Genomic DNA, 57,671 nt, shown 5'->3' with positions numbered 1-57,671 from the left:
CCGCAAGAGGACTTCAGCCCCATCCCCACCCCATCCCCTCGCTCCCGACGGGAGCTTGCGAATTTTGCGCACCGCCGCTCGTTATCGCGCCAGTCGCCAGGGCCTCACCGGGGCGAGGGCGAGTTCGCCGCAAAAAAACGCACCGTGCACAGACTGCACGATGCGCTCTTCTCTGTTCTGTAATGGAAACGGAATCCCGTTACTTTTGACCGTTTACGATGGGATTTTCCTTCACATCCCACTGAACATTCAGCTCGCGAACCAGTTTCGGAAGCTCCGTATTCTTCTGAATATATACATGGACATTTTTCAGAACGTCCGAATCATTCTCAAACGTATAGCTTCGGATCAGAAGGTACTCGGCCGGATTCTGCACTTCCTTTCCGGCTTCATCGACATACGAAAAACCGAGTCTTTCGGGTGAGTATGCGGAAACCAGCTCATAGATTGTTTCCTTCTCGTCACCGGATACATTGCCCAGATACTCGTCCGGATTCAGAGAAAGAAGCGGAAACAGCTTCTTCGTTGCATTCTGCTTCGCATCCGCGCCGCTGATATCGGTTACCGTCCCGGTCTTCGGATCAGACTTCCGGAACGCGAAGGTCGTTCCATCCCCATAAAAGGAATTCTCTTCCACACTGTCACCGATGTAATCTTTTCCGGACAGATAAACATTTCCCTTCTTTATATGTTTTTCCACATTGTTGGATTCCAGAAGTTCCGTGATCTCCTGCCGTCCCTCCGGTGTCTCACTGTCTTTCGCGAGCCGAAGGACTTCGGAACCGGAGCTTCCGTACTCCGTCTCCTCCGCCGAAGCATTTCCTGTCGTCTCCTCCGCGGCGGACGATGCCGCTGCGGTCGTCTCCGCCGGATTTGCCGCTGTCGTTTCCGTCTTCGCAGCTCCGCCGCCGGAGCATCCTCCGATTGCCAACGCTGCTGTGATCAGGAGTGCGCCGGCTGTCACTTTTGATCTTCTCATATGTATGCCCTCCCTTTTATCCGATGGCCGGCCGGCGCCCCCGCCGTCCGGTTCATCCTGTTTCCGAATCTGTGTATTCTCAACCCGTTTTCATTCTCACTCATCTGACACCATGATGGTCTCGTCCGCGATTCCGTTCCTTACATCCGGGCGATCCGGAAAATCAGAGAGAGAATGCCTCCGACCAAAAGAACCGGGAGAACCAGCATCCCGAGCCCGAACAGTCCCATGATAAGGACGCCCGCGATCGCTCCGAAAAGCAGTGTCAGAATAAATGTCAGCAGTCCGCCCATAATCGAAAACAGAACTCCGGTGATTTTAAACATCAGATACAGCGAAATAAAAAGAAATAAAATCCCCATCATCATTTTTTCCTCCGTATTAACCCATCCGTCACCGTTCCGCGGTATCAGGTACCGATGACAGACACTCGATTCATTCTTCGTACAGCTCCATCCGCCTGTCACCGAAGGACGGAAGCTTTTTTCGCACCTGCGCGATACGGTCCGTATCGATATAGACCGGAACCAGCGCGTCGGTCTCTCCGGCTGCCGCAATGGCAACGCCCATCGGGTCAACCGCCACACTCTCGCCGGTGGTCGCCCCGCCGCACTGGTTGCAGGCCAGCACGAAAACGGTATTCTCGATCGCCCTCGCCGTAACCAGGGTGCGGAACTGGAATGTCTTCAGATCGCCTTTCACCCAGGACGTCGGCATCAGAATGATATCCGCGCCATGGGTTGCCTCATAGCGTGCCACCTCCGGGAAGCGGACTTCGTAACAAACGAACAGTCCCAGTTTTCCAAATGGCGTATCGATCGGCGTGAAAAGCCGGTCCCCCGGCTTGAACCCGTTTGACTCCTTGTATCCGAAAGCATCATACATATGTGTCTTGTGATATTTCGAGATAATCTCACCGTGATTGTCTACTACAAGACATGTATTATACGCGCGCCCGTCGCCTTCTTCGGTCTTTTCCTTCATGCCGAATACCACCCAGACATCATTGTCCCTGGCCAGCTTCCGCATTCCGGTCACAAACGGTCCGTCGAGCGTTTCCGCTATCTTATTGCTCTCCAGAACCGGTGTTTTGGACGGAAACATACTCATAAACACTTCCGGAAACAGAAGGAGATCCGCCTGAAATCTTTCTTTTGCCGCCGCTGCATATTTCTCTGCCTTCGCGAGATTCTCCATCGGATCTTCCACGGATTTCATCTGAACCATAACAAACGTACTCTGCATAGTGCCTCACTTTCTATTTCTCTATTGTAACCGAATTCCGGTTTTATGCCGATTATTTTTCTCTTACGCTTTCCTGTATGATATCGTCCCTCATCTCATAAAACATGAGTACGGGAAGCCGGTTCGATCTCCGTCACCCTCGACTTTCTCCGCTCATACAGATACCATACCGCGAGACCGGCGCAGGCCCCGGCGGCATCGATCAGAACATCCTGCACGCATCCTGCACGCCCCGCCACAAACGTCTGATGAAATTCATCCGTACATGCATAAAGAACGCTGACAATCAGCGCGGCCTCGTACCGGAGTGAACGCGACTTCTCCGCCATGTTCCGCTCCCGAATCCGGTCCTGAATCGTCCGGCAGCACAGAATTGCCAGAACCGCATATTCCGTCATATGTGCCATCTTTCGCACAAGCAGAGGAAGCGCGGCATTTATCGTTCCCCTGGCGGACGCATCCATCCCGTCCAGAATCGGATTCAAAAAAATCCGCAGAAAATCGACGATGATTCCGCTCTGCTGATCCGACTCCGGTCCTGCGGTGGCGGACATCAGGAAGATCATTCCCATCCAGAGAACCGTCAGTTTCCCGTTTGTCGGCCGCAGAAGCCGAAAGACGCCTTTACTCATTTTTCTTCCCCCATTTTCTGTTCCGGATCCTGTTCCAACGGCGGTCCGCCCCGGCGATTCCACCGCAGCATTCCGTCACGGCCTTCGTTCCCTTTAAGGTCTTCACAACCGTCGTTCCCGTCAGGTCTTCACGGCCATCGTCCCCATCGGGTCTTCACAACCATCGTTCCCCGCTGTCCTTCACGATGATCCGCCGCAGCCGTCCTTCCCGGAAATTCCCACTCTTTTCCCGCCCCTGATTATAGCAAAAAATGGCCGCAAAAACAGCGGATATCCGAAAAGGATACCCGCTGCCGTTTTTCAGATGATATGTTCCCGAAATTTTCAGATGATGTGTTCCAGAAAAAATGTGGTCTTTATTTCTCCTCCGTTCTGCAGCTCTCACACTTGTTGGAATACCAGTTGTAGAGATTGCCGCCGCAGCAGCTGCAGATGCCGACCGGATAATATCCTGCCGCCAGATAGTCGCGCTCATTTGTTGTAAGTTCCTTCTTGTTCAGTGTTGTGCTGATCTTTGTCATCGCTGTTTCCTCCTATAATTTATCCTGATTGACTTGTTCCGTTTGGTTTTTCCTTATCTTGTTTTACTTGCTATCACGTTACCATGTTAAAGTGGTAGCGTGATAATCTGTTGATAATTTACACCTGTTTTTTTCTGATTGCAAGCGGTATTTTCCTTTTTTTGCATTGTTCTTAATTAAATACAATCCTCTTCTTTTTCATCAATATGACGAAACTTTATTTTCCACGAAAAAAAGCAAATAATAATTCTTATTCAGCCGATAATGTCATCAAATACCTAATAAATACTATGCCCGGAATGGGAAAGGATGCCCTTGGGCGCGCAAGGAGGTGCCGATATGTCAAGAATACAGGGAACAGGTTATGGCATCGGATCCGTTCCGTCCTATAAAACCAATATAAATAAAGTATCTGACTCCGACAAAGAGAACGAGAATTCCTCTTCTGTCGTTTCAAAAGACGATAATACAGCCGAAACAAAGGCAGCCGTGAGATCCACCGATGTGTACGAAAAGAGTTCCAGACCATCCGCAGAAGAGCGTCAGAAAATCATCGATGCTCTGACCGGCGGCGGAAACGGCGCACCGGGTATCTCCTATACGAAAGAGTATGGCAGTGTGGTCGGTGACGTAAAACTCTCCGATGACGCCAAAAAAGTTTATGACAGTTTAAAATCCAAATACGGTGACATGGCCTTTGTGCTGGTCAGTGCCGAGCACAAGGACACCGTAGCCGATAACGCCGGCCGTTACGGCGTAGCCGGAAAAGCCACCGTTCTGATCGATGAAGAAAAGCTCGAAAAGATGGCAAGCGATCCGGAATACCGGAAGGAAATTGAGGCCAAGATCGAGCTCGGGCGCACCAGCCTTCAGCAGATGGCGACACAGATGTCGGCCCAGACCGGCGGAGACGGGGATGTTCTCGCTTCCTACGGCATGAAGTTTAATGATGACGGCTCCACATCGTACTTTGCAACCTTTGACAAGGCGATGCAGGAAAACCGTGAACAGGCAAAGAAACTGGATGAAAAACGCCAGGCAGAAAAGGCCGAGCAGAAGAAAGCAGAAGAAAAGTACGAGGCGAAGAAGGCGGAACAGAAACGCGAAGCCGAACGAATCGAAAAAGCGGAAGAAACCAAAAAGCTGGAAAAAGAAGCGGCGGAAAAAGCCCGGGAGGCCAAAGATCCGGAAGAAACAGCTATTGACTGGGATTCCGGAAACTATGTCACGCTCTCCGCGAGCAGCATCGACGAACTGATGGAAAAGATTTCCGCCTTTATGGGTAACGGAAGCAGCACGGCCGTTGCCGGTTCGCTCTTCGACGCCTCCGTTTAACCGACCAAACCGGGGCCTGACCTTTTCCTCTGTCAGGAAGTCAAGCAAAACTGCCAGGCTCGGAAAAACCAGCCTCAGCACGCTATTTCACTAAGCGGCAAAGCCGCTAAGTGAAATATGCGTCGCTAAGTGCTCCACGAATAAACCCGGCGCAGCTTCAGCCGCGTCCGGATCGAATCTGACGGCATCCCCGTCAGATATCCCAAAGCCGACAACAGCTTCCCCGCTGTCAGTCTTATATATATGAGTCCTGCGGCAGATTTCGACTCCTCTTCCATTGCCGCAGGAGACCGGAAGTTTGTTCCGGTCAACACAAGGGCCCGCATCTTCGGATTCCGAAGGTGCCGGCCCTTTCCCCTTTTACAGAGTGATTATGTTGAAATTACAGTAAAATTACAGTGAAATCGTATATGTTCCGTCTCCGGATGACTGAATCGAAGACGAGAAGAGAACTTTCGCCGCCTCAATCAGATATGCCGTATCTTTTGCACCTGCCGTCTCGTACGGACTGTGCATTGCCAGCTGCGGCAGACCGATATCCACAGTGTTCAGCGCCACCTGATTGCCTGAGAGGTTGCCGAGCGTGCTTCCTCCCAGCATATCGGACCGGTTGGTGAAGGTCTGTACCGGAACCTCCGCCTTCTTGCAGATTCTGCGGAATATCGCGCCGGATACGGCATCAGTTGTATACTTCTGATTGGCACTGTATTTGATGACGATTCCCTGATTCATATACGGACGGTTTGTGGGATCCGCCTTGTCCGTGTGGTTCGGATGAACCGAATGGGCATTGTCCGCCGAAACCATAAAGCTGGACGTGAGCGAGCGGATGTATCCCTCTTCGTCTCGGCCCATGGCCGCATTGATCCGATGAAGGACATCCTTCAGGAATGTGGACTGCGCGCCCTGCTTGGTTCCGGAACCGACTTCCTCGTTGTCATAGACACAGTGAACCGCGATGCTCTCCGTCGGCTTCGCCTGAAGGAAGCCCTGAAGAGAGGCATAAGCGCACTGAAGATCATCCAGACGGCCGCTGCAGATGAACTCGCCGTTGAGCCCCAGCGTTGTTCCCTTCATCCGGTTGTAGAGATACAGATCCGTATCGAGAATCTGCGATTCCTCCACTCCGGCCTCTTTGGCGATAAATCTGAGGAAGGATCCCTTTTCCAGCTTTTCGCCGAACAGCGGAAGCATATCGTTCTGCGCATTGAATTTGTATCCGTCATTGATCTCCCGGTTCATATGAATCGCAAGATTCGGAATAATGACAAGATCCCGGTCGATCCGGACCAGTCTCGTCTCAATGCCCTCCGGTGTCTCAATGATCACGCGGCCCGCCACCGAGAGCGGCCGATCCAGCCACGGAGAAAAAATCATTCCGCCGTATTTCTCAACGTTCAGCTTCACATAGGTTTTGTCCACCTCGATCTCCGCATTGGCCTTAATCTTAAATACCGGAGAATCACTGTGGCTCGCCATGATCTGAAAACCGCGGTAATCCTTCTTCGGAATCTCAAACGCTATGATTGCGGATTCATTTCTGGTCACATAATACTTTTTTCCGGTTTCCAGCTTCCAGGCATCACCTTCACAGAGACGCTCCGCCCCCGATTCTTCCAGCATCCGGCGCATATTCTTCACGGCATAGAATGCAACCGGGCTCTCGTCCAGAAACTGCAGTAATCCTTCATTTACCCTGGTAAAATCCATCTCTTCCTCCCCGATATTTCTCATAATCTGAGGTTATTGGTCTCATACCGCTTATTATACATCAAATCAGGACTTTTCAGGCATTTTCTGAAAGATGTCCTGCAGTCCCTGTCCCTGTCACAGTCGAACCGGAAAGAAAAATCCCGAGGCACAGCAGCTGCTCCGCCCCGGGTAATTCCGTCTGTTTCTTCTGTTTTCTTACCGTCAGGATGTCATATATCCCTGCAGGGCCCATTCGTAGGTCTGGATCGCCTGCTGCAGATTGATTTTCGCCGTGATAAGGTCCACTTCCGCGGACGCGGCGGATGCCTCCTGATCCAAAAGCTCATTTTTCGTGCAGAGGCCGGCGCCGAAGGACGTCTGCATGGACGAAAGCTTTTTCTGCTGCACATCCACAGCGGACTGCGCCGTCTCCAGCGCGGCCCGGTCGGTGAGAATCGTCTGATAGAGAGACTTTACGGAATTTCGGATGGTCTGCTCCTCCGATGCGATCGTGCGAACCTGATTCTGGTAATCCGTCGTGCCGGAATCCATATTCGTCAGTGTCTTCCGGTCCAGTTTCAGGGAAATGTTCTCGTCCAGCGCCGTCTGAACATCCGCATCGGGATTCATCGTTTCGATCCGGGAAAGATCCGGTTCCGGAACCCCGCAGATCTCCGGACTATCCGTCGACGCCCAGCCGGTGTTCAGAAGAAGGCTCTGCCGAACCGACTCCACGCTGGCTTTTGTGGACGTCAGCGTGCCCTGCAGGGATTTCAGGGAGTTCTGCGCGCTGAGAAGCGCCGACTGCGTCGCAGTGCCCGCCGCAATCTTATTCTGCACGCGGGCCACATTGCGCTCCGCCATGGCAATGCTGTTCTCGATCACCGGCACCGAGATCCGGGCGAGATTGTAGGACGCAAACAGGCCCTGCGCCTGCACAATGAGAGCGGTCTGTTTCTTCCGCTGATTCAGTGCCTTCGTGTCTGCATCCTCATAAGAGGTATTCGCCGACTGCCGCGTCGTGATGGAATTCTGATGAAGGAGCGCCGAGGACGCCTTTAAGGAAGCGTAGCTCGACGCGAGGCCGGATGCTCCGGTTGCCCCCGATTCCACCAGTTCCTCCAGCTGATCCATCAGCGAATCGGCATTGTCCGCCATCTGGTCGGCACTGCTCTCCAGATCTTCCGCATCTTCCATTTTTCCCTGACGGATCTCATTTGCGTTTTCCGTCGTCTTACTGTCCGCATAAGACGCGGCGTTGTTCAGGTAATACGGGTTGTACTCCTGCACGAGAAGGGAAATCTCATCGTATTCCATCTTATTGTCCCGGAGTTTTTCCCAGGTTTCGGCGCTGTAGGCCGATTCCGGCGCGGCATACGCCGTCAGCGGGCAAAACGGCACCGCCAGCGCACCGGACAGAACCACAGAGGCGATCATCCTCCGGATTTGTTTTCCGTTTCTTGTTTTTCTGTTCTCCATCCGTCTGTTCTCCTTCTGCTGTATCACAACCGTTTGCACCGTCTGCTCCGCAGTCCGATGGCGGTCTGTCATTTCGTGTCCGGCATACCATCGCTTCATCCGTTTGCGATCAGTCCGGCCACGGCCCAGTCATAGGTCTGCATCGCGGAGATCAGGTCCAGCTCCGCGCTCTTTTCGCTCGCAAGGGCATTTTCATATGCCGCCTCCGCGCTGAGATACTCCGACCGGCCGGAAAGGCCTCCGCGGTATTTGATCTGCGCGCTGTTCCAGTCATTCTGCGCTTTTGCCCAGGCATCCTGCGCCGCATCGTAAGCCTGCTGCTTTGACACCACCGCCGCGTAGAGCGTGTTCATCGAAGAGGTGATCATCGTCTTGGACGCCGTCACCGCCCGGTTCTTCTGCGTCTTTGCCGCTGTGGTCTTCGAGGAACCCTTTCTGGTGGTGATCAGGGAATAGTTGGAGGTAATCGCCGTCTGTGTGTCCGCAGCAAGGTCGATGGAGGCGATCAGACTCATATCCGGCGCCGGAATATCCGTGATCTCCACATCCGCATCCACATCCCATCCAAGGCTGATCAGAATCTTATTCTTCGCGCCGGAAAGCTGTGACTCAGCGCTCATCGTCTTTTTCTGCGCGGCGAGAAGCTTATTCCGCGCTTCCAGAACATCGGCTTCCGAGGCAAGTCCCGCCGACTGTTTTGTCTGTGCGGCCGAAAGGTCATTTTCGCATGCCGCCTCGCTCTTTCTTGCCGCATTCAGGGAGTATTTCGCCTTTTCATAGGCAATGTACTGGTTCTGTACCATCTTGATCAGGGAGTTCCGGCTCTGCCGGAGCGACGTTTCCAGGGAATCCGTCTCGGTATGCCGGATATCGGCTGCCTTCTTCCGGAGTTCATTTGCCGTGAGGCGGTAACTCTCATAGAGCGCCTTGTCCTCTTCGTCCATCTCGTCTTCCTTCAGATCATCCGCTTCCTTGGTGAGATCGCGGGCCTCCTCGGTCAGTTCGGAGATCACGCCCTGATTGATCAGTTTACCGAGTGTCGTACTTTTTGTGTTGCGGAAGGAGACATTGTAATTCTCGATCCGGCCCGCAATCTCCGAAAACTCCAGTGTATTGTCCGCAAGAGCGGCCCGTTTTGCCGCTGCTTCGGCATTGTCTTCCACAATCTGATTCGGTCCTGACCCCGTCGACGCATCCAGCGCGGACGCTGCCGCAATGCCGTCGGCTCCGGAGATTCCGGCAATCCCGGTTCCGGTGGAGGCGGCATTGCCGGCGAGAGCCGGGCCATATGCTTCTTCGTCTTCCCCGGAAGTCCCGTAGGCATACGGCCGTTTTGCCGCCAGAGCCTCCACCGGACCGAGGGCGGAAAGACATCCGACCAGCACCGCACCGGCGAGAAGCCGACGGACGATGCCGCCGTTTCCCGCTTTTTTCTTATCTCTCATCTCTTCCGTCATCTCTTTTCTGTCTTTCACCATACATCTCTTATTCGTTCGCCGTATCCCGTTTTTTCTCATCGCCGGTCTCCCGGGCACCGGATCCCGCGCTTCCGCGCTCAGTCGATGTCCGCAAACGGGTCCTCTCTCAGCGCTTTTCCGCCGCTCATGATCTTGTAATATCCCGGAAGCACGATCAGACACAGGATGGTGGAAGTGATCAGTCCGCCGATGTTAACCAAAGCGAGGGCCTGTGTGTAAGATCCCGAGCTTCCGACTCCAAGTGCCAGCGGAATCATCGAGAGCACGGTTGTCATTGTCGTCATCAGGATCGGGCGCATTCGCGTCGCTCCTGCCTCAACGAGGGCCGTGTCCATATCCATGGTCGCGCGGTACTGGTTCGTCGTGTCCACATAGAGAATACCGTTATTTACCGCAGTTCCGATCAGCATGAGGAAGCCGATCAGGGCTACCATACTGAGGGAGACATCCGTCAGCCACAGAAGAGCGAAGGAACCGATGACGGAAAACGGGATCGTGGTCATAACCATCGCCGAGTATTTCACCGACTCAAACTGCGACGCCATCACGACAAAGATCAGGAACACCGCGATTGCCAGCGCGCCGCCGAGGCTTTCGAACTCACTGTTCCGGGATCGGTCACGGCTGTTGACGCCGGTGGTGACCTGATCGCTCAGATTCGGCTGTACCACTTCCTGAAAAATCGTCTGCTGCGTTGATCTGGTGGCCAGGCCCGTGTAGGATGCGCTGATCGTCACGCGGTACTGCTTGTCCTCACGGGAGATGGACGCCGGAGAATCCTCATAGTGAACGTCTGCCACATCCGTCAATGCCACCTGTCCCTTCTTTGAGTTCGTCAGAAGAATATTCTTTACAGCCGAGAGATCCGCATAAGCGTCTTCCGGATATTCCACCGTGACCGAAACATCCTCTCCGTCCACCGTGATGTTGATAGGGGACGAACCGCTGAGCGCGCTGTAGACCGCATTGCCGATCTGGGAGGCGGTCAGGCCGTTGGCCTTCGCGCGGATCGCGTCGACGTCCACCGCAATCACCGGGGACGAGTTCTCGATGGAGGAGTGAACGCGGGTGACATCATCCCGTCCCTTCAGTTCACTCACAATCTTGTTGGTCACCTCCTTGACTTTCGAGTAATCCGCGCCCTGCAGAAGAACGGAATAACTGTTCGACCGGTCGCTCATCATACTCATGGAACCGCTGGCACTGACGGAAATGGTGCAGTTGGTGATGTCCGCCAGCTCCTTCTGGAATTTCGTCACCGTCTCATCGGTGGAAAGCTCGCGGTCGTCCTTCAGCTCGCAGGTGATGGATGCGGATGAGCTTCCCCTCATACCGCCGGAGGAGAAGGAAGTGGAATAATGTTCCACATCCGGATCCGCCGTGACGATCTCCTCGATCTCATTCAGAATCGGCTCCATTTTTTCCAGCTGAATGCCCGGTCTTGTCTTTACGGAAATCGAGACTTCTCCGTTGTCATCCGCACTCATCAGCTCCATGGTAAGGTTGGATGCAAGGAAAATCGATCCGACAAACAGGACAATGGATAAAAGAATCGCCAGTTTACTGTGCGGAAGCACTTTTTTCATCAGTTTCCGGTATCCGTCCTGAAGACTGAGGATCGGCCGGTTAAACGGTGCTTTCTCGCGTTCTTTCGGCTGATACAGCATATAGCAGAGCGGTACCACGGTAATGGCGGAGAGGAGCGAAGCCACCATACAGAACACGATCGTAAATCCCAGCGGCTTGAACATCTGTCCCGCCATACCGGAGATCAGTGCCAGCGGAATAAACACGACGCAGGTAGTCGCCGTGGAGGCGGCAACGGACAGTCCGACAATATTGGTTCCCTCCAATGCGCTCCGGGCATACTCGATGAGTCCCGCTCTGGTATCCATCCTGGACGTCGCGCGGAAACAACTCTCCAGAACAACGATGGAGTTGTCAACCATCATGCCGACGCCGAGGGAGAGAGCCGCCAGCGTCACGACATTCAGCGAAAAGTTCATGAAATACATGCAGATCAGTGCCGCAAGAATCGAACATGGAATGGAGCTTCCGACGATCATGGACGCCTTCAGATCACCGAAGAAGAGCCAGATGACGATCATGGAAATGATGACCGCCAGAACCAGTGTCTTCGCCACGTCGGTCAGGGAGTCCATGATGGAATCGGCATTGTCATCCACCACGGTGATCTTCAGATTCGGATCCGCGGCTTCCAGCGATGCCACCGTCTTTTTGACCGCGTTGGAAATACTCATGGCCGTCGAACTCTGCTGTTTGCTGAGGCCGATGGACACAACTCCCTTTCCGTCATAGCGGGAAATACTGCTGCTGGACTTCTGGGCATACTCGACGGTGGCGACATCCCCGAGGTAGACAATGGAATTGTCGGAAGTGGTCAGCGGAATCTCGCTCAGAAGCTCCATGGTCTTGTAGTTCATACGCGTGGAGACGGAGTATTCCTGACTTCCCTCCTTGGTGCTTCCGCCCGGAATCGTCGCATCCGCCGCCTTGAGATCCGATACAATGGAACTCATGGTGACGCCGTACTGTTTCATGGCCTCCTCGTTCAGCGTGATGGAGACATATTTCTGTCTTCCGCCCCGGAGGCTGACATCCGCCACATCCGCCAGCTTCTCAAATTCCGGCTTGATGCGGTCCTTGACATAGTTGTAGAGATCTTCCTCCGCATATCCGCTGTTCTCAATATTCAGCCGGATATCCTCAGAAGAGTTCATATTCATCGAGATGATCTGCGGCGTCGAACAGTCGTCCGGAAGACTCGACTTGATCTGATCGACCTTCTTTTTTACCTCGTCATAGGCATCGTCCATGTCCGTTCCGTAATCATACGAGAGCATGATCCGGGAAGAACCTTCACTAGATGTGGAGGACATGGAGTCCAGTCCCGACAGTGTGCTGACTGAATTCTCAATCGGCTTGGTCACCAGCTCGGCGACGTCTTCCGCGCTGGCTCCGCTGTAGCTGGTCATGACGATCATCATGGACATATTCATGTCCGGCGACAGCTCCAGCGTCATGTTCCGAATCGACATGATGCCGAACACCACCAGACAGATGACCGATAAGATCGCGGTTACCGGCCGTCGCAGTATAAACTTTGTTAAACCACCCATGGTAAAATGTCTCCTCTTATCTCACATTTCCTTCGCCCGGCGCATGATCTTACGGTCTTCCGGCCGGTGCTCCCGACATTCCTTCCGAGCCGGAGGCTTCTTCCGGAGAAGTCTCCGTGCTTTCGCCCTTCAGGCGGACTTTCGTTCCGTCATCCAGCTCCGAACTCCAGGTCGAGCAGACAACATCATCGGTGGTGAGGCCATCGGTAATCTCGATGTTTTCCGGATCCTCCATGCCGGTAGTAACCTGAACTTTTTTCAGTACATGATCGGTCACGGTATAGACAAAGTCTCCTGCGCTCTCACTGTAAATGCAGTCCTTCGGCAGAATCATGACATTGTCCGCATGGCTGGATACCACGCGGATCTTCGCCATCGATCCGTTGGAAAATGCAGACACATCCCCCGAAGTCTCATTGAACGCCGCCTTGATCTCATAAAGCCCGGTGGACGAATTCGCCATCGTGCTCACCTCCGTGATGTTCGCCGTGTATGTGTCATCATTTTTCTGAACTTTGAGTTCATCGCCGACTGCCAGTGCCCCGCGGATCCGCTCCGTCACGGAAAAATGCACTTCCCTGGCACCGGCGCCGGTGATCACGCAGATGGACGCGCCAGCATTCAGCGAGTCATTGACTTCGATGCTGCACTGTTCCACCACGCCGCTGATCTTTGCCCTGACATTGGCGTAATCCATCTGCGTCTGATAAGCCGTCTGCGCGGACTCAAAACTGACTTTCGCCTTCTCCGCCTGATTCACATAATTATCGTAATCCTGCTGACTGAGATCTCCCGCATCATAGAGAAGCTTTTCCCGGCTCAGGGTATCCTGCGCCGATTTCAGAGAAAGTCTCGCGTTGTCCAGCGTCGTCTTGGCGGAGCTCACCTGCTTCGTGTCAATGGTGCAGATCAAATCACCGGCGTTGACGGTATCTCCGGCTTTCACAAAGACGCCGGTGACATCACCGCCCGCTTTGGCAGTGACCGCAACGGAATCCGACGGCATGATGGTTCCGATGAGAGCCGTCTCGTTGCTGATCTTTCCGTACACCGGATTTACGGTCTCCACAACCGGCAGGGACTGTCCCGCCGCAAACGGCTTTGACTGATTCATCCGTCGAAAGACGGCAAAACCGATTACAGCGGCAACGGCAGCCAGAATAATAACTGTTGACTTCTTCATGTTCTTATGTCTCCTTTGTCTTTCCATTTTGCGACAACTGATTCTGTATGTGATTCTCACCGGAATACGCTTTCACAGGTTTGCCGGCATATCGGAACGGCCCCGCTTTTTCTTTTTCCGGCAACAGTTTCCGCGTTGTTACAGTTCGATCATAAACTCGGTTCCTTTCCCCTGCTCACTCTTCGCCGAGATTTTTCCGCCGGAGATCTCCACGATCTTTTTGGCCAGTGCCAGTCCCAGACCGTTTCCTTCCGCCTTGTGCGCCGTATCCGCCTGATAGAATTTATCAAACGCATGCCGGAGCTGCTGAGGCGCCATTCCGATTCCCTCATCGCCGATTGTCACAAAAACCCGTTTTCCCCTCTGTTCCAGTGTGGTCCGGATACAGCCGCCTTCCGGCGAAAACTTGACCGCATTCGCATAGATGTTGGTCCAGACCTGAAAGAGAAGATGCTCGTAGCCGGTGATATTGATCATCGGAAGATCCATATCAAATGCAATATTCTTCTCCGACCATCGCGGTTCCAGGGAGAGAATCGCCTCCCGGAGCTGTTCGTCCAGGGAAAATGCCGTCTTCTCCTCGGGAATCCCTCCCGTGTCCAGTCTTGACAGCGCGAGGATATTACCGATCAGCACCGACATCTGCGCGGTACTCGTCATGATCCGTCTGGCGTAATTCTTCATTTCCTCCGCGGACGCCTCCGGCGACATCATCAGCGTGGCATATCCCTCGATGGACGCAAGGGGCGTCTTGAATTCATGCGACACATTCGACACGAAGTCATTGCGCAGCGTTTCCGTTTCTTCCAGCTCCTGCACCATCTCATTGAAGGTGTGACTGAGCGCACGCACTTCATCCAGTCCGTCCCAATCGTTCAACCGGACGCTGAAATTGCCGTTTCCGACTTCTCCGAGGGCATTCGCGATCTGACTGATGGGCCGGAAAATCTTGATCGAGATAAAGCCGCCGATCCCGACAATCGCAAAACCTGCCGTGACGACGATCGGGATAATCGGCGAGCGCACGAGAATGCCGAACCGGTTTCCGAACCGCATGATATTGTACCCGACAATCAGACCGGTAAAAAACGACAGCACTGCCGTCAAAAACGAAATCACGATCAGATAGATCCACCATTTACGAAATCCCTTCATGGTCTTCCTTCCTCTATTCCCCGCAAAGAATCCGCGTCGCGCCCGTAAAAACGACTTGTTTCAGCCGCGCATCAAATTTCCGCTTTTCCGGAAAGTTGCAGAACCGCCTTGTATCCCAGTCCTCTCACCGTCTCAATCCGGAAATCCGGATCATCGGCGAAGCGCTTCCGGAGCCGGTTGATATGAACATCGACGGTCTGCGAATCGGATTCATTGTCCATTCCCCAGATCTCATCCATGATCTGACGGCGGGTAAAGATCTTGTTCGGCGAAGAGACCAGCTTATACAGAAGGTAGAATTCCTTCTTCGGAATCGTGACCTCCATGCCATTCCGCCGGATCGCCAGTGCGTCATAATCCAGTTCCGTCGATCCAATAACCAGTTTCCGGTCCTGCGCGATCTTGGCACGGCGGAACAGCGCGTCCACCCGCAAAAGCATCTCATTCACATCGATGGGTTTCACCATATAATCGTCTGCACCGCTGTGAAAGCCGTTGCTCTTGGACTTGAAATCATCCTTCGCCGTGATCATCAGGATCGGCATCTCTTTGTTAATGCTGCGGATATTCTGAACAAATTCATATCCGTCCATGTTCGGCATCATGATGTCCGTCACCGTCATATCGACATAATTCTTTTCCAGCGCATACGACGCCTCCACGCCATCCGACGCGGTCAGTGTCTGATATCCCGCTTTCCGCAGAACCAGCGCATAGAGCTCACGCAGCTCGGCATTGTCCTCCACCACTAAAATTGTCCGCATGCTGTCCTCCCCTGTTATTTTCTGAATGATACCATATCCGATCAAGATGAACTGTTCATGAAAAAACGGATCATTTTCTTCATCTTACGCTGAATAAAATGTCAAATTCAATGTTTTGACCATACTTTGATCAAAGTCCGCTTGCGGACTTTGCGTGCAGACGCAGAAGACCCCCATGCCGAACCGGAATTCGGCATGGGGGTCCCCCGCATCAGTCTAAAGTGAAAAACTATAATAAAGTTGGAATCAGATCCGGATGGGGATGCGGGATCACGATCTTACTGATCAGAAGACCGTTCTCGGCCGCCTCCCTGGTTCCGGCCTGTACACTGGCTTCCACTGCGGATACATCGCCGGTCAGCGTGACAAACGACTTTCCGCCGATTCCGGTGCCGAGCCGCACTTCCAGAAGTGTTACGCCCGCGGCTTTTACTGCCGCATCCGCGCCGATCACTGCCTGCACCACGGAATAATACTCCATGACACCGATCGCCCGGATGCGCTCCGGCATCACCGACATATGGATGGCTTCGATCACCTGCGGGTGAACTCTCGGGATGATCAGATCGTCGATCAGGGATCCGCCCGTCCGTTCTTTTCCCGCCGCCATCGCGGACTCTACTGCGGACACCTCGCCGCAGATCATAATATGGTACTTGCCGGGGCAGCTCGGCTTTGCGGTGACAAGACGAACCTCGGCCGCTTTCAGCATCGCATCCGCCGCCTCAACCCCTCTGGCAATACTGTTACTTTCAAGAAAACCGATTGATATCATAGTATATGCCCCTTATTCTCTTCGGATCACAACCGTATGTTCATCGACGGACACGACACGGCCGCGGATACTTGCGTGAATGTTCGCACCGAGACTCTTCTCCGGAATCGCTCCGATCCGGTCCCCCTTCTCCACGAGATCACCGGCGGAAACGACAGCCACCGACGGCGCGCCGATGTGCTGCTGCAGGGAAATGTGAACTTCTTCCGGCTGCATTTCGCACAGATCACGGATCGTGTAATGATAATACTTTTCCACCCCGAGACGGGCGGCGATCCGATACGACGGAATCCTGCGGTACTCTCGTTCCTCTCTCTTCCGGAACGGTTTTTCCATCTCTTTCCGGTACCGGAATCCGCTCTCCCGGAGCGCTTTCTTGACAAAGACATTCACCTGACGGGGTGCAAGGCCCATCGGACATGCATATGCCTCACAGACGCCGCATTCCGAACAGGTCATCGCTTCCCTCACATCCGCGTCTTCCAGTATCTCCTTCACATCCCCGGCGTACGCCAGCTTCCGCATGATCTTGTGCGGGGCCAGCGGATGCCCGCTCAGATATCTCGGGCACATGCCGGTGCAGGTCTGACACTGGATACAGGCGCTCTTGGCGCGCCGGAGAATCGTGTGAAGCGGTGTCTGCCGCATCTCCACAAGTTTTGCCTCATCCGGAACAACCACAATGCCGGACGTGGTCTTTGTCACATAGTACTGATCGAGGTCTTCCTTCCGGTAGAGTTTTCCCATCAGCGGGCCGCCGGCGAGAATGTGATAGTCGCCGGTCAGAGCTCCTCCCGCCTGTTCGATGCACTCGCGGAACGGGGTTCCGAGCGGGGCTTTCACAATCGTCGGATGAGCCACCGCGCCGGTCACCGTCAGATATTTGTCCGTAAACGGGATGTCCCGGGACGCGTCATAGATCCCGCACATCGTCGCTGTATTCGAGACAACCGCTCCCACATCCAGCGGAATGCCGCTGGGCGGAACCGTTCTTCCCGTCACCTCCAGCACCATGATCTGCTCGTCTCCCGCCGGATAGAAATTCTTCAGCGGAAAGATCTCCACTCTGCTGTTTTTTGCCGCAATCGCCGCGTTCAGGGACGCGATCTCATCCGTATAAGTCTCCTTGAGCGCGATATATAGCTTCCGGGCCTTTACGGTCTCCGCGACGAGTTCCATCGCGGAGACAATTTCCGGAGCCCGGTTCAGCATCAGATACCGGTCGGTCCGCAGGAGTGGTTCGCACTCCGCCGCGTTCACGATCAGGTACTCTACCGTGCAGTTTAATTTCGCGTGCGTCGGAAAGCCTGCGCCTCCGCACCCGACGATTCCGGCTGCCATGATTTTCTCTAATAAGTCCATAACAATCTCCGGTTCTGATCAAACACAATTAACGGATATGAAGCGCATCGGACAGCACACATCTTCTCTTTCGGCAGAAGGAGCGGGCACTGGTCAGGCCTTCGCCGGTCGGTCCGGCGATGGTAAATGTCGTATGTCCTTCGCCGCCGACACCGATTCCGGCATAAGACGGGTTATTCTTTACGAAAATGGTGGTCTCCAGAAGTTTTGCCATTCTGGTCAGCTTGTCGACATTCTTCGAGTGCATCATCGCCGTATGGCGGTTTCCGTGTTCGGCGATATACGCCTCGTCAATCGCCTCATCCACATCCCTGCAGCGGACGATCGGAAGGATCGGCATCATCATCTCCTCGGTGACAAGGTGATGGTCCTTCTTTGTCTCCATGATGATGACACGGATATCATCCCCGACAGTGATGCCGAGCTTATCCAGAATGTACTTTGCGCTCTTTCCGACAAATTCTACCTTCGGCTTACCCTTTTCATTGGTGACAAGCGCGTCCAGACGCTCGATGAGATCGCGGTCTGTGATCTCGTACGCGCCGTTCTGCTTCATGCAGTGAATCAGGTAATCGGTGATGGAATCCACGGCAAAGACTTCTTTTTCCGCGATGCACGGAACGTTGTTGTCAAAGGAGCATCCGTCCACAATATCCTTTGCCGCCTTCTCGATGTCCGCGGTCTCATCGACTACTACCGGCGGATTTCCTGCTCCGGCGCCGATGGCTTTCTTTCCGGTGGACATAACTTTCCGGACGATGGCCGGACCGCCGGTTGCTACCAGCATTCTGACTTTCGGATGTTCACACATGATGTTGGTATTCTCAATGGACGGCTCCCGGACAGTCGTGATCAGATTGGCCGGCGCGCCGGCTGCCTCCAGCGCCTTGTTCAGAATATTGACGAGAAGGTGAGACACCTTGGTCGCTCTCGGATGCGGGCTGAAGACAACGGTGTTGCCGCCTGCGATCATGGAAATCGAATTGCAGATGATGGTCTCGGTCGGATTGGTGGTCGGCGTGATGGCACCGATGACGCCGAACGGGCAGTACTCGATCAGAGTCAGGCCGTGGTCTCCGGTGATGGCTTCCGTGATCAGATCTTCGGTTCCCGGCGTCTTCACCGCTGCCAGACGGTTTTTGATGAGCTTGTGCTCATACCGGCCGATTCCGGTCTCCTCAACGGAAAGCATGGAGATCATCTCCATATTCTGCTTGTCGAGCACCGCGGCACGGATCGCGTCGCAGTATTTCTGGCGTTCTTCCATCTTCGAGAACAGAAGCTTTTTCTGTGCTGCCGCCGATGCCTCGATGGCATCGTTCATCGTCTCAAAGATGCCGTAGTTTCCCTGCTTTTCCGGAGCAGCGCAGCACGCCTTCGGTGCGGACTCCGCCGTCACCTCCGCAACTGCCTTCCGTACCATTTTCTCAATTACATTTACATCGATTTCCATGTTAAAAACCCCTTTCTACATCCTTCCTCTGTATTTTTGGATATTCTCCTCGTTCCGCACGCTGTTCATGGCAATTCCCAACGGCGTTACCAGAAGCGGCTGATTGGACTTGATCGTCTGAATGCCGAGTTCCTTTTCAAACACGTCGGTGAACTCGCGGAAGCTGCACGCGCCGCCGACCACATAGACCGCCGGCACCTCATAGCCCGTGAGGAACCGCTTCACGATGGAAGCCATCTTCTGGATGACCGGTTTTACAATCGGGAAAATGTCCGCTTCCCGCGCCGGATCTTTCTTCATCGCTTCCGCTTCCTCGATGGACACGCCGTAGTAGCCGGCGATGACCAGTGTCATATGCGTTCCGCCGGTGGGCTCGTCTGCGGTGTAGATGACCTTCCCGTCTTTCAGAATGCTGATCCCCGTCGTACCGCCGCCGACATCGACGACCGCGCCGTCCGTGATCCCGAGAACCGACGCGGCTGCCGTCGGCTCATCGACGATATTGACCACGTCAAATCCCGCGCCCTCGACCACATTGGAGATGGCTTTCACACTGCCGGACTCTACTCCCGGCGGAATAGCGCAGGACGCTTCGGTCAGTTCTCTTCCGATGACCGCTTCCACCTTCGCTTTCAGATTACGGACAATCCGGATTGCCCCCATGTAATCCACCACGATGCCGTCCTTCACGACCGAGGAAGGAAATGTCGCGCCGGCTACCGGTTCATTGTCCCCGTTCACCACCGCGAGAACGATATTCGCGGTTCCGAGGTCCACGCCGGTTTTCAGCCCGCCGTCGGATAAATTCCCGGTCTCCTCTTCCACCAGCGCGGCGAATGAATCCAGAACACCTTTTTGTATAATCACTCTCTCAGCCCCTCATTATCTCTTCGCAATCACCACGTAGTCTTTGTTTTTCAGCGAGCAGGCGTTCGCCTCGTCCATGTCCACATGCATTTCCAGCGCAAATTTGTCGGAAACCCGGACCAGAACATTGCCCAGAACGCCTTCTCTCTCACCGAAGGTTTCCACATCCACAATGTCCTTGTCTTTGACGCCCATTCGCTCCGCATCCGCCGGTGTCATGTGAATGTGGCGGAGCGCCACGATCGTTCCCTGCGGCATCTCCACGGTGCCCTTCGGTCCGATCAGCGTCAGCCCCGGTGTCCCGTCGAGATGACCGGACTCCGTGATTGGCGCCCGGACGCCGAGCTTGAAGCCGTCGGCCAGCGAGATCTCCACCTGACTTTCCGGACGGATCGGTCCGAGAATTCTCACGCCCTTAAATTCGCCCTTCGGCCCGCGGACCGTCACGGTCTCTTCCGCCGCAAACTGTCCCGGCTGTCCGAGATCCGATTTTTTCGTCAGCTCATACCCTTTTCCGTAGAGGACATCCAGATCTTCTCTGGATACATGTACGTGTCGGTTTGAGACACCGATGGGAATCTTAAACCGGTCATAATATTTCAGCTGCTCCATGACTTTTTCCACAACCCTGGAGATCAGCTGTTCCTGATTTGCGAGATCCTTTTCCATGTTACTTCTGTACTCCTTTCCGAAGAAATCCCCCATACAACTCTCCCAGTGCCTTTCTCCGAAGCACTTCCGCGAGGTCCGTCTTCTCCCAGCCGAATTCCTCCGACCGGCCGAAATGTCCGTACGCCGCGGTCTTCCGGTACTGCGGTCTTCTCAGATCCAGTTTTCGGATCATCCCCGCGACAGAGAAGTCAAATACCTCCGTCACGATGTTCTCGATGATCCGGCGGTCCAGATGCTCGGTTCCGAATGTCTCCACCGTCACCGCCTCCGGCCGGATCTGCCCGATCACATAGGCGATCGCGACTTCACACCGTTCGGCCAGTCCCGCCGCCACAATATTCTTTGCGGCATACCGGGCCATGTACGCGGCTGACCGGTCAACCTTGCTCGGATCCTTCCCGGAAAACGCGCCGCCGCCGTGTTTTCCGATGCCGCCGTAGGTATCGACCATGATCTTCCGTCCGGTGAGCCCCGTGTCTCCCATCGGTCCGCCGATGACAAACCGGCCCGTCGGATTGATGAAGATCTTTTCCGGCGGAAGAAGCTCCGCCTCCGGAATCACCGGAAGAATGACTTTCCGGATCAGGGCTTCCCTCAGATTCTGCGGGTTTACGCCTTCCTCATGCTGTGCGGAGACGACCACACTCTCCACGGATACCGGTGTCCCGTCCTCCGCATACGACATCGTGACCTGCGCTTTCCCGTCCGGGTAAAGACCCGGGACGGTTCCGTCCTTCCGGACCTCCGCCAGCCGACGCACCAGACCGTGGGCCAGCTCGATCGTCTTCGGCATAAGATGAGCGGTCTCCCGGACGGCATATCCGTACATGATTCCCTGATCTCCGCCGCCGATCACTTCCATTCCGTCCGCCGACCGGTTTACGCCCATCGCGATGTCCGCAGACTGTACATTGAGGTTGGTCAGAACCAGACACCGGTCCGCGTCGATTCCGGCTTCCTGCGAAGTATATCCGATCTCCCGCATCACCTCCCGGGCGATCGCCTCGGCATCGATCCGGGCTTTCGTCGTGATCTCTCCGGCAATCATCACCGTATTCTTCGACGCCATCGTCTCCACCGCCACGTGTGATCGCGGATCCTGCGCCAGGCAGGCATCGAGGATGGCATCCGAGATCTGGTCGCACAGCTTATCCGGATGTCCCTCGGTCACCGACTCGGAAGTCACATAATGTGTTGTCATCGTCTCACCCCTCTTATTATCTGTCGTTTCTCCTGACGGACTGCCAATGACTGACCGTCAATCGCTGACTGTTAATCTCTGATCTCTAATCGTTTACCGTCAAAAGTATTTTTCTTATATTTTTATTCTATTTATAGAATAATTTTCTTTTATTTTTAAGTTTCTTAATTTATAAAATGCCCCTTGATGCTCTAAGCTCGTTTTTTCAGGAACAAGGGGCATGTTCCGCCTGATTGTCAACGGTTGGATTTGGCGTTCCGGGTTCTTCACCCTTCTGCGCTGGAGATGCGCTCACGCAAATATAGATTTTCTGTATTGCTGAATGGTTTTGTGTTCATACTTCTTGAACACCTTGCTGAAGTAACTGCTCTCGCTGTATCCGAGACGCTCCGCCACCTCCGCGATGCTTGAATTGGTAAAGAAGAAATAATTCTTTGCGATGTGAATCTTCCTCATGTGAAGATATTCCATCACACTCACCTGAAACTGGCTCTTGAAGATCCGGCTGAGATAACCCTGACTGATCGCGCACTCTTCGGTGATTTTCTCCAGACCGATCTCGGAGTAAATGTTGGCCTCGATAAAATCAAACACGCTCTGCAGCACCGGATAGCGCTGGACGCTGTTCTGTCCGAACACATAATTGATGACCCGGAACAGCCACATTTCGCCGACGACCTTCTCGGTCAGAAACTCGGTATTGATCGGAAACAGCTTTTTCACATCCGGCATTTCCGTCTCATCCATATTGACGGACGAGATCAGCCGATGTCCGATGTATCCGAAGATCTCTTTCAGTTTTCCCGGATCCTCGCCGTACTGGCGGTAGATCTGCGCCACCACATCTCCGATGCTGTAGTACATCTTCCGGAAATCTTTCTCCGCGACCATCTCCTGAATCTGATTCAGATAGTAATTCGCATCTCCCTCACGATCGGTCTTATACGTCATCAGAATCCGTTTCAGTGTCTGGAACGTCACCAGTTTCATCACATATTCCCGGACCTGAAGCTGTACGGCTTCCTTGGCGAGTTCAAAATTGGAATAGGCGGAAAAAATGTAAATGACCACATCCGGATCCATCTTCCGGATCTCGCGGATCGCGTCAATTCCGTTCATCCCCGGCATAAAGATATCCATAAAGACAATATCCGGCTTATAACGGCAGTAAAAGTCCACTCCCTGCTGGCCGGTGACCGCCTCCGCGCAGACTTCAAATCCGTCTATTTTCCCGATCATGACCTTAAATGCCTCGCGCATGATGCGGTCATCGTCTACGATTAGGATTCGATACATTTTGTCTGACCCCTTCATCCAGATACTTCGGATACCGGATACAAACCCTTCGGCCTGTTCCTTCTGTCACTTCCGTCGTCACATCATATTCTCTGCCGAAGAGAATCCTCATACGCCGGCTCATCACTTCCACACTCTGGGATACGCCGCAGCTGTCGTTATTGTCCAGCCGCCCGTAGATTTCCTCGAACTGTTCATTCGTGTAACCTGGGCCGTCGTCCTCGACATAGATGACCACATCCTCGCCGTCTGTGCCGACACGGACCAGAACGGTTCCGCCTTCTTCTTTCAGACCGACGCCGTGAATGATCGCCTGCTCCACAAAAACAGGAAGCGTGTTGGACGGAATGCGCTGCATTCTCATGTTTCCCGGAAGTTCGATGGAATAATTCAGCCGGTCGCCCATGCGGATCTTCTGAATCTCCAGGTAAAGCTCGACGTTGTCCAGCTCCTTCTCCATCGTCCAGAAATCACTCCGGTCCAGATACAGCGACTTCATATACTCGGAAAACTTGATCGCCGCCTCACTGGTTTCTTCCGCCCCCTCCACAATCGCCAGGTTCGCGATGGAAGTCATTGTGTTGATGATAAACTGCGGATGTCTCGCATAATTCATGCTTGAGATTTCAAGACTCTTCAGCTTGTTCTGATAACGGAGTTCATCGATTTCGCGCTCCAGTTCCTCGATGTCCCGTTTCTCATCCCTGCTCTTTTCAAACTTCGCCAGCTCACTCTCCGTCAGCTGGTTGATAATCATCGCCGCCAGATCGACCACATTGATGAACTGGTCATAGGTGAGTTTTGTCATCTCATCCTGCAGTTCGTAATCGATGTTGGCTTCCTGCTGAATATCCGGCCGCATCAGAATCTTATCCAGATGAACGACACCCTCGGGGGCGTCATGACAGACAACCTGCCCGCCGATAAACCCGCCGAGGTAATGTCCCCGGACGATCAGCGGAATCGCGACCTCCAGAAGTCCGCACGGGCAAAAATACACGCTCGGTTTCTTCCGGATCGTTCCCTGAACGGCTCCGTACGCGTCCGACGACCAGCAGATCTGCTCGGTGATCGGATTCTTCCGCATACACCAGCAGAACTTGGAAAAATACGTGGCTTCCGTTACGGGTTCCCCCTTAAAATCCACCGTAACGAATGCCAGTCCCGTCACTTTCGAAATAGTTCTCTGGATGTCTTCCAGCTTTTCTTTGCCGAACAAATGCACAATGTCAAATTGATTGAGGTCTACCGGACTATGCTGCTTTTCGGCCCTTACGGGTGGACAAACATCCGCGGTGCTTTGCGCATCCGCAAAGTTGCTGCCTTCAGAATAGATTTGTCTCTTCATTCTCTAACCACTCTCTCAGCCCAAAAGTTGTATGAATTAATTTTCTCAATTAAATTATTCTATCATAGCTGTAAGACATCCTCAACATCGCACTGATCAAAACGCCAAATTGCGGTATCGGAACACATATCTTTCTGTGCATTTTTCCATATTTCCGTACTTTTTTCCAGCACCGACTCCGGACGGATCCCCAATTCGGAAAATGTCACCGGAATCTTCATTTCCTTCTGACAGCTCCGGATCTTTTCGCACAGAAGTGTCACCGCCTCGGAATCGGAGTGCTCTTTTCCGGCCAGATTCAGTTTTCTTGCCAGAACCGCGTACCGCGCTCTCATCTCACAGACGTTGGAATTCTTCCGGATCACATTGATCAGGATCAGAGAATTGGCCAGTCCGTGCGGAATATGGAAGATTCCGCCCAGCTGATGGGCGATCGCATGGTTCATGCCGAGACCGGCGATATTGAACGCACTTCCCGCCAGATTCGACGCCTCCTGCATCCGGCTTCTGGCCTCCATGTCATTTCCGTCCGCGCAGCACCGTTTGAGGTATCCGAAGACATATTCCACTGCCTTCTCCGCCAGCGCATCCGAGTACGCATTCGCGTTTCGGGAAACGTACGCCTCCAGCGCATGGGTCAGAACATCCATTCCCGTGTTTGCCGTCACCGACGGAGGAACCGAACAGGTGAGCTGCGGGCAGAGGATGACTTCATCGGGGAGAATTTCGTCATCGACGATGGGATGCTTGATCTTCGTGTCCGGGTCCGTGATTACCGTGACCGAGGATACCTCCGAGCCCGTTCCGCTGGTGGTCGGAATCGCGATAAACCGCACACCGTCCGTAAACCCGCTGAACTTGGCAAAATAGATGATTCCCTTTGCCGTGTCGATCGCCGATCCGCCGCCGAAGGCAATGATGATATCCGGATGAATGTTGCCCATCAGTGCCACGCCCTTCGCCACCGCGCTCAGCGGCGGATCCGGCACCACATCGCTGCAGAGCACCACCCGGTTGGAGCGGTCCAGCTGTTCCGTGATCCGGTCGATGGTGCCGTTGTCCACCAGAAACGTGTCCGAGATGATCCAGATTTTTTTCTTCTCGAATTTTCGCAGCCTCTCCAGGGAGTCCTCACCGGAAAATACTCTCGTTTTGATATAAACCTGATTCATGATCTGTTCCTTATCTGATTGAAAAACCGTTCGTCATCATGCACTTCCGGCGCCGCGCGAAGTGCCGTGCGCTGACCGCTCCCTCGCCGGTCGTGTTCGCCACCATCATCGAGCACGGTCCTTTCATCCCGGTTACACCGATGGCCGAAAGCGCCGGTCCGTTTTTGATAAACACGCCTGTCTGGAGTTTTTTCGCCGCCTCATTCAGACGGTCAATGCAGGTGGAGTGAATCGACGCCGTATGGCGGTACCGCTGTTCGATCTCCAGCATCTTCTGAAGTCCCTCTTCATAGTTTTCCACCCGGACCAGTCCGAGAACCGGAATCTTCAGTTCTTTGGTCACGAGAGGTGCCTCTTCGTCCGATTCGAGAAGAATCAGGCGCGTTCCCTTCTCCGCCCGAATGCCGGCTCCGCTTAGAATCTCCTCCGCCGACCGTCCGATCCATTTTTTCCGGAAGGAACCGTCCTCCGCAAAAAGAATCGACAGAATCTCGTTCATCTCCGCCCGGTCGCGGATCACGCGGGTTCCGTTCCGCTCGAGCTCATTCTCCAGCCGGTCCGCGATGCTGTCCACCGCGAGAACCGACTTCTCGGAAGAATGCATGAGATTGTGGTCAAAGGACGCGCTGAGCGCAATGTCCCGGGCCGCTTTCCCGATGTCCGCCGTCTCATCGACCAGCGTCACCGTATTGGCACAGCCCTCGCCGATTACTTTTTTCCCGCCGGTCAGCGCCTTCCGCAGGAAGTCTTCATCCGCTCCGCATACAATCATATCGATGTCCGGATGATGGATCACTTCCTCCGTCATGGCAATGTTGCTCTCATCGAGAGAGACCACGAGATTGTCGATACCGCAGATCTCCACGATCGTCCGGCTGATCAGGCTGGTCACATAATTCGAAGTCCGGATGGCTCTCGGATGCGGGCAGATGAACACCGCATTTCCTGCTGCCAGCATCCCGATCACGTGACTGATCAGGGACGCCGCCGGGTTCTCCAGCGGTTCCATCGCGCAGACGATGCCGAATGCGCTCAGCTCATAGAGCGTCATGCCCCGGTCTCCGGTCTGGACTTCCGTGATGAGATCCTCGAGAGCCGGTGTTCTCCGGATTGCGGCAAGAAGTTTTTTCTTTTTGTCGACCGCGCATCCCATGCCGGTTTCCTTCACGGCGAGAAGCGCGATCACATCCGCCTGTTCTTCCAGGCGATGCCGGATCCCGTCGATGATGTCCTCACGGTCTTCCAGTGAAAGTTCCGCATATCGTTCATACGCACTCTTTACCGAACGGATCGCGTCGTTGATCGACGGAAAAATGCTGACTTCCATACGTTTTCCCCCATCCTTTCCTCAGGCGCCGGACGTATCCACGCTGTCGATAATTCCGATCACCGCCATATCGATCGTTTTGCCTTTTTTGTCTTCATCCACCCGGACGGAGGAACCGGTCGCGCAGAGCACAAATTCTCCGATTCCGCAGCCGACATAGTCCACTGCCACCTTTTCCGCCTCGAGGTAATTTCCCTGCGCATCGACTCTCCGCACGATCATCAGTTTCGTGCCTTCCAGCGATTCGTCTTTGCGCGTCGCAACCACGTTGCCGATCACTTTAGCAAGAATCATGACGAACTGCCTCCTTTTCCGGATCTGCCTTCTGCGCTCTTCTTTGCGGATTTCCCTTTCTTGGAACGCCGGTCATGAGAAGTCTTAGCCTTCACCGTCCCGGATTCAGCCGGCTCTGTCTCCGTTTCTTTCTCGGCTTCTGTACCGGATTCTGTCTTCTCTCCCGCGGGCTTATCTTCTTCCGCTGTCACGGGCGCAGCCTCCGGAGTCTCTGCCGGTTCTGCCGGGACCTCTGTCGGAACCGCCGCTGCCTCTTCTACCACCGGCGAAACCAAAGTTTCCGCCGGCTCTTTCGAAACCTCCGCCGACTCTGCCGGAATCTCTGTCAGCTCTTCCGGTCTCTCTGTCGGCTCTTCCGGAGCTTCCGCCTTTTCCTTATCTTCAGCCGGTGCCGCAGTCTCCGCAGCTTGTTCCGCCGCGTCTGCCGCTTCCGGCGCTATTTCCGTATTCGCCTCAACCGATGCCGGAGGAATCGGATCCTCTTTCGGGGAAGACGGTCCCGGATCATCCGTAGGGCAGAAGAACTCTGCCATACTGTCTGCCGGGCGCGCGATCACGGAAGCTGAGATCAGATTGCCGAACCGGATCGCCGACGCTTTTCCCGCATCGACTGCCGCTTTCACCGCACCGACATCGCCGATGACCTTGACGGTCATATAACCGCCGCCGCGGGTATTCTCAAGCGCAAGCAGCTTTACATTGGCCGCCTTCGCCATAACATCCGCCACTTCAATGGCCGTCGATATGCCTCTCGTCTCCACAAGTCCCAATGCCTCCCGCATGGTTTCACCTCTCTTTTTCATCCATCTGAATATCGATTCCGTATTCCAGAAGCCGGCGGACATACTCCAAAACCTGCTTCTGATATGGTTCCGGCTCGTTGCCGGTAAACGGATCCAGGCCGTTCTTCGCGACACTCACCGGAACATTTTCTTCCAGTGCCCGCTGAACGATTCTGACCTCATCCGTGTCCGGGATGCACAGCGCACATTTTGCCAGAATCTCTCTCGGCATGACCGGGAAAATGATTCTGTCATACGGCAGAGGCCGCTTTAGAACCTGCCGCATCTCCACAATTTTTCTGCTCTCACTGCAGACCATGTTCCAGATCGTTTCATCGTTGATCTGGTCACGGGAAAGCGCCGTCGTAATCTCGCAGTCCCCGCTCGCGTTCAGCGCCCGGAGCGTTTCCAGAAACCGTGCGGCATCTTCTCCGGCCAGAACGACCAGGACACTCTTTTTCTTTTCTCTCTGTCCGGAAATCTCCAGTGTGAGTTCCATAACCCGCTCCACCAGTTCCCGGAGCAGGTTTTCACTGATTTCCATGGGGCACCTCCTTCATCATCAGCCGAAAGATTCCGAAGACGGAGGCAGTGCGAACACTGCCCCCTGCTCCATTCCCCACAGATTATTCACCTAACTTGGACGGGATAATCTTCTCGGTATCCATGTGCGGACGCGGAATTACGTGGATGGAAACCACCTCTCCCACTGCTCTCGCAGCAGCCGCACCGGCATCGGTTGCAGCCTTTACCGCACCGACATCACCGCGTACCATAACGGTAACCAGTCCGGATCCGATCTTCTCGTATCCGCACAGAGTTACATTTGCGGCTTTAACCATCGCATCGGCAGCCTCAATCGCTCCGACTAATCCACGGGTCTCAACCATTCCTAACGCATCTGCATTCATTGTTTTTCCTCCTTAGACTGTGATTAAATATACGGCTCTGTTGTGGACTTCGGCTCATCGCCCAGCGCTCCGAGAAGTTTCTTTCCTACCTCGATTGCTGCACGAACCGCCTGTCTGACAGCTCCTGAATCCCCTGTGAAGGTGAGGATTACCTCGTTTGAATAGCTTGTTCCGCCGTTGCCCGGTGAAGAGTAGCCGATGACCTCGACATTCGCCGCTTTCACTGCGGTATCGGCAAGAACCGTTCCGATGGCTGCCGGGCCGGCGCAGGTCATTCCCCATGCCTTTCCGAGGGTTGCACCCATCGCCTTTTCCAGGCAGTAGCTCGCTCTCGCAGTGTACTGGAACTCCAGATGGCCGGCCTCATTGCCATACACATCGCCGAAATACTTCGGCAGAACATTCAGCGCAATCTCAACCGCTCTTCTCGCATCGGACACATCCTCCGCGCCGATGTAGATCAGGGAGCCGTGGCCGGCGCCGCCCTTGGTATCTCTCGGAAGCTCAACGGAGATCACCTGCGTGTTGGTTGCCTTTACGGCCTCATCCACTGCCATGATCTGCGGGCCGGCACCGGTACGTCCGCCGATAATTCCGATGGAACGGTACTTTCCGAGGTTCATCTTCTCAACCAGAAGCGGATCGACACTTGCAATAACAAGGCCGATGGTGTCTCCGGTGGAGGTGCCGACAAACTCGGTCAGACCCACGCCGCTCACGCATCCGTCACACGCCGGAGCGGTGGATGATGCGCTGGCGGATACCGTTTTTGCCGCAAGTTCGCTGGTGACCTGCTTCATCACTTTTTCAATTAACTGCTGATCCATTGTTTCCTCCATTTCTTTTTTATCCGATCCGGCAGGTTACGCCGGTTTCTTCGACTGCTGCTTTCAGCGCATCGATCTCCTCTCCGGTCAGGGTACTGACACCGTGCATCTGATATTCTCGCCCGAGCATTTTGTACTTGTTCTCGCCAAGCGCGTGATACGGAAGAAGATTGACGCCCATGAGATGATCCCGGTTCAGCGTTTTTGCAAATTCCGCGATTTGCCGGATCTCCTCCGGTTTCTCATTGAATCCCGGGATTACCGGAACCCGGACCATAATCTTCGTGATCTCCGACACAAGCTTTACGCCCTTCAGGATCTGCGTGTTGGGAACGCCGGTAAAATGCTCGTGTTTTGAGGAGTCCGTACTCTTGACGTCCGTCAGAGCCAGATCCACATGAGGTAGCACGTCCCGGATCACCTCTTCCGACGCACATGCGGTCGTCTCAATGGCGGTGTTCCATCCCTGCGCGTGCGCTGCCTTCAGAAGTTCCCGGGTAAACTCATGCTGTACCAGAGGCTCGCCTCCGGAGACGGTCAGCCCGCCTCCGGAACGGCGATAGTTGGTACTGTCTTTCTTGAGTTCCTCGATGACCTCTGCGACCGTCATCCTCTTTCCCTTCAGAATCAATGCGCCGACCGGGCACACCATGGTACATTCTCCGCAGCCGGTACACTTATCATGATTGATCATTGCCGGGTTTTCTTTTCCGATCGCACCGTTCGGACACGTCCCGATGCAGCGGCCGCAATGAATGCATTCCGCAGCGTTGAACATGACGACGGTTTTGGGGAGCTGCGATTCCGGATTCGAACACCACTGACACCTGAGAGGACAGCCGTTCAGAAAGACAATCGTACGAATACCCGGACCATCATTTACCGAGAAGCGCTGAATATCAAACACCAGTCCTTCCAATTCATAATTAATCTGGTCCATGTACCTCTCTCCTGTTGATCAGCAGCTCTTGCAGCCGAATGTGTGCTCGGTACGCTCAATGATATTGTCCTGAACTTCCTTCGCCAGTGTGACGAAGTGAGCGCTGTATCCGGCAACACGAACGACAAGATCTTTGTGCTTCTCCGGGTGCTCCTGCGCATCGATCAGCGTTGCGCGGTCGATGACATTGAACTGTACGTGCATGCCCTTGTGATCGAAGTAGCTTCGAACAACCGCTGCGAAGTTCTGAAGGCCCTCATCGCCGGCAACGGCAGACGGAGTGAACTTCTGGTTGTAGAGCGTACCGTTGGAGAAATACTCGTGATCGAGTTTTGCAACGGAGTTGGTCGCTGCGGTCGGACCGCTGACATCCTTTCCTGCTCTCGGGGATACGCCGTCTGCAAGCGGCGTGGTTGCGAGGCGTCCGTCCGGAAGCGCTGCTACGTCCTTACCGAAGAGAACGTTTGCGGATACCGGATAGCATCCTGCCTGGAACTGACCGCCGCGCGGGTTGGTGTATTTCTCAACTTCCGCACTGTAGATGCGGGCTACTCTTGCGGATACATAGTCAACCGCATCGATATCGTTGCCGTACCACTCGGTCTTCTCCATGATCCGCTTGATATCCATGTAGCTGTCACAGCTGCCGGAGTTGCAGGATGCCGGCATGCTGCGGTTTACTTCATCCGTTACCGCCGCGAGATCCACGGAACCGCTGCTGGTCAGGATCTTCTTGACGATCTCGTAAACCTTCTGCTCATCGGTTGCCGCGGAAGTCGTGCCGCCGCAGCCGCAGCTGTGCTGGGATTCGAAACGTTTCTCCGCCTGTGTGCAGCTGTCTACCGGATAACCGAAGTTGTGATCCAGCGCTTCCTTCAGCTGCGCCGGAGTGATCTCCTTATTCTCAAATACATGCTTCTGCATCGCGTAAACCGAGTCGCCGACATCGACAACGCCGAATGCCTGCGGGCCGGTGAAGTTGTAGATCGCGCCGCCTTCTTCCACGGTCTTGCCGCGTCCGATACAGTCGTCCACCAGAGCGGACAGGAACGGAAGCTGATCTCTCTCCATGTGTGCCAGATCGACGGCATTGTCCGCCTCAACGAGGTGATATACAAAGTAGTGCATCTGCTTCTCGAATGCGGTGAAGAAGTCTTCCGCGCTCTTCCACTCGCTCATCTCGCCGGTTACCGGGCCGAGCTGCTTTGTGCCGACGCGGCCGTTGTTCATGGTGATCTCCATGACCTTCGCCACATTGAAGAATGCTGCATCGTGCCAGCCTTCCGTCTTGTGCGGGCACTGCGGCTCTACGCAGCCGATGATGCAGTAGTTTCTCGCATCCTCCAGCTTAACGCCGCGGTTGACAAGTGCCGGGATGATAACTTCATCGTTGTACATCGCCGGAACGCCGAGTCCGAGTCTTGCAAGCTCGCATGCACGGTACAGGAACTCCTGCGGAGAGTTCTCGTGAACACGGATCGAGAAGGACGGAGCCGGAAGGCGTACATGTGCGCAGGCCTCCATTGCCATGTAGGAAATCTCATTGGTAATGTCGCGGCCCTTTTCATCCTGTCCGCCGACACCGAGGTTCTGGAAGATCGCATATCCTGCGAATGCCTGATCGGAGATCGCATCTCTGGTCTTATTCAGATCGTTCAGTTTTACCCAGATGCAGTCGATCAGCTCCTGAGCAAACTCTTTGGAGATGGATGTATCGTTCTTCAGGAACGGATACATATAGGTGTCGAAACGTCCCGGAGAAATGGAGTGGCCGGAAGACTCGATCTGAAGCATCAGCTGAACAAACCAGAAGGACTGGCAGGCCTCATAGAAGTTGGTTGCGCCGTTCTCCGGAACGCGGTCACAGTTCTCGGCAATCTTCAGAAGTTCTGCCTTTCTGACCGGATTGAGCGATGTCATCGCCATCTCTCTCGCCTTATCCGCATAACGGTGCGCAAACTTGATCGCCGCGGTATATGTGATAATGACTGCATTGTAGAACTGCTGCTTCTTCATGTAGGACGGATCCATTTTGTCCATCTTCTCCATGGCTTCCACAACCTCTGCGATGACGCCGCGGAAGCCCTTGTTCAGGATCTTTCCGTAGTCTACGCAGACATGTCCTACACCGCCGTAGTAGTAGTTTCCTACAGTAAATACGCCGTTGGCCTGGCACTCCTTGGTCTCATCGGACATATAGGAAGTTGCCAGATCACTGACCGTCTTGCCCGGCCAGTACTGGAATGCCTCGTGAAGCTTTGCCGCAACATCCTTCGGGATCTTGAACGGGTCTGCCATTCTGGTCTCCATGGTGTCGAACTCCGCCTCTACCCAGTCGTAGGAATACTCCGGAGAGATCTGGCAGGAACGCGGATGAACGGTGAGTGAGCCGACGATCAGCTCGTCGTCACGGATGGTAACCGGGAGCTGTGTAAACAGCTTCTCCGCTACCTTCGCACGGCGCATGACATTCGGGAGACCTTCCGTCTCTTTGTACGCTTCGGTCGTCAGCACGGCTCTTTCCGCTTCCACTTCCGGAAATGCGTTGACGATGACATTGGCCAGTCGTTTGATTCTGTCAGTCGGTTCGGTAAAACCTTTTGCAATCATTTGTAAAAACCTCCTCTTTTATTTCCTGAATATCGTTTTATCGATATCATGACAAACTGTTTTCGATGGATTTCTCCGTCACGCCAGCGCCTTCGCGCAGGCATCAATGGCCATCACCGCCAGAACGCCGCCGGTGGTGCTTCCCAGAAGATTCACCACCAACTGATAGGTCCAGTCGACCTTCTCGCCTTCCTTGCACGGAATCGGAAGAATCGCAAACCAGATGCTGCTGAACACCGAACGCATGGCGTTCATGGAAAAGCCGGTCAGGTTCAGTGTGTAGGACATGTAAGCGACTGCCGCAATGCCGATGGCACCGATCTGAAGCGCCGCTGTCTTTCCGTCCGTTGCCCGGACTCCGCCGAGCACCAGGAACAGGAAGGTAAATGTCGCACACACTTCCTGAATGAAGTTCAACGGCATGTTCTTTTCCACCGGATATGCGGAGAAGATTCCGCGCTTGCTCATACCCGTGCTCGCCTTAAAGCTGTCGTAGAAGTTTACGACGGTAAGTGCAACCGCCGCGCCCGCTGCAAGAAATTCCATCAGCAGGAATTTTGCAGCCTCCTCCGCCGTAATTCCCCCGATCAGAAGCTGTCCCACAACCACACCCGGATTTAACAGGGCCGGTCCCCCGAGTACAACGGCCAGGCAGAGGCCAAAGCCGACTGCCAGCGACCACGCGGTCGACAGCTCCACGTAATTCAGCTTGCTGACCTGTGTCTTCTTCAGGCAGATATTGCTCATGTAGGTGTATCCGCCCAGAAGAAAGATCAGACTTCCGACAAATTCCGATAAGTAAACCATTTTCCCCCTTCTTTCACTTGCATCCGATCAATATGTTTCCCTTTTCGTTTGAGTCAAATCCCCCCACAGCAGGCTACCGGTTCGCCTCATCTGTCTTTCACTGTCCGCCCCCGGAGGGGGAGGGGATTTTTCTCTGCGGAGCGGTTTCCCCCATTGCCGATCCCGCGTCCGCCATCCAGAGATAAATTAACAGATCTGACCATTCGAGGACAGACAGCGTACAGACCGAAAGTTGTAAATTCCTCACCTGGCATTTTTCCGGGTATTTTCCTTCCGGACTTAATAATATTTTTTATGTTTTTTGTTTTTACGGATGAGTTAAGAAATGATTCAGACAAAAGAAAAAATCCAAACCCGAAACGGATTTGGATTTTACATATCTGTTATAATCTTTTATCAATAGTAGTGATATTTTGACCGGTAACGGACGATCATCCGCCACGTCACCAAAAGGGTACCTGTCTCCACGGCGATGACCACCGCCCAGAGCGACTGTCCGCCGAAGATCAGCGGTAGAATCAGAATCAGCGATACCTGCAGCACCACGGAACGGATCAGCGAGAGCAGAGCGGAGATCTTGCCGTTGCTGAGTGAGGTAAAAAGAGCCGATCCGAGCACATTTAAACCCATCATCACAAAGGCCAGGTCATAGATCCGCATGCCGGAAACCGTGAGAGAGTAGAGTTCCGGATCATACCCGACGAAAATCTTTGCGAGAAGACCGGCGAAGACTTCCGCCAGAATCGTCAGGATGACGCCCGCGGAGGCAATCAGCACCAGACACCGCCGGAACAGATTCCGGAGTTCCTCCCGGTTGTCCGCTCCATAGTGATAGCCGATGACCGGCGACACGCCCATGGCAAACCCGAAATAGATGCCGACAAAAACAAAATTAACATACATGATGACTCCGTAGGCCGCAACGCCGTTGGTCCCCATGTATGTCAGAAGTTGTCTGTTCAGAAGCATGCCGACGATCGAAGCGGATGCATTCGACAAAAATTCACTGGATCCGTTGGAACAGGTTTGAACAAGCGCCGACAGATTCCACCGCAGTCCGCCGAGACGAAGGACCGACGAATTCGGAAACATAAAATATACCAGCGGAATCACGCCGCCGACAGTCTGGCTGATGACCGTCGCCCATGCCGCACCGGGAAGTCCCAGTCCGAGCACGCCGACCAGCAGGAAATCCAGAATGATATTCGTCACACCGGCCGCCACCGTAACCCGGAATCCCATTTTCGGCTTTTCCGCCGCAATCAGAAAACTCTGAAACAAATGCTGCAGCATAAACGCCGTGTTGCCGACCATATTGATTCTTGCATACAGAATGCTGTACGGCCTCAGTTCTTCCGTCACGCCCAGGATCTCTGCCACCTGCGGCGTGATCACATATCCGATCACGGACGTCACAAGACCGATCGCGATCAGGACATAGGTGATCAGGGAAAATATCTCATTGGCCTCTTTTACTTTTTTCTGTCCCAGCTTCAGCGAAACCAGCGCGGTTCCGCCGGAACCGAACATGAATCCCACCGCCGCGAGAATCATCAGGAATGGCATCATGATATTCAGCGCGGCAAAGGGAATCGCCCCGGCATAGTTCGATACGAAATATCCGTCCACGATGCTGTAGATTGATGCAAAAATCATCGTCAGGATCGACGGTCCGGTAAACCGAAGGAGCCGTTTATAATCGAAATGATCCGACAGGCGGATCGCTTCTCTCTGTGTCATTGTTTCTCCTGCACTCTTACTCTGTAATCCCCATCTTCTCTCCGTAGATCATCACGGCGTTGCGGACGCAGTCCTCACAGCTGCACAACGGTTTTCCGTCCGTCATCGTCTTCAGATCGCCGCACTTCAGCGCGCCGCAGCGGCGTCCGAACTCTTCCTGGATCTGCTTTGTCATGCCGAGGGTTCCTCTTCCCTCCGTCTTCAGTCCGGTGATCATGCCTGCTCCGATGAGGGCGCCGCAGGTCGCCTGAAGATTTCCCATGCCGGCGCAGAATCCGGCCGTGAGCATTCTCAGTTGCTCTTCCGAAAGTTCCGTCTGGTCTGCCAGCACCGTGGCCACCGCCTGTGCACAGTTGCATCTTCCGCTCAGTTTTAACTCTACCGCTTTTTCCGCTCTTTCCTGTATTGTCATTTCATTTCATCCTTTCCAGGCTTTCTTTTCCTGTTTGTTTATCTGTTTTCTTTTCCCGTTTCCGCCCTTATTCTGCGGGCCTCGTTTTATTTGCCTTCAGCTTACAGATTCCCTGCGTCATGGTTCCCATCGGACAGAAGGAGCACCAGGTTCTCTCCTTGTACAGCGCCATCACGATCAGACCGATAAGGGTGGACGTCAGCATCAGGCTGTAGAAGCCGAATGCAAACTGCGCGGTCCAGGCCGGAAGAACGCTTCCGTGATACGCCCACTCCCACGGAACCCGGAAGGTCCAGAACAGCTTGATCGCCTTCCGCAGAGATCCCGCGCCCGCAAAGACCATGTACGTCTGGAACAGCATATTTCCGAACATTGTCAGGAAAAATACCAGAAAACCGTACCGGAATCCGGTGGATGCCATCCAGCGCGGGGCGGCCTTCCCCCGGGAACATTTCAGTTTTCTTCCCAGCACCCAGAAAAGCTGTCCTCTTCCGCACATGTGATTGCAGAACCATTTGTTGCCGCCGGCAACCGCAAAGATCAGCGGCAGGATAAAATCGATCATGCCGAGCCATGCAAACATAATATTAAAGAATCCGAGCGCAAAATACACGATGCTCCAGATCCACAGATAATCATACCAGTGTGTGTTTTTCTTATTTGCCATCTGCGACCTCCATTACCTCCACACGGATTGACCCCGCCGGACAGGCCTTCTCACAGATGCCGCAGCCGACGCATTTCTCCAGGTCAACCGCCGCCCAGCAGCCGTTCTCAATCACAATTGCCTCCCTTGGACACTGCAGTGCACAGACGCCGCAGGCAACGCATCGTTTCCGATCGTTTACAGCACGTTTCATTTTCTACCTCATTTCTTAACCGGTTCTTTCCGGCTTCTGTCCCTTTTCTTACTCTTTGCCGCTCCGAAGCCGTAATTTCATCTTGCGATCTCCGGAAGGTACTACTATTATATGTGGTATAAAAAATATATCAAGCACCATTTTTATATTAATCTGGTACGGAAAATCTTACCGTCACTGCGGTTACAGAAAGGGACAGGATACCGAAATGAACAAAGAACCATTATGCAGAGACATCGCCGGGGAGGGCTGCGGACTCAAGAAAGTGCTGGACCTTGTCGGCGGAAAATGGAAAATTCTGATCCTCTGTGTCATCGATTACAATGAAGTCGTTCGCTACGGCGAGCTCCGTCGCACAATCCATGGGATCACCAGCACCATGCTGTCGCACTCCTTAAAAGAACTGGAAGCGGACGGCCTGGTCTCCCGCATCCAGTATGACGAGATGCCGGTGCGGGTGGAATATCAGCTGACCCCAAACGCAAAAAGCCTCATCCCCATCCTTCTTCAGCTGAAGCGATGGGGTGAGGACAATCTTTGAATTCAGAAATTTCGATTGACAAAATGAGGCTTCGATCGGACGGCCGTCCGTTCTCTCATCCGATTCCCATAATGACCCGGATTTCGTCTTCCGTTTTTCCGAGCCGGAATACATATGTTCCGATCAGGACAAGCTGTTCAAAACTGATCCGGCCGGCGTGATAGGCCTCTCTGGACGCCTGAAGCGTCTGCACTGCCGCCGCGTCAGCCTTCTCCGGCACCTCTGGTACATCCTGCGTTTCCGCCTTTGCCGGGGCCGCGGGATTCTCCGAGTCTTTGTGGTGCAGAGTTTCCGCCTGACGGATCATTTCACCAATCATATGCTCCGTCAGATACATTTTCCGAATTCCGAGACCATAGCGGATACGGAACGCCTCCACTGCGGCATCTTTTGTCCTGCTGCTGATTCCGATGATGCAGATATCATTCTCGATGGTCAGCGGGAAGATTCTGTCTTCACACAGCCTGCGGTAATCAAAGCGCTCCGGATCTTTCCACAGTTTCAGACAGCGGACCACCTCATCCGGAATGAACTGAATATGTTTTACATGAGCAAGGGCGCGCACCATCTGTTCTTCCGTAATCACGTTCTTCCGGATCAGATACTCTCCGATCTGCTCACCGTGCTCCTTATTCACCTGCCCGAGACAATCACGGAACTGCTCCGCGGTGAGATATCCCTGACAGATCAGCACGTCGCCGATCATCCGGCGATACCTCCGCAGCTGATGCCGGTTCAGAAACTCGTGATCGGTCTTCGCCCATTGGATCTTTCTGTTTTCCTCCGGCGCGGCACCGGCCTCTCCGTTCGTCTTTTCTCCGCCCGTTTTTTCTTCGCCTGCGTTCTCTTCGCCCGTCTTCTTTTCTCCTGTTCTCTTCTCTCCGAACAGTTTCATCCGAACCGCCTGCAGCGTCGCCGCAAAATTGATAATGTTTCCGTAAATCAGCCGAATCGGAAAAAGCGGCGGAAGAAGACAGCCGAAAAAGACGCTTCGCATGCCATAGACGCAGAACAGCGCATATCCCCGGAAGATCTGCCGTATGATCATCATCACAAAGACCGCCTCCGCCATGTAATAAGCCGGCGTACCTTCCCGGTACAGCGGTTCCAGTCCGAAAGCAGCGGCAAAAAGACAGTAGATCGACACCAGATATCCCACAATCGGAATCAGATTCACCACCTTGGCCTTCAGATCCTTATAGAACGAATACCGGCCGGCAAAAGAGACCCCGTTGGCTGCAAACACATCCTTCATGCTGACGGACTGCATGGTAATCCCGTACGTCCACCGCGTCTTCTGGCGAACCGCCGCGGCAAACGTATTCGGAAACATGGAACGGGTTGTGAGAAAATCCATGCTGACTTTTCCGTTTTTCATCACCCGGGGCAGCCGGTTCAGAACATAATAAAGCGGTATCCCCTTCTTATACAGTGTCAGTGACAGCAGATAATCCTCCGTCAGACTCTCCGCCGGAAGCACATCCCGATCTCCGAATTCCGCAAGACGTCTTCCGGAAATCGCGAATCCTGTCCCGGCACAGGGCACAAACGCATGGAGATTTCTCCGTCCAACCAGCGAGATATAGTGATTCTCCGCAAACTCATCGGCATAGGTCGCCGTCGTGATCTGCCGGAAGAAATTGCTGAACCGGGGCATCTCCATAATCGGAAATACCGGAAACTGCAGCGCATCATGCCGGTCAATCAGATAATTGGTTGCGAGAAGTTCGTATGTGTGGATGACATCCTCCGAATCGTGAACGGTCAGTGAGGCAAACCGGATCTTCCGCTCTTTCTCAAACAGGTGAATCTGACGGATCACATGGTTGATATTCTGCGCCTTCGTCGTCGGACCATTCTGACAGTTGACAACCGGATGCACATTCGGATAAATCCGTCTCATCTTCTCGACCGCCGCGATCGTATCCGGATCGTTGGGATAAACGCCGACGAACAGATGATACATGGACTTCGGATAATCCGTGGTGTTCAAAAAATTCGTAATCACATCGCCGATGACATTCGCCTCGTGCCATGCCGCAATCGTAACCGCCAGCATCTTCGGCGGAGTATTCCGCAGTTTCACAAAGTCCAGTTCCTCATCCTCGCCGTTCCGGTGATACCGGATTCCGGCAAGAAACGAGTAGAGAAACCAGATCGAATCATCAATGCCGCAGAGAAAATACAGCAGTATCATAATGAATCCGGCCGTCCGTACAACCGTCTCCCATTCCATAAATCGTCCCCCGTCTTCCCTATCTCATGCTCTTCTGCTCTTCGATGCAGGCCTTACAATAATACTTGTTATTTCCCTGTTTTTCAAGCCGTTTCATCAAAAAGTCCGAGTGGCAGCCCATTATATGATTCTATTCATCCCGGCGGCGGGAATCGGCCGGATCAAACCGCCCTCACTGCCCTACCCGGGAGATAATCCACTTGCCGGAGAAATGACTGTAATACAGCGAAAACTGCTTTTTCCGCCCAAAAATACTGGCGGAGCAGGAGAAGGTGATACCGATATTATGAGGTTCCTGATCCGAGGAGAGAATGCGGTCAATCCGGACGGTGACCAGTTCCCCGTTCCGGTCCAGAAAGCGAAACCGCAGCGGGGTGATCTTCCCGGTGGTATCAATACAGGCAATCACCTGTATGGGGATATTTGTATACAGATAGGAATCCATGCGGGAATCACCTCCAGTCCTCTGATTGAATGTTCCGATACTAAGGAACCTCGATGATATCCGGGATTCCTCAGCGTCTCCGGCAGATGTACGGGAACCGTGTTCCGAACTGCGTCTGTTTCCCGCTTCTGTATATTCAGACTATATAATATATCGAACATATGTTCAATATTAAAACTGCATAAATTTTTCACCGCTTTTTTTATGACGCAGCGGGGCCGCGGATTAACCGAAACGTCAATCCGCGGCCCCGCCGCTCACATCTCATATCAGCTCTTCTGTGAAAAAGGATCACAGTTTAAATTTATTAACCTCGTTGTTCAGGATGCCCGCCTGTCTGGTAAGTTCCTGACTGGCAGCGGCACTCTCCTCCGCTGTCGCGGCATTGGTCTGAACGACGCTGGAGATCTGGTCGATTCCCTGCTTCACGCCGGAAAGCGACTGCTGCTGGTTATCGGTTGCGGCAGTGATCTCCGCAATCAGGGTAACCGCCTTCTCCGTGGATTCCTGTGTGCTCTTCAGGTAGTTTGCCGTCTGCTCGGTGAGACGGTCGCCGTTCTGTACCGCCTCGATCGTCTCAGTGATCAGGTTGGAGGTATCCAGAGCAGCCGTGGAAGACTTGCCGGCAAGGTTGCGGACCTCATCCGCAACAACCGCAAATCCCTTTCCTGCCTCACCTGCTCTCGCGGCCTCAACGGCAGCGTTCAGAGCAAGAATATTGGTCTGGAATGCGATGTCATCAATGGTCTTGATGATGGACGAAATGCGCTGGGACTTGTCGGTGATATCCTGCATTGCATTGCGAAGATCAACCATCTGCTCATTGCTGGAGTGGATCTGCTCCTCCGCACTGTGAATCTGCGCCTCCGCTGTGCGGGCATTCTCCGCCATCTTGACCGTTTCCTCATTGATTTGGTGAATTTCAGCAGAAAGCTCTTCGATGGAGCTTGCCTGCTCGGTAGCGCCCTGGGCAAGACCCTGTGCGCCGTCGGAAATCTGGGTCGCACCGCCTGCCACGAGTTTCGAGGAATCCATAATGGATCCGACAACGCTGCGAAGCTGCTCGATCACATTTTCCATGTTGCTCTTCAGGCGGCTGAACTGTCCGACATACTCCTTCTCCAGTTTAACGTTGAGCTCACCCTGTGAGATATCGGAGAGTGCTTCCGCGATCTCGTCGATATATCCCTGATAGTTCTGCAGCTGCTCAGTTGTCCTGCTGAACGCAACGGCCAGCTGACCGATCTCGTTTTTCGTTTCCGTCGGAAGCGATACGTTGAAATCTCCGTCTGCGATGCTCTCTGCCGCATCGGTAACCTTGCGCAGCGGAACCGTAATCACGGAGCGGATGACCAGAAGAAGCGCGATGACAATGACAGCGATGATCACAACCATGATGAAGTAGCAGATCTGCTGGAACTTTCTCAGCTGAGCGAGAACATCACGCTCGGACACGGTGGAATAGAGGATCCAGCTCGTATTCGGAACCTGAGATGCAGCGACGTAATATGTATCCGAGCCGCTCTTGAGTTCCATCTGACTGCCGACCGTCACTTTTGCCACGGCCTCCTGAAGGAGGGTGTTGCCTGACTGGGCAACATCCTTTCCGTTTACGGCAGGATCCGGATTACCGAGGATCATGCCATTGGCAACGATGGCCGTCATGCCGGTGCCCATGGGTGTCAGGGTCTTTGTCTCATTCGCGATCTCATCGAGGAAGATATCAATTCCGGCCACCGCGGTAGAGCCGTCGCGAAGATTCATTCTGCGGATAAAGGATACGCAGAGTTTATTCGACAGGGCATCAACATACGGTGCGGTTTCGGTAAAGGTGGTGCAGTTTAATCCGTTTTTGTACCAGTCTCTGGCGGTCGGATCATAACCTTCCGGAACCTGAGCGTAATCGGCATAGTACATCTCACCGTTTGAAAAACCGGTATAAATGCCGGCGTTCTCCAGACTTCCCATCTTGTTGGACTTACTCATGAACGCCTGGTATGCCTCATGATCGGCAAAATCGGTGGATTCCGCGGAAATCGCATATGACTCGCCGCGTGAGACAACATCATTGACTCTTGCGCCGAAACGCTCCGCATTATAGTCGGACTCCAGCTGCAGATTCCGGATGGACTGAGCCTTAATCTGGGATTCCGCCTGTCCGCTGAGGAACAGGATAATGAATACGATACTGATGACGGTGATCGGAAGCAGGATAAGAAGCAGGGTGGTGCTGATGCTGTGCAGTGTCCCTCCGCGTTTTTTGCTTCCAGAATTTGATTGAAACAGTTTCATTTTTTTCTCCCCATTTTCATTACTGACTACCATAGGTTTATCAAGTTGCGCTTATGGAGTTTATCGGCATAATTCCGTTATATATAAAGGTGATTATTAACAGAATCAAAAGAACGTCCCCATTCACAAAGCTCTGATAGAATCGGATTCGTGCGAAAAAACCGCTGTGCCGCAAATCATCCAACGCTGAATTTCCCTGAAATTCATGGCATTTTGCGCCATCATTCGATTCCTTTACAAAAGAAAAAAAATTCATCCTCATCTCCGGATCTCATGAAAATTTATCCTGTTATATTTTCTTTCATCAAAAGCAGCTTTGAATATAAGATGTTATTTATGATAGAATAGAATCAGAACACGATCTACCGCCCGACAAAGAGACATGACGGAGACCGTCAGAGGAGGTTTTATGATTCCGAAACAAATATTGAAGCGACGGGATATGCTTTCCTGTCTGCTCTGTATGGATCCGCCCTGCAGCAACGCCTGTCCGGCCATGGATCCGGGCCGGGCGCTTCGCAGCGTGTGGTTTGATAATGAAGATGCGGCGGCACTGCGCCTTCCGGAAGAAAATGTATGCAGAGACTGCAGCGCTCCGTGTGAACGGGAGTGTGTAAGGCCGGGACAGGTTCCGGTTCGCTCCCTGATGAGTACCATGATCGAAAAAGTCCGCCCGCAGGCGGAAGTTGCGCTTCCGGAGACGGAATCCCCGCTGGCCTGTGACATCTGCGGGATCCCGCTGGAAAATCCCTTCTTTCTGTCGTCCTCCGTCGTTGCATCGACGTATGATATGTGTGCGCGGGCATTTGAGGCCGGATGGGCCGGCGCCTGTTTCAAAACGATCTGCTCCTTTGAAATCCATGAGGCGTCTCCGCGTTTTTCCGCCATCACCGGCGATAACGGAAGCATCATCGGTTTCAAGAACATCGAGCAGCTGTCCGACCACAGCGTTGCCGAAAATATGGAGATTTTCCGAAGACTGAAGAAAAATTATCCGACCAAATTTATCCTGGCGTCGATTATGGGGCAAAATGAGGCAGAATGGGAAGAACTGGCCCGACTCTGCGAGGAGAACGGTGCCGATGCGGTGGAACTGAATTTCTCCTGTCCGAATATGCAGGAGGACGGTCTCGGCTCAGACATCGGTCAGATTCCGGAACTGGTGGAGCAGTTTACAAGGGCCGCAAAACGCGGAACGAAAATCCCGGTTCTCGCAAAGCTGACGCCCAATGTGGCAGAGATGAGCTCCGCGGCGGTGGCCGCTCTTCGCGGCGGTGCGGACGGCATCTCCGCAATCAATACGATCAAGAGCATCATCGGCGTCAATCCGTACACCCTCGTCTCCGCTCCGGCAGTCAAGGGAAAATCCGCCGTCGGCGGCTACAGCGGCAATGCGGTAAAACCCATCGCGCTCCGGTTCATCTCGGAGATCGGTCAGAATCCCGCGATGAAGGGAAAACACCTCAGCGGAATGGGCGGCATCGAAACCTGGAAGGACGCGCTGGAATTCATCCTGATGGGTGCCGGATCCATCCAGGTCACAACGGCGGTGATGCAGTACGGTTACCGGATCATCGATGATCTGAAGGATGGCCTGAATTATTATCTGTCCCAGATGGGAATCCGTTCGGTGAAATATCTGATCGGTGCAGGACTCGACAGCATCAGCGCGACGACAGACGGTCTGAACCGTGAGACAATCCTCTTCCCGCAATTTCATCCGGATATCTGCGTCGGCTGCGGCCGATGCGTGGTTTCCTGCAGTGACGGCGGGCATCAGGCGATCCGGTTCGACAACCGGAAACCGAAACTGGACGGCAGCCGGTGCGTCGGCTGTCACCTCTGTATCCTTGTCTGTCCCACCGGCGCAGCCGCGCCGTCAAAGAAGCGTATTCCCAAACCGCAAAAAAACAATTAACAAAGTCCGCCGCTGGTCACCGTTAAGTGACAGCTTCCTTAATGTAACGGAACGATTCGTCCGCAGAATACTGCGGAATCGTTCCGTTTTTTCCAACGAGACGAAACACGCTTCGCGAGTTTCGCTCGTTATCGCGGCAGTCGCCAAGGCCTCGTGCAAGCACAGGCTTTGGCGAGTTAGCCGCGTAAATTAACAATCGGGCGACTGCCCTTGAATCTCAGCCTCATACCTGCTACTATATGTATATACCATATATACTATTATACATTGGAGGTGACAATATGGAACAGGTAGCGATTCGATCATGGGGAAACAGTCAAGGCATCCGAATTCCAAAACATATCCTTGATAAACTTGATCTTAAAACTTCTGATGTTCTGGACATACTCATCGACCATAATACGATCATTCTCCGTAAGCCTTTTGAACACAAAACTTTCGAACAGCGTTTGGCAGAATATAACGGAGAAATTTCCGTAAATGATTTTGAATGGGGCGATCCGATGGGAAAGGAAATGTTATGACCGATTTCTATCAGGGGGATATCATCAAGATTGCCGGCTTTGCTAAGAAATATTTTGTCATCACCAGCAAAAACGCTTTCATCCGGGCGACAAATGTTTTTCACGTCTGTCCATTACTTCAGGACATTTCTGCGGGACCGGTACATATTTCTGTCAAGGGCACAGACGGAACGATCGGAGTTGCAATCTGTGAACAGTTAAAGGTCATTGATCCCTCCGTCAGAGCCTGCAGCAGAGTAGACCGGCTTCCTTATGCCGATATTATGGAAGTTTCAGATACTATCCAGGGAATCTTTGAATACGATTGATTCATGTAGGAAAATATATGAGGATACATTTTGAATATATTTCCTATATTATAACAATCGGGCGACTGCCTTTGAATCTCAAAGAACAGCCGCCCGATTTTATCTTTCTTATTCTCTTATTCCCAGCACTTTCTCCGGGTTCTCACAGATCATCATCGCCAGCTCCGCTTCGTGAAAGAACGCTTTTGCCTTCCGAATCTGCCTCTTCCAGCTTATATGATACTGCTTATGCGATACTGCTGACCTCTTCTCCCGTTTCATTGAAGGTATGGGTCTGGCCATCAATCTCCACGGTTCCAACGTAGAAATATCCGTTCGGATCTACCCAGTGCGCATGGAGCTGACCGTCCTCGCCGAGGCAGTAATAAACCTCTGTCTTTCCGGTGGCGATCGGTCCCGTTCCGTCTGCGTTCAGGAAATACCCTCTGGTCACGCCGTTTTCGGTGATCATAAGACTCGGCGCGCTGATGACAGAGAAGGTACGTCCGTCCTCCAGTGTTACGGAGGATCCGTCCGCCGATACCGTACCGACACCCCGGAAGGATACGCCCGCGATATCGCCGCTCACGGTGCGGAGCGTTCTGTTCTGTCCGTTCTCTACGGTCACCCTAGTTGCCACCTCTGCGATCTTTCCGCCGATCTCAACCTTCGAAAGAGACGTTTTGATACCGCCTTCTTCCGTAACGGTTCTGGTCACTGACGCACCGCTTGCGGATGTCACAGCGTTTCCTTTTTCCTCCCCGTAGCCGGCCGGCGGATTGCCGGAATCATCGGAACCACCGTTCATTTCGTTCTCGTTCTTCTTGATTGCGGACAGCACGGCGCTCAGCTCGACGCCGCCGCCCCGCGGAACAACCAGTGTATAACTTCCGTCCGCGTTCTTTGTTAGAAGCGCATCGCCGTTCTTCACCGCGTCGAGCTGATATCCATCGGCGGTCTTCACACGGATGATGACCTCCTGTGCTTCCTTCGCCGTATCGTATGTCGTTCCGTTTGCTCCGACAATCCGGGTCGTTCCGGAAAGGCTGATCACACCGTTCTCCACCTCATCGGTGCGAATGATGTAATTAACATTCTTCAGGATCTCTTCGGCTTTTTCCTTCTTTTCAGGAAGAAGAGAAGGCGCACCGGTTTCCGGATCATACCCGGATACTTCTTCTGCTTTCACGAGATCTCCGCCGCTCTTCAGTTCCCATACCGTGACATTCAGTTTTCCTTCTTCCATTCCCGGTTGCGCCACGAAATCCTGGGTGTGAATCGCCGCGCTTTCACCGCTCAGTGTTCCATCCACCACATAATTCGCGGTACCCAAATTACCCAAAACGCGAAGACCTTCTTCTCCGCTCATATCCTTTCCGACAAAGACATCAACCTTCCCGAAATTCCCCTCCAGAGAAGCTCCCGCTCCTGTAGAGGTAACGCTTCCGGTTACAATAATAACAGCATTTGCGTCCTTTGCTTTGCTTACATCTTTTCCCGCCAGTTCGACATTTGTAACAATTCCATAGGCCCTCGCAGCCTCCGGGGCCGTACTCTTCGCCGCAGCGGATACATCTCCTTTCACAATAACGGTTCCGCTGCCCACAGCAACACCGCACGCCTGTGCTTTGGCATTACTGCTCTCGGCTGTAGCCGTCACATTGCCATCCACCGTCAGCTTCGTCCCTTTCGCCATTCGAAGCCCATCTGCTCTTGCACCGGATGCTTCGCTGCCCTTTGCGAACGCCGTGACATTCCCGGTTACATGGACCGATGTATTCTCTCCATCCTCTTGATAGATATTTACTCCTGTTGCGGAAAATTCAGACTCTTCGCCACTTTTTCCTTCCGCTTGTCCTTTCTGCCCGCCGATGGTCACTTCGATACCGCCCACAACCGACACTTCGCTGTCGTATGCGTCAACACCGTACACATACTCTTGTTCATCCGTTCCGCTGACCTTAACGCCATGCTTCACCGTAACGTCACTGTTTGCCGAGCTGACTCCGGTTGATTTTGCCTCAACCGCTCCTTCTACGTCGACATGTGCCTCCTTCTCTGCCTGCACACCGATTCCGTTGGATTTAACATTCCCTTCGATCCTGACGTTAGAACCATCAAATGCTGATACAGCCGGGACCCTATCCCCCCCGTCTGTCATCTCAACATTTCCGTCAATATCGACCGTCGACTTAGAGGAAGCGTTCACCGCCTCATTTTTGGACTTGACATCGCCCTTCTGCTCTACGGCCGACCCGTTGTCCGCAAGAATACCGCTGTCTGTGGCAGAAATATCGCCTTCATGCGTCATCGTTCTGCCATCGGTCTTCTCTATCTCGTAACTTACTTCGTGGCCTGCCGCTGCGCTGAACGGTGATCCGACCGCAAGGCACAAGGCTGCCGCGATACTCATTCCCTGTTTTAAAAATCGTTTTTTCATCTGTTTTCTCTCGCCTCTTTCCATTGACTGATTTGCTGTTTTCTTCCTGTGTAATTTCTATAAATCAGTATAATATGGCCAATTTTTCCTTTCAATTGTCACCGGAAGGTATTGAAAACCGTTTTTTTGCTTCTGGTTACATTTATCGTTTTTCCGAATCCATCCCCTCTGACCTCTGCTTCCATTCCTGCCCGGTGTTTTTCATCGCGAATGTTTTGTTTTCCGTTGCATCCGACACTCAATCAGTTTTCCCGTTCCTCTTTCACCGTGGTGATATAACGGTAGATCGTGGCCTGCGAGCAGCCGAGTTTCTTCTCTACCGCCTGTACTGCACCGCGAAGTTCAAACACGCCTTTTGCGTAGAGCTGACGCACGATCTCCAGTTTTTCATCATAATTCAGCCGGTCCGGCGCGACATTTTTCCCCTTGACCACTCTCCGGAAGATCTCATCCGTTGTCTCCGACAGATCTCCCGAAAAGATCTCCTGATTCCTGCATCCGCGGATTTCGACCGAAATGTTCTGATCCGCATAGGAGTCCGGATGACACAGCCGGAAAACCGCTTCAGACAATTCTTTAAACCGGTTGTCGTCAAAATTGATCGACAGGACGCCGACCGTCTCTCCGCCGGCATCCCGCAGATAAAGATCCGAACAGCGCAAATTCCGGCCGTTGGCGGCCAGAACACGGTGATTCAGCGCCTGTCCGTCCATGCTGTCTCTTTTACTCTCCATCGCATCCATCAGGGACTTCGGCATCGGATCTCCGACGCTGCGCCCGCTGATCTCACCATTTACCAGTGCAACGATACGGTGCAGATCGTACAGTACAATCTCATAATCCGGCCCAAGCGCGCTACCCAGAAACCCGGTCAGTCTTTCGTACTGCTGCATCAGTGAATTCTCCATCTCTGTTCTCCTGCTATAAATCATTCATGGCCTGCTTCGTTCCCGGCCTGCTTCGTTCATGGTCCTTTTTATTCATTATAACCGCACTGTACCGGACAGCTCAAGATAACATAAGAATTATTTCTCAGTTTTTTTGCATGTATTTCAAGTCCGTCTTTTTGCTCTTTGTGCTTATTGTATATTATTAACTTGTTAATATATTATCTATTTTATATTTTGCACAATTATCGTTGACAATGTTTTTGCATAGTGATAATTTATTCTTGTCATAAAAAATTTGGATCATCAAAATAAATAATAATTATACCGCAAGGAGGTGAAACACCATGAAAACACCCATCTGTACAGAAAAGGCTCCCGCCGCCATCGGGCCGTACTCGCAGGGCATCAAAGCCGGGAATCTGATCATCACATCCGGTCAGCTCCCGATCGACATTTCCACCGGAACCTTTCCGGACGGAATCGAGGCGCAGACCCGGCAGTCGCTGGAAAACTGCAAAGCAGTTCTGGAGAAAGCCGGCGCATCGATGAATGACGTCATCAAGACCACCGTCTTTCTCAGCGACATGAATCACTTTGCCGCGATGAACGGCGTGTACGCTTCATTCTTTGAGGGCGACTGCCCGGCGAGAAGCGCCGTGGAAGTCGCACGGCTTCCGAAAGATGCACTGGTCGAGATCGAGTGCATCGCCGTGACGGGATAAAGTTAAAAATACTGTCCGCCAGTCGCCACGCGGGCCGAAAGGCAACTGCGATGACCGGGGTATTAATACATGGCCGGTTTCTGCCGTTCCGACAGGAATCACACAGGCCGGTCAAAACATTAATATTTGGGAGGTATTACAAATGGAATTCAAGTTAAACATCGAAGCACCGAAGTCATGGACACACGTCGTACGCGAGGTTCCTCACGTCACTGCGGATCAGAGACGCAGAGCCCTGCAGGCAACGCACTACAACGAGTTTGCGTTTCCGGCGGGAATGCTCTACATTGACTGTCTCTCGGATTCGGGAACAACATCCATGACCGACACGCAGTGGGCTGCCATGTTCCTCGCTGACGAATCCTACGGCCGCAACAAGGGCTATTATGTGCTCCTCGACGCGTTCCGTGATCTCTGGGAGCGCGGAGACGATCAGGTTCGCCTGATCAATTACATGAAAGAAGGCGTTGACCGCGACGATGTGGAGAAAATGATGAACGACGTTTACCTGAAGGATTATGAGGGCGGCTTCATCAACGGCGGACAGTTCCAGCTGTCCAGACCGAACACCTTCATCGTTCCGCAGGGACGCTGCGCAGAGACCCTCCTCTTCGATGTTCTGAAACCGCTCTTTGCGAGAAGATGGCCGGGCAAGGTCTTCACGATCCCCTCCAATGCACATTTCGACACTACCGAGGGCAACATCAAGCAGATGGGCAATGTGCCGCGCAACCTCTTCCACAAGGAGATCCTCTTCGAAGTTCCGGAAAGCGGACATTATGATGTGAACCCGTTTAAGGGCAACATGGATATCGACAAACTGAACCAGCTCCTGGACGCGGTGGGTGTGGAAAATGTTCCGCTCATCTATACCACCGTCACCAACAACTCGGTCTGCGGTCAGGCGGTTTCCATGCAGAATATGCGTGAGGTTTCCGCAATCGCCCACAAGCACGGCATTCCGTATGTGATGGACGGTGCAAGATGGGCAGAGAACTGCTACTTCATCAAGATGAACGAGCCGGGATATGCCGACAAATCCATCGCCGAGATTGCAAAGGAAATGTTCTCGCTGTTTGATGTGGTTTCCGCTTCTCTGAAGAAAAACGGCCATGCAAACATGGGCGGTCTCCTCGCGTTCCGTGACAAAGGACTCTTCTGGCAGAAGTTCTCCGAATTCAATGAGGACGGCTCGGTCAAAACGGACATCGGTCACCTTCTCAAAGTCCGCCAGATCTCCGCTTACGGCAACGATTCCTACGGCGGCATGTCCGGCCATGACATCATGGCACTCTGCCAGGGTCTCTATGAAGAAGCGAGATTCGACTATCAGGATGAACGTGTAAAACAGTGCCAGTATCTGGCAGACGGCCTCACCCGGAACGGTGTTCCGATCGTTCAGCCGGCCGGCGGTCACGGCATCTATGTCGATGTGGACCGGTTCTTTGATTACAAGCGTAACCACGAAAGCTTTGCCGGGCAGGCCCTCTCTCTTGAGATGGTGCACCGCTACGGCATCCGTTGTTCCGAGCTGGGTGACTTCTCCATGGAGTACGACCTGAAGACACCGGAGCAGCAGAAAGAAGTCTGCAACGTGGTCCGTCTGGCCATCAACCGCTCCCAGTTCAGCAAGCAGCATATGGATTACATCATTGCCGCGCTGACACAGCTCTACAAAGACCGCGATACCATTCCGAACCTAAAGATTACCTTCGGTCACAACCTGCCGATGCGTCATTTCCACGCATGGCTTGAGCCGTATGCTCCGACCGAAGAAGAGATGGCGGATAAATCCAATTACAGCTATTGGAAGACCTGGACACCGGATCAGTTCTGATACGCGGAGCCGGATCACCAGGGAGACTGTCCGCCGCTGTAATCGCGGGGACAGTCTCCTTTTTTACGCGGCTAACACGCCAAAGCCTGTGCTTACACGAAGCCCTGGCGACTGCCGCGAAACGTTCGAAACTCGCGAAGCGTGTTTCGTCTCGTTCATCTTTTGTACCTTGACATAATTCTGACACAATAATTACAGCTTGAATAAGGAAATGCTTTAAGTGACCACTCAAAACATAATGACACCACCGGAACAATCCCGTTCCGGAGAGTAGGGGGATTTGTATGGTTGAGACGAAAGTTCAGCCGAAAAAAAAAGCCGACGGATTTGATTCCAGAATCGGATTTATCCTGGCATGTGTTGGTTCTGCAGTAGGTATGGGAAATCTCTGGAGATTCCCCGTACTGGTCTCCGCCTGGGGCGGAATGACATTCCTGATTCCGTATTTCATTTTTGTAATTATCGTTGCCCGTCTCGGCGTAACGGAAGAGATCGCTCTCGGCCGCAGCACCGGAAAGGGGCCCATCGGTGCCTTTGGAAAAGCCACCGAGCATGCCGGCAAGGGATCCAGACTCGGTGAGAACATCGGCGTCATCCCGTGTATCGGATCTCTGGCTTTGGCGATCGGATATTCCTGTGTCGTCGGATGGATTTTCAAGTACGTATATCTCGCATTTACCGGTCAGCTCTTTGCGATGGGCACCGACATGGAGCAAATCGGTGGAATGTTCGGCGGCACCGCAAGCGCCTTCGGCAATAATCTTTGGATCGTCATCGCGCTCGCCGTCAACTTTGCCATCATGGCTCTCGGTGTTGCAGGCGGTATCGAAAAAGCGAATAAAATCATGATGCCGCTGCTTTTTGTCATGTTAATCGGTCTGGCCGTTTACGTCGGCGTACAGCCGGGGGCATCCGACGGATTCCGCTACATTTTCACGGTCAATCCGGCCGGTCTTGCAGACCCGAAACTCTGGATCTTCGCCTTCGGTCAGGCATTCTTCTCGCTCTCGATCGCCGGCAACGGAACCGTCATCTACGGTTCTTATCTCGGCAAACACGAAGATGTTCCGGCTTCCGCGATCAACATCGGCATCTTCGATACCGTGGCGGCGCTCCTTGCCGCATTCCTGATCATCCCGGCGATGGCTACCTGCGGTGAAGAGCTCAGTGCAGGCGGGCCTGGCCTGATGTTCATCTATCTGCTGAACGTCATGAACCGGATGCCGGGCGGCATGATCGTCGGCATCGTCTTCTATGTCTGCGTTATGTTTGCGGGACTCAGTTCTCTGGTCAACCTCTACGAAGCTCCGGTCGCAACCCTGCAGCAGCAGTTCGGCATGAAACGTTTAACCGCCGTCGGCACCATTGCCGCAGTGGGAATCGGTGTTTCCATCATGATTCAGGGGATCGTCTCCGAATGGATGGACGCCGTCTCGATCTACATCTGCCCGCTGGGTGCTCTCCTCGCCGGTGTCATGTTCTTCTGGGTATTCGGCAAGAAGTATGCGCTGGAAGCAGCCAATGAAGGTGCAGCGAAACCGCTCGGCGATACCTGGTACATCGCCGGAAAATATCTTCTCTGCGGACTTGCTCTGACCGCTCTGATTGCCGGCGCGATCCTCGGCGGCATCGGATGATGTATTGCTGATTTCTCGCGATTCCGCCACTCAGGCCTGTTCATCAAGCAAACAGCCTCTCCCGTTTTATTCCGGAAGAGGCTGTTTTTTTATCACTGTTTCGATTTCATAAAGGGTAGTATTTCGATTTACTGTGCGCTGCTCTTATCTCCCGATACGCAGTCCCCCTTTCCGGATAAACCATCCTGAAAACCTTCATTTTAACAGGTTCCGTCTCCACATTTTCTGACTCCGGATGTGATCAGCCGGTTCACGCTTCTGCTTTTCTCATGCCGGCAGTTCCGTCGGAATGGCTGGAAGAGACCTTGATGCCCGGTACCCACCATTTTGCCGCATAGGCAATGATCCACATCACAATCAGGATCGCCCAGGAGATTCCGCAGGAAGCCCAGCCTCCGATCAGATCGCCCATGGTGAACATCAGCATCGGCGGAATAATCTGAAGTCCGATAATGATCGGACGGTTGAATACGTCCGCGATACCGGAATCTTCGATTCCACGGCTCTTGAGGTCCGGATCGACCACTCTCTGAAGGAGAACGCCCGTCGCTGCAACGCCGGTTGCATGGCCCCAAACCATCATGTTTCGCTCAAACCAGTCTTTGGTTCCGCACTTGGAACCAACCACAAAGAACCAGATCCAGTTGATGAAGAAGCCCAGTGCGCAGATAATAACCAGCGGGATTGCATAACTCATAACAACCGATGTGTTCATGGATCCGATACCGGAGATCATCAGGAAATCGGTGCAGGTACCCTGAATTCTCTGGATCGTCGGGCGGTCAACGTATTCCTGAACGCCGGTCTTGTTGAGAATCATGTTCATGATCAGGGCAACAATCAGGGACAGACAGAACGCCGGGATCTCGATGGACATTCCGAAGCTGCTCTTGGAGAACTTCTTAAACAGTTCGCAGAGTTCATATCCTGCAAAAGAGCAGAGAAGAACAAGACCGAGATGGAAACCGAGCTGATCGAGGCAGATGTTGTTGATGGTGCTCTTTCCTGCGGAAGCCTGCTCGTTCTTCGGAATCAGACCGGTGCGCATGCTCAGCGGAAGTTCCTTCGGGTCATCCACGTAGCGTGTGTGTCCTGCGCGGGTGCCCCAGTTGATCAAAATCATACCCGTAAGGATACCGCCGACGATACCGATGGTTGCGCAGGTATTGCCCAGGTCTGTCATGTTCATGATGCCGAGGTTCTCAAGGTTTGCGCCAACCGAAGCTGCCGTTCCGTGTCCGCCGTAGAATCCGGTAGCCATCATCAGTCCGAACGCGGAGCTCATCGCCGGATAGAAATGCTGCAGAACAAGCAGTGTCACGGTAAGACCTGCCGCGTACTGCAGAACCGCGATACCGGTAATATTGAAGAACATACCGCCGGTCTCACGGGTAAGACCTTTTCCGCTGCCGCCCTTATCGCCCAGCGGCGTCGCTGCGAATACCAGCACGATCAGGACGCTGGCATAGGTTCCAAATGATCCGGATAACGGAAGAACCCCCATGCCCACCGGACTCTTCGGTCCGAAGAACAGTGCGAGAAATCCTGCAATCACTGCCGGCGGGATCAGAAGTTTCTGCAATATCTTGAGATTTGCACGAAGCATTTCACCGATCAGAAGTAATCCGCCCATAACTGCGATATCGATCATTACCTGCCATATGGCATCTTTCATCGTAAGTTCCATACCTTTTCCCCTCCGTTTTATTTACATCGCGTAATACGGCAGCTGCTCTTCAAAATGCGTTCCGGCGTTCCGGTACCACGCCGTTACATGATGAATGGCGTCTTTCGCTTTTGCCTTTGCCGCCGCATCGGAATTGAATCCCTGATGCGGCTGAACGTAAATGTTGCCGGTTCTCGCTTCGGCAATATCGATCAGATACTTTCCGGCCAGCACATCCGGATTGTTCGAGTAGATTTTGTGGCGGATGAACTGCGTAAACTCATCCTCATGAGAAAAGACATCCGTTCCGAATCCGGAGAGGTGACCTTCCTCATACAGTTTTAAGATTGCACTCTCCGGCGCAATCTCGCCTCGGGTTACATTGACAAAAATCAGACCCTTCTTGCAGCTGCGGAGATATTCCTCGGAGAAATATCCCACATTGTAGAACCGGCTTTCCGGAATTCTGGTCAGGTTCATGGAATTGATGATGATATCGCTGTTTTTCGCCGCCTGTTCTTTGGAAACAAAATGAACCGTATGTCCGTAAAGTTCATCCAGTTCCTTTTCGCGGATATCCACCGCCTGAACCGTAAGCCCGTTCGCCCGGAGCAGGTCATAAATGTGTTTTCCGATCTTTCCCACTCCGAATACGGTTGCCACGCGCTCCTCGTTCAGCTCGATGAACGAATCCGCTTTCATCCGTTCAAAGGTCGCCGCGTTCAGCGTATACTCATTCAGACATCCGGCCGTGTCATACAGAAGTTTCATCGCTGTCTGCGCCACTGCGTTGACACAATACTCGCGAAGTGATGCGACATTGGCCACATCTTCCAGTTCCTCCACGTGATCGTAACCGGCGCTTCGGGTGATGATGCTCTTCTTTGCCCCACGCAGGTACTCCTCCGGAACCTTGGAATGGGTCTTGATGGAAATGATGTCCGGCAGCTCGGTATCCGGGTGTTCCCGCATATATTCCTGAAGAGTCTCATCGGTAACCAGCGATGTGAATTCTTTCGGAAGCAGTCCGTCGCGAATCGCCTGCGCCGTTTCATCTTTCAGGTGTTCGTTTTCTGCTCCTAACGCCTCAAAATGAATAATGTTGTATTTCTTTCCCATATTCTTTCCCTCCTGATTTTTTCTGGGATCCTCCTTCCCGTCAAAAACAAATCAGTTATCCGTTCCGCGATACGTATCGTCCCCTGTGTTTTGATATTTATTATTTAGCACACGAAAGTGTCAGGAATCCTGCACATTGAGCGCAAAAAATTGATTTATCTTGTCGTTCGGTAGTATCTTGTAATTTATCTGTCTATTTTGAGTAAAAGTTATGTTTTCTATGGTTTTGATTCATAAGGTGACCTTTTCTGCTGCCAAAATCATCCCGAATCTTACGGCGCAGTCCGATCAGAACTAAAAAAGACGGAAGATCAAATGAAAAAATTGATTTTTCCTGCATATCTTGCGAATTAATTGATCATTTTTTTACTTTTTGAAGAATCGCTTGAACCGCGGCAAAAAGCGATTACACTTATAGATAAGACACCGATTCATGTTATTGTTCTGTTATTTTTTTGAGATGTTCTTTCCCGGATTGCCCGTCCCGGCTTCCGTCAGGACCCGCGACCGGACAGCCGTCCACCGGCTGTACTCTTTTTCGTTGTTTTCGGCTGCATATCCTGTGCAGAGAGGAGGACATAAGTTTGAAAGTAAACTTTCAAACTTTGATTGACGGCTCAAATAGACAAGCAAGCTTGTCTGCTTGAGCCTGGAGGACAAAAATATGCAGACTTATGAATATGAAATCCACATCAGCAGAAATAACACCTATTCCATGGATCTTCCGCATTTCCATGAAGAAATCGAAATCATGCTCTGTACATCAGGGGAAGGCGTCTTCTTCATCGAGCCGAACACCTATCCTCTGCATCGCGGACAGCTCTTTCTGATCAGTTCTTCCACACTTCACCGCAGTGTGGCCAACGACGAATATCGCTGTATGGTATTCCATATTCTTCCGTCCGTTTTGGAAAATATCTCCTCTCCGCAAAGCGATTTTTTCCGGGACAGCCATTATTCCGGTCTGATCGCGACCCTGTCGGAGGAAGAGACTGCGGAGATGTCCGGTCAGATTGCCGCTCTCAGCCGGGATTTCGGCGACGGCTTCGGTGCAGACATCCGCCAGATGATCGCCCTCTACCAGTTTCTTCTGTCGTTCCACGAGAAGAAATCGCACCTCATGCTCACGGCGGAGGATGACGGTAGCATTCACTTCAACTCCGGTCACATCGGCACCGTCAGCATCAATAAAGTCATCACATACATTCAGGACCATTTGGCCGAGCCGATGTCGCTTCAGAGCATCTCATCGGACCTGTTCATGAGCAAATACTATCTGTCCCACAATTTCAAAAAAGCCACCGGCTTCAGCGTCATGGAATATGTGATCTACTGCCGGATCCTTCGCGCAAGGTCTCTGCTTCGGGCCGGAATGAATGTCCAGACCGTCGGGGAAACCGTCGGTTTTGCCAGCAACGAGCATTTCATCCGGACCTTTAAAAAGATTACCCATATCACGCCGAAGCAGTATGCCATCCACTACCGCCGCGTAAATCAGGAGCCTTCCCGGGACCTTCTGGTCATTGAGGGACGAAACGGGCGGATCCGGAAAAAGACGCCGTCCTGAGAACAAAGTCCGCGGAGCGTTTTTTCATAGGGAATTTCGGAGAAATTTCCTCTCCAATTAATCAAGTGTTTTTTTGTGTAAATTCATAGATTTTTATTCATCCTCAGATTGAGTGATTGCTTGGTTATGGACTAATCCTTGCCTAAATTGACAGATATATAGGTTTTTTGGGTACTCCAAATAAAGCGTCGTTTGATTACGATTTAAATGGCCTCGATGTATACCCATCCCTATATGGCAGCTCACCTCTCATGTCCAACAGGATCAGCCTCTTTGGGCGTCCTCACTTCC

50 protein-coding genes are annotated in these 57,671 nt (G+C 53.1%); 9 read left to right on the top strand and 41 right to left on the bottom strand.

All coding sequences use genetic code 11. The features are described from left to right. Positions 1-199: 199 nt before the first annotated feature. The 5 genes from BMW41_RS03905 to BMW41_RS14530 all read right to left on the bottom strand — a co-directional run bounded on the left by BMW41_RS03905 (position 200) and on the right by BMW41_RS14530 (position 3,377). On the bottom strand, positions 200-979 hold the full coding sequence (locus tag BMW41_RS03905; protein WP_074648945.1) for a hypothetical protein: 780 nt from the start codon (positions 977-979) through the stop codon (positions 200-202). Positions 980-1,119: 140 nt separating this feature from the next. Continuing rightward, positions 1,120-1,344, bottom strand: coding sequence for a hypothetical protein (locus BMW41_RS03900; protein WP_177171156.1), 225 nt, complete (start codon positions 1,342-1,344; stop codon positions 1,120-1,122). A 70-nt stretch (positions 1,345-1,414) separates the two neighbouring features. Next, complete coding sequence (locus tag BMW41_RS03895; RefSeq protein ID WP_074648944.1) at positions 1,415-2,224, bottom strand: carbon-nitrogen hydrolase family protein; 810 nt, start codon at positions 2,222-2,224, stop codon at positions 1,415-1,417. A gap of 95 nt (positions 2,225-2,319) precedes the next feature. After that, positions 2,320-2,856 (bottom strand): VanZ family protein, encoded by a 537-nt coding sequence (locus BMW41_RS03890; RefSeq protein WP_074648943.1) that lies wholly within the window; start codon positions 2,854-2,856, stop codon positions 2,320-2,322. 356 nt (positions 2,857-3,212) lie between these two features. Continuing rightward, on the bottom strand, positions 3,213-3,377 hold the full coding sequence (locus BMW41_RS14530) for a hypothetical protein (RefSeq protein WP_177171155.1): 165 nt from the start codon (positions 3,375-3,377) through the stop codon (positions 3,213-3,215). Positions 3,378-3,716: 339 nt separating this feature from the next. On the opposite strand from BMW41_RS14530, the gene BMW41_RS03885 reads away from it, so the two are divergent. Continuing rightward, positions 3,717-4,712 carry a DUF6033 family protein gene (locus BMW41_RS03885; protein ID WP_074648942.1) on the top strand — a complete coding sequence of 332 codons (996 nt, stop codon included), beginning with the start codon at positions 3,717-3,719 and terminating at the stop codon, positions 4,710-4,712. A gap of 393 nt (positions 4,713-5,105) precedes the next feature. On the opposite strand, the gene BMW41_RS03880 is transcribed toward BMW41_RS03885, so the two are convergent. The 29 genes from BMW41_RS03880 to BMW41_RS03740 all read right to left on the bottom strand — a co-directional run bounded on the left by BMW41_RS03880 (position 5,106) and on the right by BMW41_RS03740 (position 37,259). Continuing rightward, a complete protein-coding gene (locus BMW41_RS03880) occupies positions 5,106-6,446 on the bottom strand; it encodes a M18 family aminopeptidase (RefSeq protein WP_242870290.1) in 1,341 nt (446 codons plus the stop codon). A 180-nt stretch (positions 6,447-6,626) separates the two neighbouring features. Further along, entirely contained in the window at positions 6,627-7,883 is a 1,257-nt protein-coding gene (locus tag BMW41_RS03875; RefSeq protein WP_177171154.1) for a TolC family protein, read from the bottom strand. A gap of 95 nt (positions 7,884-7,978) precedes the next feature. Beyond that, the gene (locus BMW41_RS03870; protein ID WP_074648939.1) at positions 7,979-9,361 is read right to left on the bottom strand and encodes a TolC family protein; all 1,383 of its coding nucleotides are present in this window, start codon (positions 9,359-9,361) and stop codon (positions 7,979-7,981) included. 77 nt (positions 9,362-9,438) lie between these two features. Further along, the gene (locus BMW41_RS03865) at positions 9,439-12,501 is read right to left on the bottom strand and encodes an efflux RND transporter permease subunit (protein ID WP_074648938.1); all 3,063 of its coding nucleotides are present in this window, start codon (positions 12,499-12,501) and stop codon (positions 9,439-9,441) included. Between the two features lie 49 nt (positions 12,502-12,550). Next, a complete protein-coding gene (locus BMW41_RS03860; RefSeq protein ID WP_074648937.1) occupies positions 12,551-13,684 on the bottom strand; it encodes an efflux RND transporter periplasmic adaptor subunit in 1,134 nt (377 codons plus the stop codon). A gap of 138 nt (positions 13,685-13,822) precedes the next feature. After that, positions 13,823-14,839 (bottom strand): HAMP domain-containing sensor histidine kinase, encoded by a 1,017-nt coding sequence (locus BMW41_RS03855; RefSeq protein ID WP_074648936.1) that lies wholly within the window; start codon positions 14,837-14,839, stop codon positions 13,823-13,825. Between the two features lie 71 nt (positions 14,840-14,910). Then, a complete protein-coding gene (locus BMW41_RS03850; RefSeq protein ID WP_074648935.1) occupies positions 14,911-15,603 on the bottom strand; it encodes a response regulator transcription factor in 693 nt (230 codons plus the stop codon). A 229-nt stretch (positions 15,604-15,832) separates the two neighbouring features. Next, entirely contained in the window at positions 15,833-16,378 is a 546-nt protein-coding gene (locus tag BMW41_RS03845; RefSeq protein WP_074648934.1) for a BMC domain-containing protein, read from the bottom strand. A 12-nt stretch (positions 16,379-16,390) separates the two neighbouring features. Beyond that, on the bottom strand, positions 16,391-17,740 hold the full coding sequence (locus BMW41_RS03840; RefSeq protein WP_074648933.1) for a 4Fe-4S dicluster domain-containing protein: 1,350 nt from the start codon (positions 17,738-17,740) through the stop codon (positions 16,391-16,393). A gap of 28 nt (positions 17,741-17,768) precedes the next feature. Then, positions 17,769-19,193, bottom strand: coding sequence for an aldehyde dehydrogenase family protein (locus BMW41_RS03835; RefSeq protein ID WP_074648932.1), 1,425 nt, complete (start codon positions 19,191-19,193; stop codon positions 17,769-17,771). 15 nt (positions 19,194-19,208) lie between these two features. Continuing rightward, positions 19,209-20,060, bottom strand: coding sequence for an ethanolamine utilization protein EutJ (eutJ, locus tag BMW41_RS03830; RefSeq protein WP_031471023.1), 852 nt, complete (start codon positions 20,058-20,060; stop codon positions 19,209-19,211). Between the two features lie 15 nt (positions 20,061-20,075). Next, the gene (pduL, locus tag BMW41_RS03825; RefSeq protein WP_408644129.1) at positions 20,076-20,672 is read right to left on the bottom strand and encodes a phosphate propanoyltransferase; all 597 of its coding nucleotides are present in this window, start codon (positions 20,670-20,672) and stop codon (positions 20,076-20,078) included. Between the two features lie 58 nt (positions 20,673-20,730). Continuing rightward, the gene (gene metK, locus BMW41_RS03820) at positions 20,731-21,933 is read right to left on the bottom strand and encodes a methionine adenosyltransferase (protein ID WP_074648931.1); all 1,203 of its coding nucleotides are present in this window, start codon (positions 21,931-21,933) and stop codon (positions 20,731-20,733) included. A 291-nt stretch (positions 21,934-22,224) separates the two neighbouring features. Then, a complete protein-coding gene (locus BMW41_RS03815) occupies positions 22,225-23,229 on the bottom strand; it encodes a response regulator (protein ID WP_031471026.1) in 1,005 nt (334 codons plus the stop codon). After that, positions 23,201-24,448 carry a sensor histidine kinase gene (locus BMW41_RS03810; protein WP_207646868.1) on the bottom strand — a complete coding sequence of 416 codons (1,248 nt, stop codon included), beginning with the start codon at positions 24,446-24,448 and terminating at the stop codon, positions 23,201-23,203. The genes BMW41_RS03815 and BMW41_RS03810 overlap by 29 nt, the downstream gene beginning before the upstream one ends. A 191-nt stretch (positions 24,449-24,639) precedes the next feature. Next, complete coding sequence (locus tag BMW41_RS03805) at positions 24,640-25,749, bottom strand: 1-propanol dehydrogenase PduQ (RefSeq protein ID WP_074648929.1); 1,110 nt, start codon at positions 25,747-25,749, stop codon at positions 24,640-24,642. Between the two features lie 10 nt (positions 25,750-25,759). Then, positions 25,760-27,076 carry an aldehyde dehydrogenase gene (locus tag BMW41_RS03800; RefSeq protein ID WP_074648928.1) on the bottom strand — a complete coding sequence of 439 codons (1,317 nt, stop codon included), beginning with the start codon at positions 27,074-27,076 and terminating at the stop codon, positions 25,760-25,762. A 21-nt stretch (positions 27,077-27,097) separates the two neighbouring features. Then, positions 27,098-27,370 carry a EutN/CcmL family microcompartment protein gene (locus BMW41_RS03795; RefSeq protein WP_031471030.1) on the bottom strand — a complete coding sequence of 91 codons (273 nt, stop codon included), beginning with the start codon at positions 27,368-27,370 and terminating at the stop codon, positions 27,098-27,100. Further along, positions 27,367-28,173, bottom strand: a complete 807-nt coding sequence (locus BMW41_RS15110) for a BMC domain-containing protein (protein WP_278280325.1) — start codon at positions 28,171-28,173, stop codon at positions 27,367-27,369. The genes BMW41_RS03795 and BMW41_RS15110 overlap by 4 nt, the downstream gene beginning before the upstream one ends. After that, positions 28,157-28,696, bottom strand: a complete 540-nt coding sequence (locus tag BMW41_RS03785) for a hypothetical protein (RefSeq protein WP_074648926.1) — start codon at positions 28,694-28,696, stop codon at positions 28,157-28,159. Before BMW41_RS03785 ends, BMW41_RS15110 begins: the two co-directional genes overlap by 17 nt. A gap of 82 nt (positions 28,697-28,778) precedes the next feature. Further along, on the bottom strand, positions 28,779-29,063 hold the full coding sequence (locus tag BMW41_RS03780; RefSeq protein ID WP_031471033.1) for a BMC domain-containing protein: 285 nt from the start codon (positions 29,061-29,063) through the stop codon (positions 28,779-28,781). 23 nt (positions 29,064-29,086) lie between these two features. Then, positions 29,087-29,890, bottom strand: coding sequence for a propanediol utilization microcompartment protein PduB (gene pduB, locus BMW41_RS03775; RefSeq protein ID WP_074648925.1), 804 nt, complete (start codon positions 29,888-29,890; stop codon positions 29,087-29,089). Positions 29,891-29,909: 19 nt separating this feature from the next. After that, positions 29,910-30,830, bottom strand: coding sequence for a glycyl-radical enzyme activating protein (locus BMW41_RS03770; protein WP_074648924.1), 921 nt, complete (start codon positions 30,828-30,830; stop codon positions 29,910-29,912). Positions 30,831-30,848: 18 nt separating this feature from the next. Next, complete coding sequence (locus BMW41_RS03765) at positions 30,849-33,440, bottom strand: glycyl radical protein (protein WP_074648923.1); 2,592 nt, start codon at positions 33,438-33,440, stop codon at positions 30,849-30,851. 78 nt (positions 33,441-33,518) lie between these two features. After that, positions 33,519-34,247: an aquaporin gene (locus tag BMW41_RS03760; protein ID WP_074648922.1), complete on the bottom strand. Its 729-nt coding sequence runs from the start codon at positions 34,245-34,247 to the stop codon at positions 33,519-33,521. A 396-nt stretch (positions 34,248-34,643) separates the two neighbouring features. After that, positions 34,644-35,987 carry an MATE family efflux transporter gene (locus BMW41_RS03755; protein WP_074648921.1) on the bottom strand — a complete coding sequence of 448 codons (1,344 nt, stop codon included), beginning with the start codon at positions 35,985-35,987 and terminating at the stop codon, positions 34,644-34,646. Between the two features lie 16 nt (positions 35,988-36,003). Beyond that, the gene (locus BMW41_RS03750; protein ID WP_031471039.1) at positions 36,004-36,399 is read right to left on the bottom strand and encodes a C-GCAxxG-C-C family protein; all 396 of its coding nucleotides are present in this window, start codon (positions 36,397-36,399) and stop codon (positions 36,004-36,006) included. Positions 36,400-36,466: 67 nt separating this feature from the next. Further along, positions 36,467-37,066, bottom strand: coding sequence for a 4Fe-4S binding protein (locus BMW41_RS03745; RefSeq protein ID WP_074648920.1), 600 nt, complete (start codon positions 37,064-37,066; stop codon positions 36,467-36,469). Continuing rightward, the gene (locus tag BMW41_RS03740) at positions 37,056-37,259 is read right to left on the bottom strand and encodes a 4Fe-4S binding protein (RefSeq protein WP_074648919.1); all 204 of its coding nucleotides are present in this window, start codon (positions 37,257-37,259) and stop codon (positions 37,056-37,058) included. The genes BMW41_RS03745 and BMW41_RS03740 overlap by 11 nt, the downstream gene beginning before the upstream one ends. Before the next feature lie 208 nt (positions 37,260-37,467). On the opposite strand from BMW41_RS03740, the gene BMW41_RS03735 reads away from it, so the two are divergent. Further along, on the top strand, positions 37,468-37,800 hold the full coding sequence (locus BMW41_RS03735; RefSeq protein WP_074648918.1) for a winged helix-turn-helix transcriptional regulator: 333 nt from the start codon (positions 37,468-37,470) through the stop codon (positions 37,798-37,800). Positions 37,801-37,855: 55 nt separating this feature from the next. On the opposite strand, the gene BMW41_RS03730 is transcribed toward BMW41_RS03735, so the two are convergent. From BMW41_RS03730 to BMW41_RS03720, 3 genes are all read right to left on the bottom strand, one after another. Continuing rightward, positions 37,856-40,036, bottom strand: a complete 2,181-nt coding sequence (locus BMW41_RS03730; protein WP_074648917.1) for a glycosyltransferase — start codon at positions 40,034-40,036, stop codon at positions 37,856-37,858. Between the two features lie 172 nt (positions 40,037-40,208). Then, positions 40,209-40,481, bottom strand: coding sequence for a hypothetical protein (locus BMW41_RS03725; protein ID WP_074648916.1), 273 nt, complete (start codon positions 40,479-40,481; stop codon positions 40,209-40,211). Between the two features lie 291 nt (positions 40,482-40,772). Beyond that, positions 40,773-42,773 carry a methyl-accepting chemotaxis protein gene (locus BMW41_RS03720; protein ID WP_074648915.1) on the bottom strand — a complete coding sequence of 667 codons (2,001 nt, stop codon included), beginning with the start codon at positions 42,771-42,773 and terminating at the stop codon, positions 40,773-40,775. 409 nt (positions 42,774-43,182) lie between these two features. Here BMW41_RS03720 and preA point away from each other — a divergent pair, with 409 nt between their 5' ends. The 3 genes from preA (at position 43,183) to BMW41_RS03700 (ending at position 45,523) form a co-directional block, all read left to right on the top strand. Beyond that, positions 43,183-44,691, top strand: a complete 1,509-nt coding sequence (gene preA, locus BMW41_RS03710; protein WP_074648913.1) for an NAD-dependent dihydropyrimidine dehydrogenase subunit PreA — start codon at positions 43,183-43,185, stop codon at positions 44,689-44,691. A 281-nt stretch (positions 44,692-44,972) separates the two neighbouring features. Further along, the gene (locus BMW41_RS03705) at positions 44,973-45,215 is read left to right on the top strand and encodes an AbrB/MazE/SpoVT family DNA-binding domain-containing protein (protein WP_074648912.1); all 243 of its coding nucleotides are present in this window, start codon (positions 44,973-44,975) and stop codon (positions 45,213-45,215) included. Next, the gene (locus BMW41_RS03700; protein ID WP_074648911.1) at positions 45,212-45,523 is read left to right on the top strand and encodes a type II toxin-antitoxin system PemK/MazF family toxin; all 312 of its coding nucleotides are present in this window, start codon (positions 45,212-45,214) and stop codon (positions 45,521-45,523) included. Before BMW41_RS03705 ends, BMW41_RS03700 begins: the two co-directional genes overlap by 4 nt. 226 nt (positions 45,524-45,749) lie before the next feature. On the opposite strand, the gene BMW41_RS03695 is transcribed toward BMW41_RS03700, so the two are convergent. Together BMW41_RS03695 and BMW41_RS03690 are read right to left on the bottom strand one after the other, a co-directional pair. Then, positions 45,750-47,942, bottom strand: a complete 2,193-nt coding sequence (locus BMW41_RS03695; protein WP_143050807.1) for a hypothetical protein — start codon at positions 47,940-47,942, stop codon at positions 45,750-45,752. Positions 47,943-48,184: 242 nt separating this feature from the next. Next, complete coding sequence (locus tag BMW41_RS03690; protein ID WP_074648909.1) at positions 48,185-48,850, bottom strand: helix-turn-helix transcriptional regulator; 666 nt, start codon at positions 48,848-48,850, stop codon at positions 48,185-48,187. 326 nt (positions 48,851-49,176) lie between these two features. Here BMW41_RS03690 and BMW41_RS03685 point away from each other — a divergent pair, with 326 nt between their 5' ends. The 3 genes from BMW41_RS03685 (at position 49,177) to BMW41_RS03675 (ending at position 53,028) form a co-directional block, all read left to right on the top strand. Beyond that, positions 49,177-49,554 carry a RidA family protein gene (locus BMW41_RS03685; RefSeq protein WP_074648908.1) on the top strand — a complete coding sequence of 126 codons (378 nt, stop codon included), beginning with the start codon at positions 49,177-49,179 and terminating at the stop codon, positions 49,552-49,554. A 142-nt stretch (positions 49,555-49,696) separates the two neighbouring features. Beyond that, on the top strand, positions 49,697-51,391 hold the full coding sequence (locus BMW41_RS03680) for a tryptophanase (protein WP_074648907.1): 1,695 nt from the start codon (positions 49,697-49,699) through the stop codon (positions 51,389-51,391). Between the two features lie 284 nt (positions 51,392-51,675). Further along, on the top strand, positions 51,676-53,028 hold the full coding sequence (locus tag BMW41_RS03675; protein WP_074648906.1) for a sodium-dependent transporter: 1,353 nt from the start codon (positions 51,676-51,678) through the stop codon (positions 53,026-53,028). 250 nt (positions 53,029-53,278) lie between these two features. Here the strand turns inward: BMW41_RS03675 and BMW41_RS03670 are convergent, their stop codons facing one another. Both BMW41_RS03670 and BMW41_RS03665 read right to left on the bottom strand, forming a co-directional pair. Further along, entirely contained in the window at positions 53,279-54,715 is a 1,437-nt protein-coding gene (locus tag BMW41_RS03670) for a sodium/glutamate symporter (protein WP_083378764.1), read from the bottom strand. Positions 54,716-54,736: 21 nt separating this feature from the next. Next, entirely contained in the window at positions 54,737-55,813 is a 1,077-nt protein-coding gene (locus tag BMW41_RS03665) for an NAD(P)-dependent oxidoreductase (protein ID WP_074648905.1), read from the bottom strand. A gap of 664 nt (positions 55,814-56,477) precedes the next feature. Between BMW41_RS03665 and BMW41_RS03660 the strand changes: the two genes are divergently transcribed. Then, positions 56,478-57,380, top strand: a complete 903-nt coding sequence (locus BMW41_RS03660; RefSeq protein WP_074648904.1) for an AraC family transcriptional regulator — start codon at positions 56,478-56,480, stop codon at positions 57,378-57,380. The last annotated feature ends 291 nt before the right edge of the window (positions 57,381-57,671 follow it).

The organism is [Clostridium] aminophilum, from assembly GCF_900101295.1.
GTDB lineage: Bacteria > Bacillota > Clostridia > Lachnospirales > Lachnospiraceae > Clostridium_R > Clostridium_R aminophilum_A.
This window is presented reverse-complemented; position numbering and strand designations above follow the sequence as displayed.

Bases quoted from the DNA above. Each gene is read 5' to 3' on its own strand.
- BMW41_RS03740 (WP_074648919.1), bottom strand. From the start codon at position 37,259: ATGAAACGTGCTGTAAACGATCGGAAACGATGCGTTGCCTGCGGCGTC.
- pduL (WP_408644129.1), bottom strand. From the start codon at position 20,672: ATGGAGCAGCTGAAATATTATGACCGGTTTAAGATTCCCATCGGTGTC.
- pduB (WP_074648925.1), bottom strand. From the start codon at position 29,890: ATGGATCAGCAGTTAATTGAAAAAGTGATGAAGCAGGTCACCAGCGAA.
- BMW41_RS03815 (WP_031471026.1), bottom strand. From the start codon at position 23,229: ATGTATCGAATCCTAATCGTAGACGATGACCGCATCATGCGCGAGGCA.
- BMW41_RS03680 (WP_074648907.1), top strand. From the start codon at position 49,697: ATGGAATTCAAGTTAAACATCGAAGCACCGAAGTCATGGACACACGTC.
- BMW41_RS03730 (WP_074648917.1), bottom strand. From the start codon at position 40,036: ATGGAATGGGAGACGGTTGTACGGACGGCCGGATTCATTATGATACTG.
- BMW41_RS03695 (WP_143050807.1), bottom strand. From the start codon at position 47,942: ATGAAAAAACGATTTTTAAAACAGGGAATGAGTATCGCGGCAGCCTTG.
- BMW41_RS03800 (WP_074648928.1), bottom strand. From the start codon at position 27,076: ATGGAAGTCAGCATTTTTCCGTCGATCAACGACGCGATCCGTTCGGTA.
- preA (WP_074648913.1), top strand. From the start codon at position 43,183: ATGATTCCGAAACAAATATTGAAGCGACGGGATATGCTTTCCTGTCTG.
- BMW41_RS03720 (WP_074648915.1), bottom strand. From the start codon at position 42,773: ATGAAACTGTTTCAATCAAATTCTGGAAGCAAAAAACGCGGAGGGACA.
- BMW41_RS14530 (WP_177171155.1), bottom strand. From the start codon at position 3,377: ATGACAAAGATCAGCACAACACTGAACAAGAAGGAACTTACAACAAAT.
- BMW41_RS03890 (WP_074648943.1), bottom strand. From the start codon at position 2,856: ATGAGTAAAGGCGTCTTTCGGCTTCTGCGGCCGACAAACGGGAAACTG.
- BMW41_RS03875 (WP_177171154.1), bottom strand. From the start codon at position 7,883: ATGGAGAACAGAAAAACAAGAAACGGAAAACAAATCCGGAGGATGATC.
- BMW41_RS03885 (WP_074648942.1), top strand. From the start codon at position 3,717: ATGTCAAGAATACAGGGAACAGGTTATGGCATCGGATCCGTTCCGTCC.
- BMW41_RS03785 (WP_074648926.1), bottom strand. From the start codon at position 28,696: ATGGAAATCAGTGAAAACCTGCTCCGGGAACTGGTGGAGCGGGTTATG.
- BMW41_RS03905 (WP_074648945.1), bottom strand. From the start codon at position 979: ATGAGAAGATCAAAAGTGACAGCCGGCGCACTCCTGATCACAGCAGCG.
- BMW41_RS03760 (WP_074648922.1), bottom strand. From the start codon at position 34,247: ATGGTTTACTTATCGGAATTTGTCGGAAGTCTGATCTTTCTTCTGGGC.
- BMW41_RS03735 (WP_074648918.1), top strand. From the start codon at position 37,468: ATGAACAAAGAACCATTATGCAGAGACATCGCCGGGGAGGGCTGCGGA.
- BMW41_RS03805 (WP_074648929.1), bottom strand. From the start codon at position 25,749: ATGAATCAGGTTTATATCAAAACGAGAGTATTTTCCGGTGAGGACTCC.
- BMW41_RS03850 (WP_074648935.1), bottom strand. From the start codon at position 15,603: ATGCGGACAATTTTAGTGGTGGAGGACAATGCCGAGCTGCGTGAGCTC.
- BMW41_RS03865 (WP_074648938.1), bottom strand. From the start codon at position 12,501: ATGGGTGGTTTAACAAAGTTTATACTGCGACGGCCGGTAACCGCGATC.
- BMW41_RS03870 (WP_074648939.1), bottom strand. From the start codon at position 9,361: ATGGTGAAAGACAGAAAAGAGATGACGGAAGAGATGAGAGATAAGAAA.
- metK (WP_074648931.1), bottom strand. From the start codon at position 21,933: ATGACAACACATTATGTGACTTCCGAGTCGGTGACCGAGGGACATCCG.
- BMW41_RS03660 (WP_074648904.1), top strand. From the start codon at position 56,478: ATGCAGACTTATGAATATGAAATCCACATCAGCAGAAATAACACCTAT.
- BMW41_RS03900 (WP_177171156.1), bottom strand. From the start codon at position 1,344: ATGATGGGGATTTTATTTCTTTTTATTTCGCTGTATCTGATGTTTAAA.
- BMW41_RS03725 (WP_074648916.1), bottom strand. From the start codon at position 40,481: ATGGATTCCTATCTGTATACAAATATCCCCATACAGGTGATTGCCTGT.
- BMW41_RS03855 (WP_074648936.1), bottom strand. From the start codon at position 14,839: ATGAAGGGATTTCGTAAATGGTGGATCTATCTGATCGTGATTTCGTTT.
- BMW41_RS03860 (WP_074648937.1), bottom strand. From the start codon at position 13,684: ATGAAGAAGTCAACAGTTATTATTCTGGCTGCCGTTGCCGCTGTAATC.
- BMW41_RS15110 (WP_278280325.1), bottom strand. From the start codon at position 28,173: ATGAAAAAGAGAGGTGAAACCATGCGGGAGGCATTGGGACTTGTGGAG.
- BMW41_RS03690 (WP_074648909.1), bottom strand. From the start codon at position 48,850: ATGGAGAATTCACTGATGCAGCAGTACGAAAGACTGACCGGGTTTCTG.
- BMW41_RS03665 (WP_074648905.1), bottom strand. From the start codon at position 55,813: ATGGGAAAGAAATACAACATTATTCATTTTGAGGCGTTAGGAGCAGAA.
- BMW41_RS03780 (WP_031471033.1), bottom strand. From the start codon at position 29,063: ATGAATGCAGATGCGTTAGGAATGGTTGAGACCCGTGGATTAGTCGGA.
- BMW41_RS03745 (WP_074648920.1), bottom strand. From the start codon at position 37,066: ATGGCAAATAAGAAAAACACACACTGGTATGATTATCTGTGGATCTGG.
- BMW41_RS03765 (WP_074648923.1), bottom strand. From the start codon at position 33,440: ATGATTGCAAAAGGTTTTACCGAACCGACTGACAGAATCAAACGACTG.
- BMW41_RS03675 (WP_074648906.1), top strand. From the start codon at position 51,676: ATGGTTGAGACGAAAGTTCAGCCGAAAAAAAAAGCCGACGGATTTGAT.
- BMW41_RS03685 (WP_074648908.1), top strand. From the start codon at position 49,177: ATGAAAACACCCATCTGTACAGAAAAGGCTCCCGCCGCCATCGGGCCG.
- BMW41_RS03795 (WP_031471030.1), bottom strand. From the start codon at position 27,370: ATGATTCTTGCTAAAGTGATCGGCAACGTGGTTGCGACGCGCAAAGAC.
- BMW41_RS03705 (WP_074648912.1), top strand. From the start codon at position 44,973: ATGGAACAGGTAGCGATTCGATCATGGGGAAACAGTCAAGGCATCCGA.
- BMW41_RS03670 (WP_083378764.1), bottom strand. From the start codon at position 54,715: ATGGAACTTACGATGAAAGATGCCATATGGCAGGTAATGATCGATATC.
- BMW41_RS03700 (WP_074648911.1), top strand. From the start codon at position 45,212: ATGACCGATTTCTATCAGGGGGATATCATCAAGATTGCCGGCTTTGCT.
- BMW41_RS03755 (WP_074648921.1), bottom strand. From the start codon at position 35,987: ATGACACAGAGAGAAGCGATCCGCCTGTCGGATCATTTCGATTATAAA.
- BMW41_RS03880 (WP_242870290.1), bottom strand. From the start codon at position 6,446: ATGAGAAATATCGGGGAGGAAGAGATGGATTTTACCAGGGTAAATGAA.
- BMW41_RS03840 (WP_074648933.1), bottom strand. From the start codon at position 17,740: ATGGACTTATTAGAGAAAATCATGGCAGCCGGAATCGTCGGGTGCGGA.
- BMW41_RS03895 (WP_074648944.1), bottom strand. From the start codon at position 2,224: ATGCAGAGTACGTTTGTTATGGTTCAGATGAAATCCGTGGAAGATCCG.
- BMW41_RS03750 (WP_031471039.1), bottom strand. From the start codon at position 36,399: ATGACAATACAGGAAAGAGCGGAAAAAGCGGTAGAGTTAAAACTGAGC.
- BMW41_RS03770 (WP_074648924.1), bottom strand. From the start codon at position 30,830: ATGGACCAGATTAATTATGAATTGGAAGGACTGGTGTTTGATATTCAG.
- BMW41_RS03845 (WP_074648934.1), bottom strand. From the start codon at position 16,378: ATGATATCAATCGGTTTTCTTGAAAGTAACAGTATTGCCAGAGGGGTT.
- BMW41_RS03835 (WP_074648932.1), bottom strand. From the start codon at position 19,193: ATGGAAATCGATGTAAATGTAATTGAGAAAATGGTACGGAAGGCAGTT.